The following is a 55965-nucleotide window of genomic DNA, read 5'->3' as shown; positions in this document are numbered from 1 at the left end:
TGGTTTGCGCTCGCGTCAATCCGCGGCCTCGACGGCCTCGGCCGCCGATCCCGGGACGAAGGCGTCGAAGGCCGCCAGAAGCTGCTCGCGGTAGCGGTCGGCTTCCTGCAGGATCTCGTGGCGGGCGCCGTCTATGGTGAGCAGCGAGGCGGTCTTCAGCCGTCGGGCGAAATCCTCGATGGCGCGGGTCGACACGACTTCATCGGCGCCCGCCGCCACCACCAGCGTCGGGATGCGGAAGCGCTCAACGAAGGCGGGGCTCTGGATCATGTCGGCGGCGATGCAGGCGGCGCGCACCCAGGAGACGGTGGGGCCGCCGAGCGTCAGCTGCGGGTGGGCCGCCCACAACGACATGTTGCGGCGGTAGCGGTCGGCGTCGGTGGTCAGCTTGTTGGTGCCGAAGGGCGGTGCCTGCTCGGGTCGCCTGCCGCCGGAGGCATAGATGCGGCGCAGGCCGATCCAGTAGAGCAGGCCGAGGATGCGGCGGATGTTCCTCATCGACAATGGCATGCCGACAAGGCCGAGGAACGGCGCGATCAGCACCATGCGCTGCACCCGGTTGGCCAATCGCGGCGCCGCGAGCAGCGCGATCAGCGCTCCGGTCGAATGGGCAAGCACGAAATAGGGACCACGGCAGTCGGGCAGCACGATCTCGGTGAAGAGCTGGTCGAGGTCGTGGGCGTAATGATCGAAGGAGATGACATGGCCGGGCATGGGGTTGCGGATCAGCCGGTCGGACGCGCCCTGGCCGCGCCAATCCATGATCACGCTGCCGAGACCGCGTGCTGAGAGGTCACGGATGGTCTCGAAATACTTCTCGATGCATTCGTTGCGGCCAGGCAGGACGACCACCGTGCCCCGCGCCGGCTGCCCGTCGGGCAGGAAGTGGGCGTAGCGCAGCCGGTAGCCGTCGCGAGTCTTCAGGAAGCCGCCGGCGGCGCGATCCGGGCGTGGATTGCCGGGGATGTCGAAGAAGAGTTCGGTCATTGCGGCTCGCCCGTCGGGGCTGGAAAGTGGCACCCTCGCGAAATTAGGCGCTTGGCCGGCAATTGCAACGGAGCGTTGGACGACGGAGCAGGCCGAAGCCGCCTTACACGGCGTTCCGGCCTTTTCGATCCGGGCGGAAGGGACGATGCACCCGGCTCGGCCCCGTCACGCCGCGCAGGCGCGGCGCTTTCTCGAGACGTCCGAGCCTAGGTCGTGCCGGCTGAACGGCGGCCGAAGGCGCGGTTCATCTCCGGTTCATGAACGCGGATGGCACGGGGATATTCCCTTGAAATGCGCGGAAGCCTCACCCAAATAAATTTTGCGGTCGCCAGAACGGGGCCGCTGATCACTGCGGGATGCCAGTACGGGTCCTCGCGACGGTCAAAACGCCATGTTGCTCAACAGGAGAACAGACAATGCGTCACGTCGATTTTTCCCCTCTCTATCGTTCCACCGTCGGCTTCGACCGGCTCTTCACGCTGCTCGACTCGCTCGGCCAGCCCGAGAACGGTCAGTCCTATCCGCCCTACAACATCGAGCGGACCGGTGAGGACTCCTACCGCATCACCATGGCGGTGGCGGGCTTCGCCGACAGCGACATCGACATCCAGTCGCACCGCAACGTGCTCAGCGTGAAGGGCGAGCGCAAGGAGGAGGGCAACGGCGAAGGCAGCGAAGTGATCTATCGCGGCATTGCCGGGCGCGCCTTCGAGCGCCGTTTCCAGCTCGCCGATCATGTCGAGGTCGTCGGCGCCACCCTCAAGAACGGCCTTCTCCACATCGATCTGAAGCGCAACGTTCCGGAGGAGCTGAAGCCGCGCAAGATCGCCATCGCGGCTGCGCCGGCCAAGGCCAAGCAGATCGAGACCAGCGTCAACTAAGACCGGCTTTGATCTGACGATTGCGGCGGCGCCTTCGGGCGCCGCTTTTCGTTGGTGGTCACTCGCCGGATTTCAGGATGTCGGCATGGCGATGGACCAGCTTCCATGCTTCGTCCTCGCGGCGGAACAGTTCGGTGACGCGCAGGTCCATCGGCACGCGACGGCCGCCCAGCTCTACGATCGCCCGCTGCACGCCGCTCCAGTAGGCGATGTCTCCGGCCTCCGCCGTCTGGTGAACCTCGAACCGGCTCTCGCCGTCCCGGCCGAACTGCAAGACCTTGCCGTCGGGGCCGAAGAAGCTGGCGGGCTCCCGCGCCGTGCTCAACGCCAGCACGGGTTCGCCATCGCCCTGGCAATAGGCCGCCGCCGCCTTCTCGCGCTCTTTCATGAATTCGCTGAATGTCGACATGCGGAAACTCCTTTCCTTCACGGGGGAAAGCAGCCAGGAGCCGCAGGTTCCAAATACGCGCCAGCATCGGGCCGCCGGTGACAGGTCCGGCCGGATCGCCGCGCAGCGACGGGACGGCGCTCAGCTTCGATGCGACGTGAGGCCTGTCCAAAACAGGCCGACGGCCGCGGCGGCGAATGCCAGCAGGATGAGGCCAAAGCCCGCATCGCGGAAGGTCGCGGCATAACCGAAGGACTCGATCCAGGGCTGGCTTGCGAAAGGCGAGGAGAAGTGGCCGATGAACATGCTGGCGGTGACCGTGCCGGCGATGCGCCCGCGCGTCGACGGTGTCGCCACCGAGATCGCCGCCGACATCAGGTTCGGCACGGCGACACCCAGGCCGGCGCCGCAGACCGCCATCGCGATCAGGACCGACGGCATCGTGTCGGATGCTGAAACCAGCAGGAAGCCGAGCGCCATCAGCGCGAGGCCCATGCCGAAGATCGCCGGGATGCTCAGCGAGGCGCGCAAGCGCCCGTAACACAAGGCCGTGCCGGCCATGACGAGGTTGTGCAGGCCGAGTGCCAGGCCGGCGCTGCTCGGGGCAGTCAGGCCGATCGCGCGCATCTGGAACGGCAGTTGCGACGGCACGACGTAGAAGGCGACGTTGATCAGGAAGGACAGAAGGCAAAGTGCGGCCACCGGCAGCCATTTCACCGGCGCTTCGGCTTGGCTTGCGGCGACCGGCGACGCGGCGCCGAAGCGCCTCGGCTCGGTCAGGAACAGGATGACGGCCGGGATGATGGCGAATGCCATCGCATAGACCGCGAAGGGCGCCCGCCAGTGAAAATCGGCCAGCATGCCGCCGCCGAGCACGAAGACGACACCCCCCAGGCCGGTGAAGGCCTGCTGCAGGCCGAGATAGCGCTCGCGCTCCGGGCCGACGAAATAGTCGCCGACCAGCGCGGTGACCAGCGTCATGATGCCGCCGATGGCGACGCCGAGCGCGGCGCGGCCGACGAGCAGCGCGGCGAGGCTGTCGACGAACAGTCCGGAAACGCCTGCGACGCCGTACAGCACGATCGAGGCGGTCAGCAGGCGCAGGCGGCCGTAGCGGTCGGCAAGGCCGCCGATCAGCGGTGCGCAGAAGGCGACGAACAGCGCCGGCAGGGTCAGCACCATGCGGGCGAGCAACTGCACTTTGTCGACCTCGGCGAAAGCGGCCTCGATCGCCGGCAGCGATGGCGAGATCGTCGTGCCGGCCATGATGGTGAGCGTGGCGACCGAAAGCAGCGTCACCTTGCGGCCGAAGCCCGGTTGCCTCGCCGCATGCGTGTCGGTCGCGGCCGATTGGGTTGACGTCACGCTGCTGCTCCGATCACTGGGCCGGCCGGGAGGCGGCCGGTGAGGTGTGCCATTGCCTTCCCTGTAATTCCTCAATCTAGGTTGAGGTCAAGGGCTCAGCGGATAGGAAGCAGAGGCAACTGCTTGGCGCCGGCGTTGCCTTGCTCTCTTCCGCTTTGCTCCGACGCCGGCCTCCTTCGGTGCGTGTGGCCCGATCGCGCGGCCGGGCCCTCTTCAGCCGATCAGCCCCGCCAGCGCATCCACCTCCGCTGCCGTGGTCGCGAAGCTGGTGACCAGCCGGCACATCGTCTCGTCCTCGCCGATCGTGCCGGCGAAGCCGTGCGGCGGAGGCCAGTCGTAGAAGGACGCGCCGGCGGCGAGCGCCATCTGCATCGTCTCCTTCCGCATGATGGCGAACACCTCGTTGGCCTGCGGCTCCCAGGCCAGTCGGGCGTTGTTCGATGCGCGGATCGCGGTGGCCAGACGGGCGGCCATGGCGTTGGCGTGCGCCGCCGTCTCCAGCCACAGGCCGTCGGCGAAATAGGCCTCGAACTGGGCGGCGATGAAGCGCGACTTGGAGAAGAGCTGCGCGGCGCGCTTGCGCAGGAAGGGGAACTCCTCGGCCTTGCCGCGGTCGAACAGCACCACCGCCTCGGCGCACCAGCAGCCGTTCTTGGTGGCGCCGAAGGACAGGATGTCGACCCCGCGCTTCCAGGTCATCTCGGCCGGCGTCGTCTTCAACGCGACCAGCGCATTGGCGAAGCGGGCGCCGTCCATGTGCAGCGGCAGGCCGTATGTCTTGGCCACGTTCGAGATCGCCGCGATGTCGTCGAGCGAATAGACGGTGCCGGCTTCGGTGGCCTGGGTAATGGTCACCGCCGCCGGCCGCCCGGCATGGACGAAGGTCGGCACGAAGCGGCCGATCGCCCGGTCGAGGCTTTCGGCCGAGATGCGGCCCTCGGCGCCGTCGACGGTGCGCAGCCGTCCTCCGCCGCTGAGATATTCGAGCGCGCCGCATTCGTCCTCGATGACATGCGCTTCGCGGTGACAGAAGGAGATGCCGCCCGGAGGGTTGTACAGGCTGAGCGACAGCGCGTTCGCGGCGGTGCCGGTACCAACGAAGAAGACGTCGACCTCGCGCTCGAAGATATCGTTGAACTTTGCCGCGACCGCCTTGTCGAGCGCTCCGCCGCCATAGGCGGCATCGTAGCCGGCAGTGCGTCGCGTCAGGTTCTCGGCGACCCTAGGGTGGGCGCCGGCCCAATTGTCGGAAGAAAACTGCATGCGAAGGTCCATGGGTCGATCAGGCGGGAAGGGCGACAAGACGCCATTCCGCGGCGGCTTTCAAGGGCCAGGACGTGCTTGGGCGGCAGGGCAGGTTCCAGCTGCTCCGCGACCGGAAGTTGCGCGAAACGTCGCGCCGGAAGACATTTTCTTTCGCGGTGCTCATGGTTTGTTTCCAATTCGGTCTTGTGCGGGGCGCCGGTTTCTGTCATAAGAAATTTAGGACAGCAGTGCTGTCTTATTTATCCGCGCAGTAGTCGCCGGATCGAGCGCGTCAAATGCGCCGTTCCGGCTCGTTCTGTGACCAGTACCCGCATTGCCGGATTGACAGGGAGCCGGTCTGCGGGCGCTATCCGGTGCGACGAAGACGCGGTGAATTCGAGAGACCACCGTAACCCGATCCCGATGCCGCCGGCCTGACCGGCGGCGGACGCCGGGGAAGCGGAAGACGACGGAGGACCGAGCGATGACGGACATGCCATTTGCGACGCGCGCGCGGCAGTTTGCCGCCCCGACCAATGCCGTCGCCGCCAAACGCGTTCCCGGCGCCCAGGGCCTGTACGATCCGCGCAACGAGCATGACGCCTGCGGCGTCGGCTTCATCGCCCAGATGAAGGGAGTGAAGTCGCACCAGATCGTCAAGGACGGGCTCGCCATGCTCGAGAACCTGACGCATCGCGGCGCGGTCGGCGCCGACCCGCTGATGGGCGACGGCGCCGGCGTGCTCGTTCAGATTCCCGACCGCTTCTACCGCGAGGAGATGGCCAGGCAGGGCATCGAGCTGCCGCCCGCCGGCCAGTACGGCGTCGGCCACTGGTTCATGCCGCGGGACGCGGCGCTGCGCGAGCACGTCAACGAGATCATCGCGGAGTCCGCGCAATCCGAGGGGCTGCCGCTCATCGGCTTCCGCGATGTGCCGGTCGACAATTCCTCGCTGTCGAAGGCGCCGGACATCGTCGCCTCGGAGCCGTTCCACCGGCAGGTATTCATCGGCCGCCCGCCCGACATTACCGACGACGAGGAGTACGAGGCGCGGCTCTATCTGCTGCGCAAGGTGATCTCCGGCCGCATCTATGCCGAGAACGACAACAGGGACATCGGCTCCTACTGCGTGTCGCTGTCGGCGCGCACCATCATCTACAAGGGCATGTTCCTGGCCTACCAGGTCGGCGCCTATTACAAGGATCTGTCGGATCCGCGCTTCGAGACGGCGCTGATCCTCGTCCACCAGCGCTTCTCCACCAACACGTTTCCGTCGTGGAAGCTGGCGCATCCCTACCGCATGGTCGCCCACAATGGCGAGATCAACACCGTGCGCGGCAACAACAACTGGATGGCGGCGCGCCAGGCCTCGGTCGACAGCGAACTGTTCGGCAACAACATCTCCAAGCTCTGGCCGATCTCCTACGAGGGGCAGTCGGACACGGCCTGCTTCGATAACGCGCTCGAATTCCTGTTCCAGGGCGGCTACAGCCTGGCGCATGCGATGATGATGCTGATCCCGGAAGCCTGGGCCGGCAACAAGTCGATGGATGCCGAGCGCAAGGCCTTCTACGAGTACCACGCCGCCCTGATGGAGCCGTGGGACGGCCCGGCCGCGGTCTGCTTCACCGACGGGCGGCAGATCGGCGCGACGCTCGACCGCAACGGGCTGCGGCCGGCGCGCTACATCGTCACCGACGACGACCGGGTCATCCTGGCCTCGGAGGCCGGCGTGCTGCCGATCGAGGAGAAGCATATCGTCCAGAAGTGGCGCTTGCAGCCGGGCAAGATGCTGCTGATCGACCTGGTCAAGGGCCGCATCGTCTCCGATGACGAGATCAAGTCGGAGATCGCCCGGAAGCATCCCTACCGCGACTGGCTGAAGCGGACCCAGCTCGTGCTGGAGGATCTGAGCCCGGTCGAGCCGCGCGCGCTGCGCAGGGATGTCTCGCTGCTCGACCGCCAGCAGGCCTTCGGCTACACGCAGGAGGATGCGAAGCTGCTGATGTCGCCGATGGCGACCACGGGCCAGGAGGCCGTCGGCTCGATGGGCACCGACACGCCGATCTCGGCCATGTCGGACAAGTCGAAGCTGCTCTACACCTATTTCAAGCAGAACTTCGCGCAGGTCACCAACCCGCCGATCGATCCGATCCGCGAGGAGCTGGTGATGAGCCTGGTCTCCTTCATCGGGCCGCGTCCGAACATCTTCGATCTGGTCGGCAATTCGCGCCGCAAGCGGCTCGAGGTGCGCCAGCCGATCCTCACCAATGGCGATCTCGAGAAGATCCGCTCGATCGGCCATACCGAGGACCGCTTCGACACCAAGACGCTCGACGTCACCTACGCGGCGACGGAAGGCGCTTCCGGCATGCCGGGTGCGGTCGACCGCCTGTGCGACCGTGCCGAGGCGGCCGTGGCCGGCGGCTACAACATCATCATCCTGTCCGACCGCCAGGTCGGGCCGGACCGCATCGCCATCCCGGCGCTGCTGGCGACGGCGGCGGTGCACCATCACCTGATCCGCAAGGGCCTGCGCACGTCGGTCGGCCTCGTGGTCGAATCCGGCGAGCCGCGCGAGGTGCATCATTTCTGCTGCCTGGCCGGCTACGGCGCCGAGGCGATCAATCCCTATCTCGCCTTCGACACGCTGCTCGACATGCACAAGCGCGGCGAGCTGCCCGCCGAGGTCGACGCCTACGAGGTGGTCGGCCGCTACATCAAGTCGATCGGCAAGGGCATCCTCAAGGTCATGTCCAAGATGGGCATCTCGACCTACCAGTCCTATTGCGGCGCGCAGATATTCGACGCGATCGGGCTGAAGTCCGATTTCGTCGAAAAGTACTTCACCGGCACGGCGACGACGATCGAGGGCGTCGGGCTGGACGAGGTGGCGGCCGAGACCGTGCTGCGCCACGGCGACGCCTTCGGCGACGACCCGGTGCTGCGCAACAATCTGGAGGTCGGCGGCGAGTATCTGTTCCGCATGCGCGGCGAGGCGCATGTCTGGTCGCCCGACGCCGTCGCCTCGCTGCAGCATGCCGTGCGGCAGGGCTCGTGGGACACCTTCAAGGAATTTTCCGAGCAGATCGACAGCGAGATCGCGCGGGCAAAGTCGATCCGCGGCCTTTTCAACATCAAGCTGGCGGAGGCCAGCGGCCGCAAGAAGGTGCCGCTCGACGAGGTGATGCCGGCCGCCGAGGTCGTGCGGCGCTTCTCCACCGGTGCCATGTCGTTCGGCTCGATCAGCCGCGAGGCGCATACCACGCTGGCGCGCGCCATGAACCAGATCGGCGGCAAGTCGAACACCGGCGAGGGCGGCGAGGAGCCGGACCGCTACCTGCCGCTGCCCGGCGGCGGGGCCAACCCAGAGCGCTCGGCGATCAAGCAGGTGGCGTCGGGCCGCTTCGGCGTGACCACGGAGTATCTCGTCAACTCCGACATGATGCAGATCAAGGTCGCGCAGGGCGCCAAGCCGGGCGAGGGCGGGCAATTGCCCGGCCACAAGGTCGACGCGACCATCGCCAAGACCCGCCATTCGACGCCGGGCGTCGGCCTGATCTCGCCGCCGCCGCACCACGACATCTATTCGATCGAGGATCTGGCGCAGCTCATCTTCGACCTGAAGAACGTCAACCCGGAGGCCGACGTGTCGGTCAAGCTGGTCTCGGAAGTCGGCGTCGGCACGGTCGCGGCAGGCGTCGCCAAGGCGCGCGCCGACCACATCACCATCGCCGGCTACGACGGCGGCACCGGCGCCTCGCCGCTGACCTCACTGAAGCATGCCGGCTCGCCGTGGGAGATGGGGCTGGCGGAGACGCACCAGACGCTGGTGCTGAACGGCCTGCGCTCGCGCGTGGCGCTGCAGGTCGACGGCGGCCTGAGGACGGGCCGCGACGTCATCATCGGCGCGCTGCTCGGGGCCGACGAATTCGGCTTCTCGACGGCGCCGCTGATCGCCGCCGGCTGCATCATGATGCGCAAGTGCCATCTCAACACCTGCCCGGTCGGCGTGGCCACGCAGGACCCGGTTCTGCGCAAGCGCTTCAAGGGCACGCCCGAGCACGTCATCAACTACTTCTTCTTCGTGGCCGAGGAGGTGCGTGAGCTGCTGTCGGAGATGGGCTTCTCGCATCTCGACCAGATCGTCGGAGCCTCCGACCTGCTGGAGAAGCGGGAGCTTATCGACCACTGGAAGGCCAAGGGGCTCGACTTCAGCCGCGTCTTCTTCAAGCCGGACGCGCCGGCCGAGGCGACGCACTGGACCGAGCGGCAGAAGCACCCGATCGACGACGTGCTCGACCGCACGCTGATCGAGCAGGCGCGGCCGGCGCTGGAAAGCAGGCTTCCGGTGAAGATCGAGATGCCGATCCGCAACGTCGACCGCTCGGCGGGGGCCATGCTCGCCGGCGAGGTCGCCAAGCGGTTCAGGCACAAGGGACTGAAGGACGGCACGATCTCGGTGAAGCTCACCGGCACGGCCGGCCAGTCCTTCGGCGCCTTCCTGACGCGCGGCATCACCTTCGAACTGGTCGGCGACGGCAACGACTATGTGGCCAAGGGACTGTCGGGCGGCCGCCTCATCATCCGGCCCGCCGATGATGCCCGCATCGTCGCGGAAGAATCGATCATCGTCGGCAACACCGTGCTCTACGGCGCCATCGCAGGCGAGTGCTACTTCCGCGGCGTCGCCGGCGAACGTTTCGCCGTCCGCAACTCCGGTGCCGCGGCGGTGGTCGAGGGCGTCGGCGACCATGGCTGCGAATACATGACCGGCGGCGTGGTGGTCGTGCTTGGCCGGACGGGGCGCAATTTCGCGGCCGGCATGTCGGGCGGCGTCGCCTATGTGCTCGACGAGGGCGGCGACTTCGCCAACCGCTGCAACATGGCGATGGTCGAGCTCGAGCCCGTCCCCGAAGAGGACGACATGCTGGAGAAGCTGCACCATCACGGCGGCGACATCGCCCACAAGGGCCGCGTCGACGTGTCGGGCGACATGACCAGGCATGACGAGGAGCGGCTGGTGCAGCTCATCTCCAACCATGCGCACTACACCGGCTCGACGCGCGCCAAGGCGATCCTCGAGGACTGGGCGGCCTACAGGCCGAAATTCCGGAAGGTGATGCCGGTCGAGTATCGCCGCGCGCTGCAGGAGATGGAGCGGCTCAGGATGAACGTGGCGGCGGAGTAGCCTTCTTCTTGAACCAAAACCTGGTATGGCATATGTCTAAGCATATGCCATACGGAGGCCGCGATGCTGAACAAGCCCAAGACTGAGCAACGCGCCCGCGTCTTCCGGAATGGACGAAGCCGCGCGATCCGCATACCGAAGGAGTTCGAATTTGAAGGTGACGAGGTCACGATCCGCAAGGAAGCAGATGGAAGCTTGACTGTGATTCCGGACAGGCGCGAACGCTCTCCGAAGGAGATCATCGAGTGGTTGCGTCAGCAGCCCAAGCTGACAGAGGATGATTTCCCGGACATTGATGACAGCGACATGCTGCCTTTGGACGATATCAAGCTATGAGCGGCTACATGCTCGACAGCAATGTTCTCATTGATGTTGCGCGAGAACCTGATGGCGTCGTCGGAAAGCGGTTCCAGACGATGACCAAAGGACACATGGGCATCAGTGTGATCGTGTCAGGCGAGATCAGGTACGGAATGAAGAAGCGACCCGACGCGCGCTCCAATCCGAGTATGGCCTATCTGTTGAGCAGCCTGCGCATTGATGAACTGGAGCCGGAAGTCGGCGACGTTTATGGAGATATTCGCGTTAAGGTCGAGCGGATCGGCAAGGGGCTGTCGCCAAACGATCTCTGGATCGCGGCTCATGCCATGGTTCGCGATGCGGTGCTTGTAACCAGCGACGCGGCCATACAGGAGGCTGACATCGCGGGATTGAAATTAGAGAACTGGCGAGACGATATCGCCGGGCAGGAACGGAACTAGAATGGGCAAGGTAACTGGTTTTCTCGAGATCGACCGGCAGGTGCACAAGTACCAGCCGGCCTCCGACCGCATCCGGCACTTCCGCGAGTTCACGCTGCCGATGTCGGACAAGGAGGTCGAGAAACAGGCCGCGCGCTGCATGGATTGCGGCGTGCCGTTCTGCCACGGCCCGACCGGCTGCCCGATTCACAACCAGATCCCGGACTGGAACGACCTCGTCTACGCCGGCGACTGGGAGAACGCGATCCGCAACCTGCACTCGACCAACAATTTCCCGGAGTTCACCGGCCGCATCTGCCCCGCGCCGTGCGAGGAAGCCTGCACCCTCAACCTGGAGGACATCCCGGTCGCCATCAAGACGATCGAGCAGGCATTGGCCGACAAGGCCTACGAGCTCGGCATGGTCCGGCCGCAGCCGCCTGAGAGCAAGACGGGCAAGCGCGTCGCCGTCGTCGGCTCCGGCCCGGCCGGCATGGCGGCCGCCCAGCAGCTGGCGCGTGTCGGCCATGACGTCCATGTCTACGAGCGCGAGTCGAAGCCGGGCGGGCTGATGCGCTTCGGCATCCCCGACTTCAAGATGGAGAAGCATTTCATCGACCGCCGCGTCGAGCAGATGCGCGGCGAGGGCGTCACCTTCCATTGCGGCGTCAATGTCGGCGTCGACAAGACCATCGACGACCTGCTCGCCGGCCACGACGCCGTGCTCTATTGCGGCGGCTCCGAGACGCCGCGCCCGGCAGGCATTCCAGGTGCCGATCTCGACGGCGTGCATGATGCGATGCCTTATCTGGTGCAGCAGAACAAGCGCGTCGGCCACGAGGACATCCAGTCGGTCGCATGGCCGGCCGAGCCGATCCTCGCCGGCGGCAAGCATGTGGTTGTCGTGGGCGGCGGCGACACGGCGTCCGACTGCGTCGGCACGGCGTTCCGGCAGGGCGCGGTGCGGGTCACCCAGCTCGACATCCGCCCGCAGCCGCCGGAGAAGGAGAACAAGCTGACGGTCTGGCCCTACTGGGCGACCAAGATGCGCACCTCGTCTTCCCAGGCCGAGGGCGCGGAGCGGGAGTTCCAGGTGGCCACGCTGGAGTTTATCGGCGAGGACGGGGCGCTGACCGGCGTAAAATGCTGCGAGGTCGACGAGAAGCGGCAGCCTATCGCCGGCACGGAATTCGTCATCCGCGCCGATCTCGCCTTCATCGCCATCGGCTTCGCCGGTCCCTTTGCCGACAGCGTGCTCAAGGAACTGGACGGGCGGCTGCAACTCATCAAGGACATGCGGCGCTCGACCAATGTCGCCGCCAACGACCGGGACTACCGCACCAGCGTCGACCGCCTCTACGCCGCGGGCGATGTTCGACGCGGCCAGTCGCTGGTCGTGTGGGCGATCCGCGAAGGCCGGCAGGCCGCGCGCTCGATCGACGAGGCGCTGATGGGCGCGAGCGTCCTGCCGCTTTGACCCGGCGCCTTATTCCGCGGTGACGGGCATCACCCCCCGTCGGTCGGCCTGCGTCGACGCGGTGGCGGTGCCGTCCCGCGCCGGCTGAGGCACGGCCGCCGCCTGTCCGCGCGGCCACGAGAAATCGTCCGCCCGTCCCGCTACCGTCGCGTCGTCCGCCGCGGCCGCCGGGCGCGCCGGCGTTTTCGGTCGGGACGAAGCGGTGGCGCCGAGCAGCTCGGTGCCGCCGTCGAGCTCCGGATCGTTGAGCGCCATCGGCACGGTTCGGTCGGTCGGGACCATCGGTCCGGTCCCGCCGGGGGGCACTCCCTCCACGCCGGGTCCTGTCGGCGCACCCGCTCCCGCCTCGCCGAGAAGCCGCTTGAGCGGCTTTTCGGCATAGAAGGCGAGCTTGCGCTTGCCCGCCGCCGTGAAGTTGATGCCGTCGCCCGAGCGCAGCCGCACCGGCTGGCCGCTGATGTCGGCGCCGCTGGTGATGAAGCTGCCCTTTTCGTCGACGAAGCCTTCCCAGACGTCGATGAACTCGGCGCCGACATCCGCCGCGACCTTGCGGTAGATGTCGTTGAGCGCAAGCATGTCGGATGTTGCCTTGGGCGATTTGAAGGGTGTTGTGCCGACCCAGACGAACGGCACGTCCGTCGCCCAGATGGCACTGGCGAAGCTTGCGGCGCGCGCCGAGTATTCGCGCGTCCAGGCCTCCGACCGTAGCGTCTCGCGCCTGTCGCCGATCCGCATCTGCTGGCGGTCGTTGGCGCCGACCAGCGCAACCACGACGGCCGGCTTCTCGGTTGCCACGATGCCGGCCACGTTGCCCGGCCAGTCGAAATGATCTTCGCGGACGAAGCCGGATGCGCCGTTGGTGCGGTCGACGACGCGAACCCGCGGGTTCTCCGCGAACAGCATGTCGAGCCCTTCGGCCAGCCCGCCTCCGATGAAGTCGCCTATCACGAGGACGACCTTGGCGTCCGGCGCCTTGGGATCGATGACGATCTCGGGCTCGACGACCCGCTTGATCGCCGTCTTGCGTTGCGGCGGCTTGGTGCGCGGCGTCGACGGTTTGCGCAGCCGCTCCCCCGGCTCGCGCCACTGGCGCGGCTCCATGCGCTGGGCGCGGCGGGGAAAGAACAGGTTACGGAGCGACCAGGGGCGCGCTTCCTGGGCGAGCGCCACCGGTGCCGACGCCGCGACGAAGCCGACGGCCAGCAGCCCCGCCACCGCGGCGGCGATGGCGAAGCCTATCCAGACGAACCGTCTTCGCGGTATCTCCCGCAATCCGTTCTCCGATCTACCTCTGGCGCAGCACCCGCAGCACTTCCATGCTGGGATGGCCGTCGGCCTCGAGCCCGGCCTGGACCTGGAACGCCTTGATGGCGCTGCGCGATCCCTCGCCGATCTTGCCGTCCGGCTTGCCGTCGTAATAGCCGTGCGCGCTGAGCCGCTGCTGCAGCTCCTGCTTCTCGCTGAAGGAGAGCTTGGTGAAGGGCCGGTTCCAGTCCTGCGCAAGCTGCCCGTAACCGGCGATCTGGTCGGCCAGCAGGCCGACGGCGATCGCGTATTTGTCGGCGTTGTTGTAGCGCTTGAGGACGAAGAAGTTGCGCGTCATCAGGAAGGCCGGGCCGCTCCTGCCGTCCGGCACCTTCAGCTCGGCCTTGTCGCCGCCGTTGCGGAAAGGCTTGCCGCTGGCGCGCGTGACGCCGAGGCTTTGCCATTTCGACAGGGTCACCGAGCCGCTCGGGAATTTCCGGCCGGCCGGCAGCGCCACCTCGTAGCCCCAGGTCCTGCCGGTCTGCCAGCCGTTCTTCCTCAGAAGGTTGGCAGCGGTGGCGAGCGCGTCGGGAACCGAGTTCCAGATGTCGCGATGGCCGTCGCCGTCCATGTCGACGGCATAGGCCTGGTAGGAGGTCGGTATGAACTGCGTGTGGCCCATCGCGCCGGCCCAGGAGCCGGTCAGGTGGCTCTCGTCGATGTCGCCCGATTGCAGGATTTTCAGGGCGGCGATGAGCTGCGTGCGTGCGAACTTCGCCCGCCGCTTGTCGGCATAGGCGAGCGTCGACAGCGAGCGGACGACGTTGCGCATCACCTTGTCGTTCTTCAGGATCTCGCCGTAGTTGGACTCCATCGACCAGATGGCCAGCAGGATGTGGCGGTCGACGCCGTAGCGGGCCTCGATCCTGTCGAGCCATGGCTTCCACTTCTTCGCCATGGCGCGGCCGACCTGGACCGAGTGCTCATGCACGCGGTTGTCGAAATAGTCCCAGACGGGTGCGGTGAATTCCGGCTGGTAGCGTGCTTTCTCGATCACCTCCGGATCGGGAGCGGTGACGCCGCGGAAAGCCCGGTCATAGGTCGCCCTGGAGACGCCGCTTTCGGCCGCCGTGGCGCGGAAGCCCGCGACCCAGCGCTGAAAGCCGGCATCGGCGAAAGCCGGGCTCGCGGCGGCGAGAAGGGCGAGCGACAAGCCGGCGGCGGCCACCACGCTTGCAACGCGTCTTGCGGTCGTGCGAACGAGCATGTGTTCCTCCAATACGAACTCAGGGATACCCATTCATCACAGGAGGCGGTTAGCGATCAGTTTACCATAGGCCGGCCGGAACGAAAATTTCCGACGGAAGTTCTAAGCGACACCCCATGTTGTCTTTCGCCATGAACTAATCTTAAATTCCGGCATCAAGATGTCTCGTCGCTCCCTACGGGGGCGTCCCTAGAAACGGATCAAATTGCGGCATGAAGCGAGTCAGAAAAGCTGTTTTCCCGGTGGCCGGCCTCGGCACCCGATTTCTTCCCGCGACCAAATCGATTCCCAAGGAGATGCTCACCGTCGTCGACAGGCCAGTAATCCAGTATGTCGTGGACGAGGCTCGCGAGGCGGGCATCGAGCATTTCATTTTCGTCACGGGCCGTAACAAGGCCGTGATCGAGGACCATTTCGATCTCCAGTTCGAACTCTACGACACGCTGTCGCAGCGCGGGAAGACCGAGCAGCTCGACTATCTGAAGCGCCTGCAGCCGGGGCCCGGCCAGACCAGCTTCACGCGCCAGCAGGTTCCGCTCGGGCTCGGGCACGCGGTCTGGTGCGCGCGTGACCTTGTCGGCGACGAGCCCTTCGCGCTGCTTCTGCCCGACATGATCATGCAGTCGGAGAAGAGCTGCCTGAAGGGCATGGTGGAGCTCTACGGGAGCACCGGCAACAACATCGTCGCGGTCCAGGAATGCGACCCGGCCGAGGCCCACAAATACGGCATCGTCGGCAAGGGCAACGATGTCCATACGGGTTTCGAGATCACCGGCATGGTGGAGAAGCCGAAAGCGGGCACGGCGCCGTCCAACCTGTTCATCAACGGCCGCTACATCCTCCAGCCCGAGATATTCGGGGTGCTGGAGAATCAGGAGCGGGGCGCCGGCAACGAGATCCAGCTCACCGACGCCATGCTGAAGCTGGAGAAGCGTCAGCCCTTCTTCGGCTACCATTATCGCGGCGGCACCTATGACTGCGGCTCGCCGGAGGGTTTCGTCGAGGCCAACATCGCCTTCGCGCTCGCCCGCCCGGACATGCGGGCCGGCGTGCTCGCCATGCTCGACCGGCTGATCGCCGACCTCGATCCGTCCGGCCGTAAGCAGGCCGCGGAGTAGACCGGCCGGACCGCGAGGTCCCGGAATCAGCGTTGCAGCTTGACGCCGAGGAAGACGCTGTTGGCCTCGTAGCCGCGGCCCTCGATCGTGCTGGTCTGGCTTTCGTGGCGCAGCCGCCCGGTCAGGCCGGCATAGCGGTTCAGCCACCAGGTGGCGCCGAGCTGGGCATTGAACAGGATGTCGTGGTCGTCGCTGCCCGAATAGTCGCGGTAGCTGGCGCCGACCTCGGCGCTCGCCGTCAGGTTGGAGCGGACCTGCCGCTCGACGATGATCTTGCCGGAGTGCAGCAGTGATCCGCTCTCGCCGGCGGTCGTCGTGCCTTCCACCGTGGTGGAGGCCGACAGGTCGACCCGGGTGGCGCGCTCCGGCTCCCAGGTCAGCAGGGCGTTGAGGGTCGGACCCTCGATCGGCGTCAGGCGGTCGTCCTCGAATTTTTCCCGGATCCAGCCGGCGGACAGCTCGCCGTTCAGCTTCTCGCTGTGGTTCACCTCGACGCCGCCGCGCGCCCCGAACCGGTCGGAGGAGCGGCGGAAGCCGCTGCTGTCGACGTCCTCGTCGTAGAACCGGTGGCCGCCCTCCACTTCGACGAACGGCGTCAGCGCCGGCGATATCTCGTAGCCGCCGCGCAGCGTCAGCGTCGCCAGGGTGGCGTTGCGGTCGTCCTGCGACAGGGTGGTGCCGTCAGACAGGTCGGCCTCGCCATATACGTCGCGCTCGACGCGGCCGGTGATGCCGAAGCGTGCCTTGCCGACGTCCTTCTCCAGGCCGAGGCTGCCGCCGAAGGTCTGCCGGACGGGGTCCTCGACCGTGCCTTCGATGACGACGGGCGAGGCAGCTGTCTCCGGCGCGCGCTCGTAGGTCAGCGTGGCCCGGCCGCGCAGCTCCTCATTGATGTCGAGGTCGAGCGCGGCGACGCCGCCGGCCCGCGTCTCGCTGATCTCGTAGCCGGACAGCGTTTCGCGGAACGTCGCATAGGCGTCGAGCGTGGCGAAATGGCGCGTCCAGTCCGAGATGGCGTTGAGGCGCAGCGTCGTTTCGGAAAGGACCGCCTCCTGCCCGTCGACGCTGTAGTCGGCGTTGGAGGTCGTGGTTATGCCTTGCTCGATGGAAGGCCGCAGTACGAAGGTGCCGACTCTGATGCCCAATGGAGCGAACGGGTTGTCGTCCGGCTTCAGCGGATCGAGGTCCTCGATTGCCTCGAGGCGGCCGGCACCCTCCGGCACGCTGATCCGCTCGGCCGGTCCGATCGCCTCGGTGCGGATGGTGCCCGTGGTCGTGTCGTCCTGCCCATCCCGGCCGATCGGCTCCTGTGCCGTCGCGCGCTCCGCCGGTTCGCTTGTCCGCGACGCCGCCGCCTTGCGGTCGCGTGCTGTGGAAGGCGGCCTGGCCCTGGGGATAGGCAGATCCTCGGTGAAGGCGCCGCGCTGCTCCTGCGGCTGGCCGAACAGGCTGGTGGTGCCGTCGGCATTCACCACGGCGGGATCGTCCGGAACGGCGCCCTCGCTGGCCGGCACGTAGACCGGAGCTTGTTGGGCATCCTGGCCGGGGTTCGGCGGCTGTCCAGGCTGCCGCCCCGGCTGCTGGGCACCCGCGTTGCCCTCCGACCGCATGGCGCCGCGCAGCCCGCCAGCCTCCTGGCCGGCCGCCGGCAGCGCCATCGCCAGGCCGCAGGCGGAGGCGAGCAGCAGGCCGAATGTCGCGGCGCGCAGGCTGGACGGTATCTGTGTGCGAACCCGCGGCATGAATACCCAATGCTTCGGCAGCGCCAGCGCGCCATGCTTACCGAACCGTAAATCGGGATGGTTAACGTTGGGTTGAGGGTGCGCCGGATTGACGTCGATGCGTCTTCCCGATGGACAGCGGCGCCTCAAAGCGCTAAGCGCATCAACCATGCCTTTGGGGACACTTAAGAAGCAGTCGGACCATTCATCCGCCATCGCCTCGGCGCTCAGGACCGTCGCGATGGAGCAGGCCGGCGTGAACGCGCTGGCGGAAGCCCTGCAGAATGGCCTGTCGCAGCCCTTCGCCGAAGCGGTCGACATCATTTCCGGCATCAACGGCCGGGTGATCGTCACCGGCGTCGGCAAGAGCGGCCATATCGGCTCGAAGATCGCGGCGACGCTCGCCTCGACCGGAACGCCGGCCTTCTTCGTCCATCCGGCGGAGGCCAATCACGGCGATCTCGGCATGATCGCGCGCGACGACGCGATCATCGCCATGTCCTGGTCGGGCGAGACGGCCGAGCTCAAGGGGATCATCGCCTACTCCCGCCGCTTCTCCATCCCGCTGATTTCGGTGACGTCGGGTGCCAATTCGGCGCTGGCGCGCGCCTCCGACGCGGTGATCCTGCTGCCCAGGATGCCGGAAGCCTGCCCGCACGGGCTGGCGCCGACGACCTCGACGCTACAGCAACTGGTGATTGGCGACGCGCTCGCGATCGCGCTGCTGGAGATGCGCGGCTTCACGCCGGATCATTTCCGTACCTTCCATCCCGGCGGGCAGCTCGGCGCCAGCCTGACGAAGATCCGCGACGTTATGCACCAGGGAACCGAAATTCCCATGGTCGCGTCCGGCACCAGCATGATGGACGCGATCGTCGCCATGTCCAGCAAGCGCTTCGGCTGCGCGGTCATCGTCGACCCGGCGGGAGGCCTTGCGGGCATCATCACCGACGGCGACCTGCGGCGCCGCATCGGCGAGGACCTGCCGTCGAAGACCGTCGACCAAGTGATGACGCGCAATCCGAAGACGGTGGGGCCCGACATGCTCGCCGCCGCCGCGCTGCAGCTCATCCAGACGGCGTCGATCACGGCGCTGGTCGTGATCGAGGACGACAAGGTGGTCGGCTTCGTCCACCTGCACGACCTCTTGAAGATCGGCGCCGCCTGAGCGGACGGCGAGGCTTCACTCGGCGACAGTCGCGGGCGGCAGCCGGGTAACGGCGATCACACCGCGACCACCACCAACTCCAGGTCGTCGACGGATACCACCTTAACCCGCGCTCCGGCCGGCAGGTCGGGACCCCTCACGCGCCACAGCGTGTCGCCGAGCTGGATGCGGCCGTAGCCCTCGCGGATCGGCTCGGTCAGCGTCGCGGTGCGGCCGACCAGCTGCTCGCCGCGGCGGTTGAGCAGCGGCTGGTCGCTCTCGGCCTCGCGGCCGGCCATGATGCGGCGCCCGGCATAGGCGGCGGCGAGCGACAGCGCCAGAAAGACCAGCACCTGCACCTGCCAGTGCCAGAAGGCGGCGTCGCCCAGCACCAGCGAGATCGCGCCGACGACAAGCGCGGCGAGGCCGATCCACAGCAGGTAGAAGCCGGGCGTGACGATCTCGATCGCCAGCAGCAGCAGGCCGAGCACCATCCAGTTCCAGGGGCCGAGCTCGGTGACGAGCCACTCGATCATCGGAAAACTCCGTCAGCTCTGCTCCGGCGTCCTGGTCACCGGCGGCCGCGCCGGCGAACGCGGCGCGGCAGTCGGCCCGTCGGCGCCGAAAACATCGCGCGTGATCGCGCCGATGCCACCCAGCGTGCCGATCAGCGAGGAGGCCTCGAGCGGCATCAGCACGATCTTGCTGTTGCCGGCCGACGCGATCTTGGCCAATGCGTCCGTGTATTTCTGCGCGACGAAATAGTTGATCGCCTGGACGTCGCCCTTGGCGATCGCCTCCGACACGACCTGGGTGGCGCGGGCCTCGGCCTCGGCCGCGCGCTCGCGCGCCTCGGCGTCGCGGAAGGCGGCTTCCTTGCGGCCCTCGGCCTCCAGCACCTGTGCCTGCTTCAGGCCCTCGGCCTCGAGGATCTGGGCGCGCTTGTTGCGCTCGGCCATCATCTGCCGGGCCATGGAATCGACCAGGTTGGCCGGCGGGTTGATGTCCTTGATCTCGACGCGCGTGACCTTGATGCCCCAAACGTGCGCCGCCTCGTCGACGATGCGCAGCAGCCGCTCGTTGATCTGGTCGCGGTTCGACAGCAGCTCGTCGAGGTCCATCGAGCCCATGACCGAGCGGATGTTCGTCATGGTCAGGTTCAGGATGGCATTCTGCAGATTGGAGACCTGATAGGCGGCCTGCGCGGCGTTGAGCACCTGGTAGAAGGCGACGGCGTCCACCGCCACCGTGGCGTTGTCGCGGGTGATGACCTCCTGGGTCGGCACGTCGAGCACCTGCTCCATGACGTTCAACCTGGCGCCGATGCGGTCGATGAAAGGGATGATCAGGTTGAGGCCGGGCGTCAGCGTCCTGGTATAGCGGCCGAAGCGCTCGACGGTGTAGTTGTAGCCTTGGCTCACCGTCTTGATGCCCATGAACAAGACAAGCAAGACCAGGATGACCAGGGCCGGGATGACGATGTCGAAGCCGGTGAACGTCATGCATTCCCCCTCGCGCTGCGTGACAGACCTGCGGTGGTCCGCAGAATTCCTGCGAATCACTTAGATTCGTTTCGCGGACTATACAATCACGCGCATGCCGACGCGCCGATGAAGGTTTGTGCGCGGACGATTGCGATCAAATCCAGCCGGACAGCTCGCGGCGCACCAGCGCCTCGATCACCCGCATCCCGTCCGGACTGTCGTTGAGGCAGGGGATGTGGGCGAAATTCCGGCCGCCGGCATGGCGGAATATCTCTCGCGCCTCCACCGCGATCTCCTCCAGCGTCTCGATGCAGTCGGCGGAGAAGCCGGGATTGACCACGGCGATCGACCTGACGCCGTCGCGCGCCAGCTTCTCCACGGTCTTGTCGGTGTAGGGCTGCAGCCATTCCTGCGCGCCGAAACGCGACTGGAAGGTGGTCACCAGTCTCTCCGCGCTCCAGCCGAGGCGCCGGCGGAGCAGCCGGGTGGTCTCTTCGCAATGCTGCCGGTAGGGATCGCCCTTGTCGGAATAGGGTTTCGGGATGCCGTGATAGGAGGCGAGCACCACCTCCGGCTGGAAATCCAGCGTGGCCAGATGCGACTCGATCGAGCGGGCCAGCGCCTCGATATAGACCGGCTCGGCATAGTAGGGGGGTACGGTGCGAACCGCCGGCGCATGCCGCATGGTCGCCAGCGCGGCGAACAGCTTGTCGTTGGCCGTCGCCGTCGTCGTCGCCGAATATTGCGGATAGAGCGGCAAGGCGAGGATGCGCTCGCAGCCCTGGGCGGCGAGCCGCTCGGCCACGCTCCTGATCGACGGGCTGCCGTAGCGCATCGCCCAGTCGACGACGACCTCCGGCTCGCCGGCAAGGACGTCCGCCAGCTTCTCGCCCTGGGCGCGGGTGATGGTGCGCAGCGGCGATTCGTTCTTCTCGCGGTTCCAGATCTTTGCGTAATTCGCGCCGGACCTGCTTGGCCGCGTCGTGAGCACGAGCCCGTAGAGGATCGGATACCAGATGATGCGCGGCAGTTCGATGACACGCGGATCGGACAGGAACTCCCTGAGATAGCGCCACATCGAGCCGAAGTCGGTGCCATCCGGCGTGCCGAGATTGACCAGCAGCACGCCGATCTTCGAGCGCGGCGCCGTCGGCCCTGCCTCAGGCGTGACGCTCCGGTCGATGGGCTTCGGTTCGTTCATTTCGGCTGGTCTCCGCGACAGCCGTTACCTAGCCGGAAACCAGCGGGATTCAATGCAGCGTCTGGCCGCATGCGCGCGGCCGATCGCCCATGGTGGCCGATCGGATCGGACCGGCCGCCATTTCGAGCCGTCGCGCCGCCTCAGTTGGCCGGCGGGATGGTCAGCGTCGCGCCGATCGGCAGGGCGCGCGGCTTGTAGGGATTGGCATCGCCGATCCGCTTCCACTGGAAGCCGTCGCCATAGACCTTTTCGGCGATGTCCCAGTAGTTGTCGCCGGCCGCCACGACATGCGAGGCCTCCGCCGGCGCGGCGGGTGCCTGCGCCGCGGTGCCTGCCGGCGCGGGCTCAGTCGTCGCCGGCGCGGCCGGGGCCTGCGTGGCGGACTCGGCCGGTGCTGCCGTTCCCGCCGGAGCGGTCTCGGTCGCCGCCGGTTGGGTCGTCTGCGCGGGCACCGTGCCCTCCGCGGCCGGTCCCGGCTGCGCCGGCGTGTCGACCTTGGGCGCCTGCGCGGCGATGTCGCCGGAGCCGGCCGGGAGTTCCGGCATCTTCACCTCGCCGGCCGGAGCCGTGGCGGCGGGTGCGGTTTCGGCAGGAGCGGGCTGCTGAGCCTGGGCCGTTTCGGCCGGCGCGGCCGGTTCGGCGGCCTGCGCCAGCTCGGTGATGCGGCCGTCGAGCTTCGGCGTGTAGGGCCGGTTGGCGCCGAGATAGTCGGCGACGACGAGTTCGAGGCTCGGGCCGTAGTCGTAGGCATTCTTGCCGTTGTCGGCGAACAGCTTGTAGCCGTCGCCGCCCTGGCGGACATAGTTGTTGGTGGCGACCAGGTATTCCTTCGCTTCATCGATCGGCGCCCAGGCGCCGTTCTCCATCACCTCGACCGACTTCACGCGGCCGCCATTCGGCGCCACCGACTTGTCGAAGGAATATTTCAGCCCGGCCACCTGCGGGAACTTGCCCTTGCCTTCCTCGATCTCGCTCAGGCCCGCCTCGAGCGAGGCGACGACGTCCTTGCCGGAAAGCTGGAAGGTCGCGACCGTGTTCTGGAAGGGCAGCACCTCGAGCACCTCGCCCATGGTGACGACGCCCCCGTCGATCGAGGCGCGCAGGCCGCCGCCGTTCTGGAAGACGATCTGCACGCCCTGGTCCTTCACCCGGTCGAGTATGGCGTCGGCGACGAGGTTGCCCATCTCGCATTCGCGCGCCCGGCAGCTCTCGCGGCTGCCGTCGATCGGCCCGGTCGTCTCCGAAACCTCCTTCTTCTTCAACTCCTCGATCGGCGCGCCGAGTTCCGCGATGCGGGCCAGCACCGCCTCGTCCGGCTTCACCGAATTGTCGAGGAAGATCGGGTCGCCCTTGGCCTCCTTGACGACGCCGTTGTCGTCGAAGACCACCTGGAACTTGCCGAGATATTTCGAGTAGGAGGCCGCCTGCGTCACCGGCACCTTGTAGCCGTCCGGATTGTCGATCATCGTCGGGTAGGGGCCCTCGGCCTTGGCGTCGGTGTTCGACAGCAGCGAATGCGAGTGGCCGCCCACCACCACGTCGACCCCCGGGATCTTGGCGATCAGCTCCTTGTCGCGGGGATAGCCGACATGGGTGAGCGCGATGATCTTGTTGACGCCCTCGGCCTTCAGCTTCTCGACCTCGGCGGTGATGGTCTTGATGTCGTCCTCGATGGTGATGTTCGGGCCGGGGGAGGCCACCTCGGGGGTGTCGTTGGTCACCGCGCCGACGATGCCGATCTTCTGCCCGCCGACGTCGAGCACCACCGACGGCTTGATCCGATCGCCCACCTTGGCGGCGGCGCTCGCCTGCACGTTGGCGGACAGCACGGGGAACTTGATCACGTCGAGGAAAGGCGCCAATGCGTCCTCGCCGTCGTCGAATTCGTGGTTGCCGACGGTCATGGCGTCGAACTTCATCTGGTTCAGGAACTCGGCTTCGACCGCGCCCTTGTAGGTGGTGTAGAACAGCGAGCCCTGGAAATTGTCGCCGCCGTTGAGCAGCAGCACGTTCTGGCCGTTCAGTTGCGCGCGCTGGTCGGCGATCGCCGTCACCAGGCGGGCGGCGCCGCCGATGCACTCGCCCTTGCCTTCCTCCTCGGCCGAGCAGGTCGATTCGTATTTGTTGTTGGATTCGATGCGGCTGTGCCAGTCGTTGATGTGCAGGATGGTGAGTGTGTAGTCGGCAAAGGATGCGCCGGCCGACAGGCCGAGCGTCGATGCCGACAGGGCGGCAAGGGCGGCAAGCTTCTTCATCTGTTTCTCCCCGGGTGAGCCATGCCACGCGCCTCTAGCGCGTCGTCTTGACTGTTTTCTGACATGGCCGGTCCCCGCATGTTTTCATCGGCGCCGGGCCGATGCAAGCGGAATCGGGTGCAGGAAAGATGCCTGCCATCAGGCTCACTTCTCGTAGTCGCGCTCATCGGCAATCACCTTGCCGTCATTGGGCAGCGCGCCCGGCTCCACGATCGTCACGCCGCCGCCCAGGCGGGTGACGTCGCGCAGCACGGTGCCTATGGCGGCGGCATCGACAACCGCCCCCGGTTTCGGCTCGACCTGCAGCGTCATGGCGTCCGCCGCTCCGTCGCGGCTCACCACCAGCCGGGCCCTGGCGACGCCGGGAAACCGGCGGGTTACCTCGGCGACCTGCGCCGGATCGACGAACATGCCCTTGACCTTGGTGCGCTGGTCGGCGCGGCCCATCCAGCCGCGGATGCGCATGTTGGTGCGGCCGCAAGGCGAGGGGCCGGAAAGCACCGCCGACAGGTCGCCGGTGCCGAGGCGGACCAGCGGATAGGCGGGGTTGAAGCCGGTCACCACCACCTCGCCGACCTCGCCGTCGGCCAGGGGCTCTCCGGTGCCAGGCCGCACGATCTCGACGACGACGTGCTCGTTGACCAGCATGCCCGGATTGGGCGTGCCGTCCGGCGCCGCCGTCTCGTAGGCGATGACGCCGAACTCCGCCGTCGCGTAGCACTGCATCACCGCGATGCCGCGCGACAGATAGTCGGCGCGCAGCGACGGGAACAGCGCGCCGCCGCTCACCAACGCACGCTTGAACGAGGAAAGGTCCTTGCCCGTCTCGGCGGCGCGGTCGAGCAGGGTCTTCAGGAAATCGGGCGTGCCGCAATAGACGGACGGCCTCAGCGCGGCCGCGGCCTCGACCTGCATGTCGGTGTTGCCGACACCGGCCGGAAAGACGGTGCAGCCGAGCGCGCGGGCGCCGGCGTCGAGCAGGAAGCCGCCCGGCGTCATGTGATGGCTGAAGGCGTTGTGGACGATGTCGCCGGCGCGCACGCCGGCCGCGAAGAAGGCGCGGGCGGTTGCGCGGGCCGCCTCGCCGCTGTCGTCCTCCGGCTCCCACAGTGGCCCCGGCGATTGGAACACCCGCCTGCCGGCGAGCGCGCCGAGGTTGGCGAAACCGCCGAAGGGCGGTGTCTCCGCCTGCATCGCCATCAGCTCGGATTTGCGCAGCACCGGCAGCTTCGCCAGCGCAGCGCGGTCGGTGACGGTGGAGAGGTCGATGCCGGCCAGCCGAGCAGCCAATGCCGGCGCGGCCCTTGTCGCTTTGTCGAGAAAGGACGGCAGTGCGCCGAACAGCGCCGCCTCGCGGTCCGACGGTGCGCGCGTCTCCAGCGTGTCGAAATGATCGGTCATGGCCGCTTCCTCCGGTCGGCCCGTTATCGCAGTACCCTGATCCAGCGCGCAAGGTTGACGAGCGCGATCAGCGCCCCGGCGAGATAGGTGAAGGCGGCGGCGCGCAGCACGCTCTTCACCGCCGGCATGTCGCCGTCGTCGACGTAGCGGCCCTCCCGCAGAATCGGCAGCGCCTTTGAAAAACTGGCGTCGAACTCGACCGGCAGGGTGACGAGATCGACGACGACGCGGATCGCCATCAGCGCGATGCCGATCGCGGCCACCGCGAAAAAGGCCACCGGCGTGCGAGCGAGGCCGGCGAGCACTGGGGCGGCGATGAAGAAGACGACGGCCAGTCTGTCGGTGCGCATGGCGAAGGCGGCGAGGCGCTGGCGCAGGGCCAGCCAGCGGTCGCCGCGGGCGTGCTGGATGGCGTGGCCGACCTCGTGCGCGGCGATGGCGACGGCGGACAGCGACTGGCCGTCATGATGCCGGGCAAGCAGCCGCACCGTCCTCGTGTCCGGGTCGTAATGATCGCCCCGATCGGTCGTCTCGACCTTCACGTCCTTGAGACCGAAGCGGTCGAGCAGATGGCGGGCAAGCTCGCCGCCGGTCCCCTGCAGGTCCGGGCGGTCTTCGGCATGCCGCTGTATGGTGAGGCGGACCCATAGCTGCGGAAGGAGGATGATCGCGGCAAGGGCGGCGAAGAGGAAGACCATCGCCGCGATGCCTTTCAGGGCTTGCCTATGGCGTCAAGCCGTGCCGGCGGAGCGGCGGGTCAGCACGAAGTTCTGGCCGGTCGAGCTGGTGCAGTTGAGCTGATTCGGCGACACCTGGGCGCAGTTGACGTTGGTGGTGGTATTGCGGATCAGCGACACGACGGTGATCTCGACCACGTTGCCGTTGATCCTGTAGCTGCCGTCGGCGAGCTTGTTGCCGGTATCGAGCGCGTTGGTGGTGAACACCCCGCCCGAGAAGCGGGATACCGCCACTCCGTCGGTGCTGACCCAGTCGCCCTCGACGCCGCGCATCGCCGAGGAGTTGGGGCCGGAGGGGCCGCCGCTGACGCAGCCGGAAATGCCGGCCGCCAGGATTGCAACCGCCGTTGCGCTGAGCAGCTTGCGTGCTTGGATCATCGTAAGTCCTCTCCTAAAGCATGTCTCCCGAAAGAGTCCGCGGTTCCGGGGCAAAGACGTGCGCAGATCAAGAACCCTAGGCATGTCGCGTGAAGGCCTTCTTCCGCGACATGCCTTGGGGTCCGCGCGAAAAAGCAATCGCCCGATTTCCGGGCGATTGCAAGGCTTTGCCGTTGCGGCAGAAAGCGCCGGTCAGCGGACCAGTATGTTGCGGAACTGCCAGGGGTCCGCCGTGTCGATGTCTTCCGGGAACAGGCCCGGTCTGTCGTCGAGCGGCGTCCAGTCGGTATAGTAGCCCTTGACCGGGCCGAGATAGGGCCGCTGCACTTCGAGGCAGCGGTGGTAGTCCATCTCGTCGGCCTCGACGATGCCGGCTTGCGGGTTTTCCAGCGCCCAGACCATGCCGGCCAGCACGGCGGAACTCACCTGCAGGCCGGTGGCGTTCTGGTATGGCGCCAGCTTGCGTGCTTCCTCGAGCGTCAGCTGCGAGCCGTACCAGTAGGCGTTTTTCTTGTGACCGTAGAGCAGCACGCCGAGCTCGTCCGAGCCGTCCACCAGCTCGTTCTCGTCGAGCACATGGTGCACCGGCTGCGACTTGCCGGCGGCGCCGAACATCTCGTGCAGCGACAGCACGGCGTCGTTGCAGGGATGATAGGCATAGTGGCAGGTCGGGCGATAGGAGACTTCGCCCTTCTTGTCGTGCACGGTGAAATAGTCGGAGATCGAGATCGCCTCGTTGTGGGTGACGAGGAAGCCGTATTGCGGGCCGGGCGTCGGGCACCAGCTGCGCACGCGCGTGTTGGCGCCGGGCTGCTCGATGAAGATGCCCGCCTTGCTGCCCTTCTTGTGCTCCTTGGCGTTCTTCGGCATCCATTTCTCATGGGTGCCCCAGCCGAGCTCGGCCGGCTGCAGGCCCTCCGAGATGAAACCCTCGACCGACCAGGTGTTCCAGAACACGTCCATCGGCTTCGGCTTCTTGGTGCGCTGGGTGTCTCGCTCGGCGATGTGGATGCCCTTCACGCCGGCCTTCTTCATCAGTTTCGCCCAGCCTTCGCGATCGTGCTGCTTGGGCTCGTCGAAATCGATGCCCAGATCCTTCGCCAGGTCGACCAGCGCCTGCTTGACGAACCACGACACCATGCCGGGATTGGCGCCGCAGGTGGAGACGGCGGTCGGGCCGCCGGGGTGCTTGCGGCGTTCCGCCAGCAGCGTCTCGCGCAGGGCATAGTTGGTGCGGTCGGCGTTGCTCGCCTCGGCGTCGAAATAGAAGCCGAGCCACGGCTCGATGACGGTGTCGACATAGAGCGCGCCGAGCTTGCGGCAGAGATGCATCAGCTCGACCGAGCCGGTGTCGACCGACAGGTTGACGCAGAAACCCTGGCCGCCGCCCTTGGTCAGCAGCGGGGTCAGCAGCTCCTTGTAGTTGTCCTTGGTGACCGCCTCCTTGACAAAGGCGATGCCGCGCTCGTCCAGGAGCTTGCGGTTTTCCTCGCTGGGGTCGATCACCACCATGCGCGACTTGTCGAATTTGAAATGGCGCTCGATGAGGGGCAGGGAGCCGCGGCCGATCGAGCCGAAGCCGATCATCACGACGGGGCCGGTGATCTCACCGTGAACAGGCCATTTGTCTTTCGCCATTTTATGCTGGTCCCTCCATTGAACCTGGGGCTGACGCCCGAAAAGCCGGGCGATCCCTCTGGCTCCCATAGAATGGCGTCACAATAAAGCGAAATCTCGGATTCTGGGTTTCGCTATACATTCCAGGATTGCCGACGGACGGCGCGGTTCCGGTGCCATGCCAAGGAACGGGAGGGGGCCTAGTGGGGAAAAGATCGTGGAGCACAGCGAGCACGTCGAGCATGCGGATCACTTAGAGCACGTAGAGCACGGGAAGAATGACAAAATACCATTGTTTTTGCAGAGAAAAAAAATTGGCGTATGCGAGCCCTAGCGTACACTCGAAAAATAATATACATCTCGAGAACTGAGTGTTTTCGAGCCTCAAAGACTAACAAGATCGGATGGCGCACTTAACTCTTTGATTTTATTGATATTTCCTCCTACATTAAGCGGTATGAAACTGTCGATGGCGCACACTCTATGGCTTCCACCCCCATAGAGACCAATCGGCAGGCTTAAGGGCCGGGTTCAACCCCGGCCCGCTCCTCGAAGTGCCGCCGTCGGCGCACACTCTATGGCTTCCACCCCCATAGAGACCAACCGTCAGCACTAAGGGCCGGGTTCAACCCCGGCCCGCAAGGAGAATAACATGTCTAAGCGGCCAAAAAAATACGTCGACAAGGTGCTCGCGCTTCGAGCGCGTCTGTGGCCTGATCTCATCGAGGATGAGCTTTGGTATCATAAAAAATACGACGGCTTCGTCACCATCCCCCGAACGATGCCCCTTATCATGTCAATTATCGACGACTTGACGAAGGGAACTCCGGCCTCATCGACATATCTCGATCTGTGGTGCCGCACCTTCCCCGAGATGTATGTGAGTCTGTCAGAGCAGACCAAGCTTGCATACGGTGCGGGGTTTACCGGTCAGAGGGCGCGCCGTACGTGGCAGGAGCGTATCCGCCTTTTAAACGAATTAGGCTTTATTCGTGTCGCTGAAGGCATGGCGGGCGAATTTTCTCATGCCGTGGTCATAAATCCGCATGTAGCTTTGAAACGCCTTAAGGATCAGAAGCATCCCGGTCTCGTAGCATCTAAATACAACGCATTGCTGGAAAGGGCCGGAGAAGTCGGTGCGCCCGATGTCGATCGAGACCCCAAAGCACCCCCACCTGCGTCCAGTATCCCATTCTAAATAGCCACAACGCTCGCGATCAAAATCCCGACTGCTATGATGCTGCGGTGCGGGTTCTGCTTGTCGGCCGTACTCGTTTCCTCGCCCACTGCACGAGCGCTCAATAGTAGCGGGTGATGTATGGCCGGCCGGCAGGTGCGCCTCTGCCCGCGGTGGGACATTGATCGAAACCCTTGTCCGGCCACGGGTTCGTGCCATGGCGCAGCCACATCAGCGTGTCCAGCCAGAAGCCAGAGGCGTGGCGGTCGTGGAACAGGCCGAAATGGCCGACCGCGTCCATGCCGAGATCGGCCGGCGTCAGCGTCGCCTCGCACTTGGCGGCAGTGCGGTAATAGTCGAGGGCGCGGCGGACGGCGCGCGGCGTGGCGAAGTCGTCGTCCGAGACCGTGACCGCCAGGATGGGCGCCGCCACGGCGGCGAAGCGACCGAGAAGCGCCTGCCGCTCGGCGCGCGGATGGCTGTCTTCCATCCTGGCGCCGCGAAAGCTCCACTCATTGGCGACGCCGGCCGGCAGGTCCTCCAGCCAGCCGAGCCGTCTTCCGGGAAAATAGCCGAGGGCCGCCGTGACCAGCGGCATGGCGACATGCCATTTCAGGAACAGCCGGGTCCGCTGCCGGGGCGCATAGTCCGGCCAGTAGGCATATTGCGCGCCGACGGTGAGCATGCGGTGGATCGCCGGGGCGCTCTCGGCGAGGCCGGGCAGGAAACCGCCGATGCTGTGGCCGACGACGAGCAGCGGCGTTTTGCCGGCCCGCGCCCCGGCGAGGCGAAGCACGGCTTCGAAATCCTTCTCGCCCCAGTCGCGCCAGCGATAACCGCATCGGCGAAGGTCGGCGGGCCGCGACTCGCCGATGCCTCGATAGTCGTAGGTCCAGACGTCGAAGCCGTGGGCGGCGAGGAAGGCGGCATAGCGGCCGTAGTAGCGGGCGAGGACACCGGTCGCCGGGTTGACGATGACGGTGCCGCCGCATTCGCCGCCCGCGGCTTTCCAGAAATGACCGCCCAGCATCACGCCGTCGCAACAGGGAATGGCGACAGGTCGGGGCGTGGCGGTCCGATGCAGCATGAAAGGCTCCTTTCGGTCGCCGCCAGCCTATGTCCGCGCCGCGATTGATTACACTCACTAGTCGGTATACATAGGCGCATGACTTCAGCCGAGCCCTCCACCCGCGACCGCATCGTCAACGCGGCGTCCGACCTGTTCTACGGGGAGGGCATCCGCGCCGTCAGCGTCGACGCGGTGGCCGAAAAGGCCGGCGTCACAAAACGCACGCTGTATTATCACTTCGCCAGCAAGGACGACCTGATCGCCGCCTATCTGCGGCAGCGCGAGCAGCCGAACCTCGCGCGCTTCCGGCGCTGGTACGCCGAGGCCGAGGGCGGCGCCGCCGAGAAGACCCGCGCCGTCTTCCGCAACCTGGCGCGCGCAGCAAGCCGTCCGAGCTGGAAAGGCTGCGCCTTCCTGCGCACCTCGGCGGAGCTCGCCAACATGCCGGGACATCCGGCGATCCGGATCGGCGTCGCCCACAAGAAGGATTTCGAGAGCTGGTTCGCGGCGATGTTCGCGGCTGAAGGTCTCGATGACGCCGCGCAGCTCGCCCGCCAGGTGGTGATCCTGCTCGACGGCGCCTTCGCGGTCGTGCTGCTCAACCGCGACCCCGCCTACATGGACGCAGCCGGGGACGCCGCCTTCTCGCTGGTGAGCGGCGCGCTGGCCCGGCGATAGGCTGGCGCTTCAGGTGGCGGCGATGATCTGCAACTGCTCCGTCAGCCGGTCGCGGTCGGCGGTCAGCCCCTTGTAGTCGAGCTGCGCCTCGTCGAGCGCGTCGAGCTGTGCGGCGAAGGATCTTGCCAGCACCGAGCGCTCGGGATGACGCGCGAGCAGCGCCAGCGGATCGAGATGGATGCGGATGGTGAAGAGGATGTCGCCGGATACCGGCAGTTTCCGCAGCGTCTGGCGCTCGACCCGGATGAAGGCGCGGGCCGCGGCTTCGGGGTCTGGAAACCGCGACGGGCGGTTGGTGGCGCGGTCGATGCGCGCGACGCTCGACAGCGGGTGATAGAGGTCGTCGCCCGCCTGGATCGACCAGTTGAACCGCTGCACGCCCTGGCCCTGCAGATTGTCGAACATGCGGGCGATCAGCTCGGCCATGCGCGTGCCCGGCCCGAAGGCCGGCACCGGCGCGTGGATCTCGTGCAGCGGCTTGCCGAATTTTTCCCTGAGCGACCACGAGGACGGAAAGCAGAGCGACCCGGCCGCCAGCCGCCAGCCGGCCTCGCCCCTGCGCATGAGGATGAGATCCTCCTGGACGAGCAGCGACGCGGCGCGCAAGGGCGGCATCGCCTTGATCGCGTCGGTCGACAAGGCGGGATGGCCGGCGATCTCGATGCCGCGGCAGTGCTGCCGGTAGCGCTCGGGGAAGCGTATCGTCAGATGCTCGCGCAGCAGCGCCAGCACCTCGCTCTGGCCGTCCTCGCTGCCGGGCTCGGCGACGAACACATCGCTCTCCCGCTCGGCATAGAGCCGCCGCTTCTCGCGCAGCTGCCGGTCGAAGGTCGCGTCGATCTCGATCCAGTCGGCGAGCTCGAGCGGCTTCAGCCCGATGGTGAACAGCTTCGACGAGCCGTCGTAGGGGGTGTGGGTGGGGAGCGCGGTCATCCGATCCATTTCGAAGGCCGCTCGCGGCTCGTGTGAAAGACACGCAGGACTTCCACCGTCTCGCCCCGGACGCGGTATGGAAGCACGTAGGGCAGGCCGGGCACGGAATGTTCGCGGATCCTGGATTGCGGGGTGGGACGGCCGATCTCCGGCCGCAAGGTGATAAGAACCAGCGATTTCTTGATCCGCGCCGCCACGGCGTCGGCTGCCGCTTCATTGTCTGCGCCGATGTAAGCGTGAATTCCGGCCAAGTCCCGGACCGCTCGCGGAAGGACTTTGAGCTTCACTTGCGGCCGTCAGGAAATATATCGGGCTCGGGTGGCGGCAGCTCGTTTTCCGTGCCCCAGGATTCCAGCCACTTGATGACCGCTTCGCCCGAGACGAACACGCCTTCATCGGCCTCCCGCTCGGCTTCCTCGATCGCCGCGAGATAGGCACGCCGTTCGGCGAGATGCGCCTCGACCGCCTCCTTGACGACGAAGGCAGTGGAGCGCTGGGTGGCGCGCGCGTATTCCTCCAATTCCTTCTTGGTCTCGGAGGGCAGGCGTACCGAAAAAGTCTCGCTCGCAGCCATTTTTTTCTCCCGAACACAGGTGAACTCAGGCGAACACAGTGTAAGACAGCACGCCCGAGCCGTCAAATTGTAATGTTCAGAAATCGGCCGCGGAATCCTCGGACAGTCGGGCCACGATCAGCCCGCGCAGCGAATTGCCGACGAACAGCCGTTTCGCCCGCATCAGGTCGGCCGGCGTCAGCTCCGCCTCCCGCGCCTCGCCCGTATCCAGCAGCTCGCCGCGCAGCACGCCGGGCAGCAGCCCGCAGGACAGCGGCGATGTGCGCAGCGGGCCGCCGTCGCCCAAATCGGCGAAGAGGCTGGTGATCGTGCCCTCGCAGGCAAGACCGTTCTCGTTGAGAAGGATCACCTCGTCCGCCTCGTCCGGGGAAAACTCGGCGCGTGCCCGCTGGAAGACATCGCGCCGCGTCGTCTTGTGGCGCAGCAGAGGATCGCCGGAACCCAGCCTCGTGGCGGCGATCCGCAGCGTCCAGACGGCGTTTTCGGGCAGCGGAACGAAGGGCTGCGCAGTCACGTCGGCGGCACCTTCGCGCGAAAGCAGCAGCCGCACCCGCAGCGGCGCGCCGCCGCCGACACCGGCCAGCGCCCGGTCGATCCGCGCCGGCTCATAGCCGAAGCCGAGTTCGGCCACCGAGCGGCTGAGCCGCGCCAGATGCCGTTCCAGCCGGACGAATCCGGCCGCCGGTTCCCAGCGCAGGGTCTCGATCAGTCCGAAGTCGGGACCGTTCCCGTCGCGAAGCGGGCCTTCAGCAGGCATTCCTGATACTCCGACAAGGCTGTGGAATCGAACACCACGCCGCCGCCGACATTGTAGACGGCCTCGCCGCCGGGAAAGAGCGTGATGGTGCGGATCGCCACCGAGAAGCGCATCGGCCCGCCCGGCGCGATCCAGCCGATCGCCCCGCAATAGACGTCGCGCGGCGTGCCTTCCAGCTCGTGCAGGATCTCCATCGCCCGGATTTTCGGCGCGCCGGTGATCGAGCCGCAGGGGAACAGCGCGGCGAAGACGTCGCGGATGGTGCGGCCGGGCAGCAGTTTTGCGCGCACATGGCTGACCATGGTGTGGAGCGTCGGATAGGTCTCGACCTTGAACAGCTCCGGCACGTCGAGCGTGCCGACCTCGCTCACCAGCGAGATGTCGTTGCGCAGGAGGTCGACGATCATGCGGTTTTCCGCCTGGTTCTTCGGATCGTTGCGCAGATAGTCCTTCAGCCGAATATCCTCGGCCTCGCTGGCGCCGCGCGGCGCCGTGCCCTTCATCGGGTGCGTCTCGATCCAGCCGTCGCGGCCGATCTCGAAGAACAGCTCCGGCGAGCGCGACAGCACCACCGGTCCGCCGAGATCGACCAGCGCGCCGTATTTCACCGGCTGGCGCGCCGTCAGCGCGTCGAAGGCGGCGAGCGGCTCGCCGCTCCATTCGGCGCGGACCGGGAAGGTCAGATTGCCCTGGTAGCAGTCGCCGGCGCGCAGATGGCCGTGCAGCCGCTCGAACCGCCGGCGGTAGTCGTCGAAGGACCAGGCGGCGCGCGCGTCGAAGATCGGCCCGTTGGTGGGGCGGGGCGCCCCGGCCGGCACCGGGGCGTCGGAAGGCGCGTCGAAGACGCCGAGAAGGACGAGCGGCACGCGCCGTCCGTCGGGTAGGCGGGGCGCAAGCTTCGGCTCCAGCAGATAGCCGGCTTCATAGGAAAAATAGCCGGCCAGCCATTTGCCGCTGCGCCGTGCCGCCTCGGCCGCCGCCAGCGCGGCCTCGAAGCCGGCGGGATCGTCGGCCGAGATGATGTCGCGCGGCCGCTCGAACAGCACGCCGCGGCCGGCGAGGTCGTCGCGGAAGAGGGCGAAGGGAGAGGTGGTCATTTCTATGCCCGGGCGCGCTCCTTCGCACCCCCCTCTGTCCTGCCGGACATCTCCCCCGCAAGGGGGGAGATCGGCAGCTTCACGCTTTCCGCCTCGCCTGCCGCGCCGGGGATTGGCGAAAGCCGTGCGGCAGGCGTAATCTCCCCCCTTGCGGGGGAGATGTCCGGCAGGACAGAGGGGGGTGCGAAGGAGCGCAGCGCCTGACGCAGGATCGTGCTGCCTCTCACTCCAACCCTTCCAGCTCGTCGATCAGGCCGGAGATGACCGCGAGCCCCTTGCCCCAGAAGGCGGGGTCCGACGCATCCAGCCCGAACGGCGCCAGCAGCTCCGAATGATGCTTCGTGCCGCCGGCTCGCAGCATGTCGAAATACTTCTCCTGAAAGCCCTTCTCGGCGTTCTGGTAGACCGCGAACAGCGAATTCACCAGGCAGTCGCCGAAGGCGTAGGCGTAGACATAGAAAGGCGAGTGGATGAAGTGCGGGATGTAGGCCCAGAAGGTCTCGTAGCCGGGCTTCAGCTCGATCGCGTCGCCAAGGCTTTCCTTCTGGACCTCCAGCCAGAACTGGCCGAGCCGATCGGCGGTCAGCTCGCCGTTGCGGCGCTCCATGTGCACCTTGCGCTCGAACTCGTAGAAGGCGATCTGGCGCACCACCGTGTTGATCATGTCCTCGACCTTCTGGGCGAGCATGGCCTTGCGCTCGCGCCGGTCGGTCGTGCGGTCGAGCAGCGAGCGGAAGGTCAGCATCTCGCCGAACACCGAGGCGGTCTCGGCCAGCGTCAGCGGCGTCGATGCCATCAGCGCACCCTGCGCGCCGGCCAGCACCTGGTGCACGCCGTGGCCGAGCTCGTGCGCCAGCGTCATCACGTCGCGCGGCTTGCCCATGTAGTTGAGCAGCACATAGGGATGCGCCGAAGGCACCGTCGGATGGGCGAAGGCGCCCGGCGCCTTGCCGGGCCGGACCGGCGCATCGATCCATTTGCGGTCGAAGAAGGTGCGCGCGATGTCGGCCATCTCCGGCGAGAAGCGGTGATAGGCGGTCAGCACCGTGTTCTTCGCGTCGTCCCATCCGATCGTCGCCTGCGGGGTTTCCGGCAGCGGCGCGTTGCGGTCCCAGTGGTTCATCCGCTCCATGCCGAGCCAGCGCGCCTTCATCGCATAATAGCGGTGGGACAGGCGCGGATAGGCCTCGCGAACGGCAGCGGCCAGCGCATCCACGACCTCGCGCTCGACACGGTTGGCGAGGTGTCGTGAATCGGCGATGTCCTTGAAGCCGCGCCAGCGGTCGGAGATTTCCTTGTCCTTGGCCAGCGTGTTGGTGACCAGCGTGAAGACGCGCAAATTCTCCTTGAAGGTCTCCGCCAGCGCTTCCGCCGCCGTCCGGCGGATTTTCGGGTCCGGGTCCTGCAGCTTGTTGAGCGTCGGCTCCAGCGTCAGCTCCTCGCCGTCGATCTTGAAGCGCAGCGCCGTCATTGTCTCGTCGAACAGCCGGTTCCAGGCACCGCGCCCGGTGACCGATTTCTCGTGGAAGAGCTGCTCGATGCGGTCCTCGAGCTGGTAGGGCTTGTCCTTCCTGAGATCGAGCACCCAGGGCCGGTAGTGGCCGAAAGCCGGATCTGCCTCGAGCGCGGCGTCGACCAGGGCATCGTCGGCGAGATTGAGCTCGAGCGCGAAGAACAGCAGATGCGCGCTGGCGTCCGTCATCTTCTCCTGCACGTCGCCATAGAGCTTGGCGCGCTGCGGGTCGGCGGTGTTGCCGGAATAGACGAGGCCGGCATAGGAGGCGATGCGGCCCATCAGCTCCTCCAGCGCCTCGTATTCCTTCAGCGCCTGGCCGAGCCGCCCGGCCGGACCCGCCGCCGCTTCGGCGGCGAGCGTGCCCTTCCATCTTTTCTCGAAGGCGACGGCCAGGTCGGCGGCAAGTGCCAGGTCGCGCTTGAGCTCGGCCGAGTCCATGCCGGGATAGAGGTCGGAAAGGTCCCATTCGGGCAGGTCGGAGAGCGCGGCGGAAGCCGTCTCGGCCGCGGCGGCCCGCACACCCCGCTCGAATTGCAGTCGCATCGCAGTCCCCTTCCGTTTCCGCACGACGGCCGCGGTTCGTGACAAGTCCGGCCGGAACCTTAAACGCTTATTTAGGACCCGCTGCCACTATCATCCAGACGGCATTGGTGGCCAGAAGGGTTTTCCGCGTTTCATCGAAATGGCCACGACGCCCAGCATCCTTCTCGTAGACGACGATCCGGTGCAGCGGCGCCTCCTCGAGGCGGTGCTGACGAAGCTCGGCTATGCGGCGACCGCCGCGGCCGACGGCGAGGCGGCGCTCGCGCTTCTGGACAAGTCGGAGGCGGGCGGCTTCTCGGCCATGATCCTCGACCTGATGATGCCCGGCCTCGACGGCCTGGCGGTGCTGAAGGGAATGGCCGGCCGCGGGCTGGAACTGCCGGTCATCGTGCAGACCGCGCAGGGCGGCATCGAGACGGTGGTCGGGGCGATGCGCGCCGGCGCCTTCGACTTCGTCGTCAAGCCGGCCTCGCCGGAGCGGCTGAAGGTGGCGCTCGCCAACGCGCTCAAGGTCGAGGCGCGCGGCGACGAGGCGCGGCGTGTCGCCCGCCGCACCGCCAGAAGCCTCGGCTTCGGCGACATCGTCACCCGTGGCCGGGCCATGGAGCGCATGCTGCGGCTTGCCCGCAAGGCGGCCGCGTCCAGCATTCCCATCCTGATCGAGGGGGAATCGGGCGTCGGCAAGGAAATGGTGGCGCGCGCCATCCAGAGCGCCGGACCCCGCGCCGGCCGACCCTTCGTGACCGTCAATTGCGGCGCGATCCCCGCGAACCTGGTCGAATCCATCCTGTTCGGCCACGAGAAGGGCTCGTTTACCGGCGCGACGGAGAAGCATGCCGGCAAGTTCGTCGAGGCCAATGGCGGCACGCTGTTCCTCGACGAGATCGGCGACCTGCCGCTGGAGGTGCAGGTCAAGCTGCTGCGCGCCGTGCAGGAGGGCGAGATCGACCCGGTCGGCGGCCGTTCCACGGTGAAGGTCGACGTGAGGCTGATCTCGGCCACGCATCGCGACCTGCTGCAGCAGGTCAAGGACGGCGGGTTCCGCGAGGATCTGTTCTATCGCCTCAATGTCTATCCGATCGTCGTGCCGCCGCTGCGCAGCCGTCGCGACGACATCGAGCCGCTGGTCTGGCATTTTTTGGCACGGTTTTCGGCTGCCGAGACGCGGGGCCGCATCAAGGCGGTTGCGCCCCGGGCGCTCGCCATGCTCCAGGCCTATGACTGGCCGGGCAACATCCGCCAGCTCGAGAACGCCATCTTCCGCGCCGTCGTGCTGTGCGACGGCGATACGCTGACCGAGGACGAGTTCCCGCAGATCCGGGCGCAGGTCGAGGGCACGGTCGATCTCGACGTTGCCGAGTCCGCGGCCGCCGCCTGGGAGCCCGACCTCTTTGCCGATCTGGTCCAAGCTCCGGGGGAGGTTCCCGCCGGATCGGCGGCCGGAACGGTGCGGGCGCTCGACAATACCGGCGAAGTCCGGCCGCTGTCGGAAGTCGAATACGACATGATCGTCATGGCGATCGACCACTACAGCGGGCAGATGAGCGAGGTCGCCCGCCGCCTCGGCATCGGACGCTCGACGCTCTACCGCAAGCTCAAGGAATACGGCATCGATCCCGAGACCGGCCGGTCCGAGCGGCTTGCCTCCTAATCCGAAAATTTCCTCCCTGCGCGGTCCGTCGAATCAGCAACGCCACAGGCGTTAACCAGCGCCGCGCAAGCCCTCGGCTGTAATGCTGCTGTTAACCACGCCGGTCGGCGGCCCGTTTTCGTCCGGTTGTCGCCACGGTCTTACCGCATTTCGGCTTCAATAAGCTGTGATTAACCATTAGGATCGATATTCGGATGCGAAGAATCTATGCGAATCTCCGCATCCGGTGCTCAAATCCGGGGACAAACGGCAGACTGCAAGGCCTTTTGATTTGATCAGAATCGAGCGACACAAAAACCGGCGAGCCAAATCGAGCCCCCGCTGGGGAAGCTGGCTTGTCAGTCTCATGATCGCGCTGTGCGCGATCGCCGCCGGGGCCTCCGCCGCCGCCGCCGAAACCCGCACGCTGAAGCTGTATTTCACCCACACCGGCGAAAGAGCCGAGATCACCTACAAGCGCAACGGCCGCTACGACCAGGCCGGCCTGCGCAAGGTCAACCAGTTCCTGCGCGACTGGCGCCGCAACGAGCCGACCAAGATGGATCCGCGCCTGCTCGATCTCGTCTGGTCGGTCTACCGGACCGTCGGCGCGCGCGACTACATCCATGTCGTCTCGGCCTACCGCTCGCCGGCGACCAATTCGATGCTGCGCAGCCGCAGCAAGGGCGTCGCCCGCAAGAGCCAGCACATGCTGGGCAAGGCGATGGACTTTTACATCCCCGGCGTCAGCCTGAAGAAGCTGCGCGAGGCCGGCATGAAGATGCAGATCGGCGGCGTCGGCTATTATCCGCGCTCCGGCTCGCCCTTCGTCCACATGGACGTCGGCAATGTGCGCCACTGGCCGAAGATGAGCCGGCGCGAGCTCGTCGCCATGTTCCCGAACGGCAAGACCCTGCACGTGCCGAGCGACGGCAAGCCGTTGCCCGGCTTCGAGCAGGCGCTCGCCTCCTATGAATCCCGTAAGAAGGACGGGACGATGGCGCTGGCCCTCGCTTCCGGCGGCGGCAAGCCGTCCAGGGGACTGCTGGCTGCGCTGTTCGGCGGCGGTGGCGAGGACGAGGACGAGGAAGCCGCGCCGGCACCGGCGCCGAGGCGTGCCGAGAAGCCGAAGCCGCCGGTGGCGACCGCCGTCGCCAAGGCCGAGCCGCAGCCGCAGCCCCAAGCGCAGAAGCCGGGCATCCAGATCCTGTCGCCGGAGGAGGCCAACCGCACCGAGCTGCCGACCGCCGAGCCCGAGGAAAAGCCGCAGACGCCCGAGCAGATCATCGCGGCGCTGCCGATGCGCGCCGTGCCGCTGCCGGCGCTGGCGCCGCGGCCGAATTCCGACCCTGCCGCGGCGACCGAAGTCGCCGCCGCCGAGACGCCGCAGGACATGCCATTCGGCATGGCCGAACAGCCTCCGGCCGAACTCGCTTCGCCGGCCGCTGCCGAAATGGCGATGAACGTGCCGCTGCCGACGCCGCGTCCCGACCTTGGCACGGCGCAGCCGGTGCAGGCGGCCGCGCCGCAGGAGCAGATCCTGCTGGCGCTTGCTTCTGCCGAACGCGACCCGGCGACGGCGAGCGATGCCATCCCGATGCCGTTCGCCCGGCCGGCCGATGATGCCGAGCTGCCGATGGCGATGCTTCCCGGCGAGCGGCCGAGCCTGCTGGAGACGGCAACTCCCGACGACCGTGCGGCCGTCGCCGCCGCCATCAAGGCGAATGGCGAGCGCGTCGCGGCCCTGGCCTCGGAAATCGAATCCGCGCCGAAGCGGACCGTCTCAGCAGGCATCGACCCGCAGTCGGTGGCCTCGCTCGGCGTCAAGACCACCCGCAAGGCGGCACGTCCCACGGCCGGCGACGTGCGTCCGGACCGCAAGAGCCAGGCCAGGACGGTCGAGCCGCAGGCGGCCCGCTGGGTGCTCAGCCAGGATTACGTGACCACCGCCTCGCAGAACACCACGGCGCCGTCCTTCGCCTACAACGCCGTTGTGACGGCGCCGCGCGAGGTCTATACCGCCGGCTTCAAGAAGGACGGCGAGGGCACCCCCGATCCCAACCGCTTCACCGGCAAGGCGGTGGAGTTCCTGTCGGTGGCGCGGTTCGAATAGCTGCGCTTCCCGCCTCAGCCCTTGCGCAGTCCCGCGGCTTCGCGCGCCAGCGCCTCGATCGCCGTCCAGTCCTTCGCCCTGACCAGGTTGTCGGGCGCCACCCACGAGCCGCCGACGCAGACCACGTTGGGCAGGCCGAGATAGTCCTGGACGTTGTTCCGCGACACGCCGCCGGTCGGGCAGAAGCGGATGCCGGCGAAGGGCGAGGCGAGCGCCTTGAGGAAGGCCGCGCCGCCGGCCTGCTCGGCCGGGAAGAATTTCAGGAAGTCGAGGCCGGCGTCGCGCGCCGTCATGATCTCGGCCGGCGTGATCGCTCCCGGCAGCAGCGGCACGTCGCTGCGCGAGGCCGCCAGCAGCAGGTCGTGGGTGATGCCCGGGCTGACGATGAAGCGCGAGCCTACCTTCGCCGCATCGTCGAACTGCGCCGCGTCGAGGATGGTGCCGGCGCCGACGATCGCCTCCGGGACTTCGGTGGCGGCGCGGCGGATGCATTCCAGCGCGCCGGCGGTGCGCAGCGTGATCTCGACGGCCCTCAGCCCGCCGCGTGCCAGCGCGCGGGCCAGCGGCACCGCATCGTCGACATCGTCGATCTTCAGCACGGGGATGACGGGCTGCCCGTCGAGAAGCGACAGGAGCTGTTCGGTTTTCTGTGACATCGCAAAATCCGTTCTGGCTGAGCGGCAGATGGTCCGCTGGCCGGTCTTTTGTTGTTTCAACCGATTAGCAGAGCGAGTCCGCCAAGTCCAACGACTCCAGGTTCACGAATGTATCTTCGACCCCCACCGCCTCGCTTCGCTCGGCACCTCTCCGCTGATCGACCAGGGCAATCGCATATGCTGATGATGACCGTCATTCCGGGGCCGCGCAGCGGAACCCGGAATCCAGAGTGTTGGCGTCGAAGGAAAAAGCGAAACGTCGCAAATATCCAGGAATTTCGGGCAGCGTCGGCACTCTGGATTCCGGGTTCCGCTGCGCGGCCCCGGAATGACGACGCAGAGCTGTTTGCCGCTCCGATACAACTCATATGCGATACCCTGCCCGATCGACGGGTTATCGCATTCACCCATCTCGGATTGGGTGTTGCTCGCGTACTGTCCAGACGCAGCCGATGACGAAAATCTCTTCAGCGATGCCGGTGAGACCAGTTCAAATGTGTGAATCCGATAGCGATCGACTGCGGAGAGGAAACGCCAATCGCCAAAAACGAATCCTCGCCCTCATGGAGTGGGGAGAGGTGCCGAGCGAAGCGAGGCGGCGAGGGGGTCGAAAGGCACCTCGATACCCCGAGTTCGGCGTCCGGACCCTACCTGGCCGCCGCTGCGATCCATCCGCGCATCCGCTGCAGGAACCGGCCGAGCGCGCTCTTGTTCCCCGCGGCTTCGGCCGGCCTTGCAGCGATCGGCGCCTTCGGCTGAGCCGGCAGCGGCGGCGCGTCCGCGCTCTTGCCGGCCTGCACGGCGGCATGGCGCCGGTAGGCCGCGGCGATCTTCGCATGGTAGCCGTGCCGGCGGTAGTCCGGGCCGTTGTAGCCGCGGGCGAAGCCATGCCAGTCGCGACCGGCAAGCGCCGGCTTCAGCCCCGCCTTGTCGATGTAGCGCGCCATCAGCCGCACCTGGCCGGCGACGCCGGCACGCGCTTCCGCCGCCATCGCCTCGACGCCGGCATAACCGAGCCAGGCCCAGTGCGCGCCCATCACCTGCCCGAGCCCCCACGACACCGATTCATAGGCGGCCTTGCGGTCGATGGCGGCGGCGCGGGCCAGCAGCTTCCAGCGCGCCGCCTGCGTGCGCGGGTTGGCGACGGCTCCGGCAAGCGGCGAGGCCAGGCCCTGGCTGCGGGCCGCTGACCGCTTCTCCGGCGTCAGCCGGCGGTCGAAATAATGCCCCTCGAAGCGGATCAGCGGCTCCTTCCTGCCGTCGACGACGGCAAACGCCTTGCCCCCGCTCTCCACTTCCGCCACGGCGAGCAGCGCCGCCGGCTCTATGCCGATCCCGGCGGCCACGGCGGCGATTTCCGAAATGCTTTCCTGTGTGAACATGCGCTCCGGCTCCTTCATCTCGCCGGATTTTGAGCGCGAAGCGGGAGAAGGGGACAAATTCGCGACGGTTTTCGGTGTGAATTCGCGGCTGGACGCCGCCTTTTCGACCCGAACTCCGCGTAATTGCTGCTCTTCTTGCAATATCGGAACGGAGGCGTTAGGCGCTGCCGCAATGAATCTATCCCCTTTCCAGCCGGAATTCCGCGTCGCGGCGCTCTACCGCTTCTGCCGCCTCGACGACCACGGCAGCCTGCGTTCGCCGCTGGCGGCCTTCTGCTGCGGGCAAGGCATCAAGGGCACGCTGCTGCTCGCGTCCGAGGGCATCAACGGCACGGTGGCCGGCCGCCCGGAGGCGATTTCCGCGCTCATCGAGCGGCTGGAGGCCATCCCGCAATTGTCCGGCCTGGACGTGAAATACAGTTCAGCCCGCGAGATGCCGTTCCACCGCATGAAGGTCCGCCTGAAGCGCGAGATCGTGACGATGGGCGTCGACGGCATCGATCCGACGGCCAGCGCCGGCACCCATGTCGAGCCGTCCGGCTGGAACGCGCTGATAGCCGACCCCGACACGGTGGTGATCGACACCCGCAACGACTACGAGGTCCGGCTCGGCACTTTCGCCGGCGCGGTCGACCCGCAAACCCGCAGTTTTCGTGACTTTCCCGCCTGGGCGACGGAGCATCGGGAAGAACTGACCGGCCGCAAGGTGGCGATGTTCTGCACCGGCGGCATACGCTGCGAGAAGGCCACCGCCTATGTGAAGTCGCTCGGCGTCGACCAGGTGTTCCACCTCAAGGGCGGCATCCTGAAATATCTCGAGGACGTGCCCGAAGGCGAAAGCCTGTGGCGGGGCGAATGTTTCGTCTTCGACGAGCGCGTCGCCGTCACGCACGGGTTGGCGGAGGGCGAGGCGGAGCTCTGTCGCGCCTGCCGCATGCCGATCACGCCGGAAGAGCGCAAATCGCCGAAATTCCGCGAAGGCATCTCCTGCGAGCGCTGCCACGACCTGCGAACCGACGAGGATCGCGCCCGCTATGCCGAGCGGCAGCGCCAGGTGGAGCGGGCCGAGGCGCTCGGATTGCCGATGCCGATCGGCGGCTGACGCGGCCGCTTGCCAGCGGCCGGCCGTCATTGCATTGTCGCCGGCGGCTGCCTAAGTCTGGCGGACGGGAACGTCCCGCACGGCGGGACCAGCGAAGCGGAGGCCTTCATGTTCGATCCCAAGAAGCTGCTCGACGACCTGCTTGGCTCGCAGGTGCCGGGTACCAAGACTTCGGTGCGCGACGGCGCCGGCAAGGCGGCGCAGATGGCCAAGGACAATCCGCTGGCCGCCGGCGCGCTGGTCGCTGTGCTGCTCGGCACCAAGACCGGCCGGTCGGTGACCGGCAAGGCGGCGACGATCGGCGGTCTCGCGGCGATCGGCGGGCTCGCCTACCAGGCCTACAAGAACTACCAGGCCGGCAAGCAGCCGGCGGAGACGCCGCAGTCGCAGCCCGAGCTGCTGCCGCCGCCGTCCGACACCGGCTTCCACCCGGCCAACGCGCCGCAGGGCGACGCCGAGTTCGCGCTGACGCTGATCCGCGCCATGATCGCCGCCGCCAAGGCCGACGGCCATGTCGATGACGAGGAGCGCGGCAAGATCGCCGGCAAGCTGCGCCTGGCCGGTATCGATACCGAAGCCGAACAATTCCTGATGGCCGAGCTGGACGCGCCGCTCGATCTGGACACGTTGACCGCCGCGGCCAGGACCGAGGAGCAGAAGGTCGAACTTTATACGGCCTCGCGGCTGGCGATCGAGCCGGACTCGCGCGCCGAGCGCGGCTATCTCGACCTGCTCGCCGGGCGGCTCGGCCTGCCCGACGCGCTCGTCGACCATGTCGAGGCGACGGTGTCCGCCGCCAAGGCGCCGCAGACCGTGCCGGTCGGGGAGGCCCAGACCGCTTCCGCCCCGAATCCGAACGTCAACCCGCGCTGGTAGGCTGCGAACTATCCGGCGGCGCGGCCGGCGCCGCCGTCCCCCCGGGCACGATGTGGTTGATCACCCTCAGGATCGCGCATTCGAGGTCGCCCTCCAGATCCTGCTTGAGGAAGCCCAGGCGGCCGGCGATCAACAGCTCGGCCAGCCCATGGACCAGCGCCCATGCGGCGGCGATGTCGGCGCGGCCGTCCGGCGTCGCCAGGGGGTCCTCGTCGCGCAGCGCCGCGATGTCGTCCACCAGGAGCCGGAAGGCGTCCGACGCCGGCTTGGACAATTCGGCGGCGGCGTAGTCGGGCCGTTTCGAGCCGAACATCAGGCCGAACAGAGCGGGGCTGGCGAGCGCGAACTCCACATAGCCGAGGCCCAGGGCGACGAACTGCGCCCGCGGGGTCTTTTCGGCGTTCTCCTGCCGATCCTTCATGCTGCGGTAGAAACGGTTGGCCGCGACCGCCGCCAGCGCCGTCAGAAGATCGCGGGTGTCGCGGAAATGATGCGCCGGGGCCGCGTGCGAGACGCCGGCCCGTTTCGCCGCGCCGCGCAGGGTGAAACCCTCGATGCCCTTGTCCACCAGTTCTTGCTCGGCCGCCGCCAGCAGCGCCTCGCGAAGATCGCCGTGGTGATAGCGGGGCCGCCGCCCCCTCCTGTCCGCCATGTGCCCATCCTGCTTCGAACTGCCCCTTAGCATCGGCTTGCCTCGGCCTCAATCTTGACGGCGTAAAAATTAACTTGACGGCGTAAAGATCGTTTGCCATCCTTCATCTTTCCAGTGTCAAGTTTATGAGCCGGAAACCAGCCATGTCGCCCGACGCCTTGTTCCAGATCGCCAACATGACGGCCCTGTCCGGCTGGGCCGTTCTGCTTGGCAGTCCGTTCTTTCCGGCCGTTGCCGACCGGGTGTCGGGGCTCGCCGTCCCGCTCCTGCTGTCGGTCGCTTATACCGGACTGATCCTCGCCTTTTGGACGCAAGGCGAGGGCGGTTTCGACAGCCTCGATAACGTCGCGCGTCTGTTCGAGTCCCGGCAGCTGCTGCTGGCCGGCTGGATCCACTATCTCGCCTTCGACCTGTTCGTCGGCGCCTGGATCGTGCGGATGGCGCGGCGCGAGGAGGTTCCGTTCCTGCTCGTGCTGCCTTGCCTCGGCCTCACCTTCCTGTTCGGCCCTGCCGGGCTCTTGACCTTCACCGCGATACGCGGAGCGCGCAAAGGTCGCGCCGCGGTCGCCTGAACACGCGAGAAAATCCATGACCGCTCTTGCCGCCGCCGAAAGAGCCGCTCCCGTTTTCCGGCCAGGCCGAGTGCTGCAATCGCTGCGCACCGCCGAGCCGGGCTTCTTCGGCTGTGCCGTCGCGTTGCTGTTCGCGGCGACGCCGCTGGCATTCGCCGCGGGGATCGAGGCGCGAACCTTCCTCGGCATCAATGTCTGGATCAAGCCGCTGAAGTTCGAGCTGGCGCTGATCGTCTATCTGCTCACGCTCGCTCTTTTCGCGCGCTGGTTGCCGACGGGCACGACCGGCCGGCGCTGGTACCGCGCCTATCGCCTCGCGGTGATCGCGGCGATCGTCGCCGAGATGGTCTGGATCGGCGGAGCGGCGATGCTGGGAACGGCCTCCCATTTCAACCGGACTCCCACCGGCATCGTGATCTACTCGGCCATGGGGCTCGGCGCGATCCTGCTCACCACGCCGACGGCCGTCTATGCGTGGCTGATCGCCCGCAATCCCGCGACCGGGCTCGCGCCGGCGCTGAAGAGTTCCGTCGTGATCGGCCTCGGTCTCGTGCTGCCGCTCACGCTTGCGACCGCCGGTACGATGTCGTCTCTCGCTACGCATGCCGTCGGCGGGGCAGGGACGGATGCCGGAGGGTTGCCGCTGATGGGCTGGGCGCGCGACGGCGGCGACCTGAGGGTCGCGCATTTCTTCGCCACCCATGCCCTGCATTTCATCCCCGCCTTCGGCCTTGTGTCGGCGGCCTTTTTCGGAAGTGCGAACCGCCTGCCGGTCCGGATCTTCGCCACGATCTATGCCGGCTTCGTCATCTGGGTTTTCGCCGAGGCGCTTGCCGGCCGGCCTTTCCTGCCGTGGATCGGTTAGGGGCTGGGCGCGGCGGCCCGCGTTAACTTTTCGTTAACCCTTGAAGCGCATCATTTTAGCAGTCGGATCCGCTCTCCTCCTCCTCCCAAGCGGTTCAGATCGGGCGGTCGCCAATGGCCGCCCTTTTTGTCGACCGGCTTGCCTCCCCGCCAACGATCTGCAATGCCACCTCCGACAGGAGGACAGATCATGCAGAACCGAAAGACAGCAATCGTCACCGGTGCCGGCACCGGCGTGGGCAGGGCCGTCGCCACCACGCTGCTCGGGAAGGGCTGGAACACGGTGTTCTGCGGCCGCAGACAGGCGGTGCTCGACGAGGCCGTGGCCGCGGCCGGACAGACGGAGGCGCGCGCGCTTGCCGTCTCCTGCGACGTCACCAGGGAAGATCAGGTGGATGCGCTGTTCAGGACGGCGGTCGACACCTTCGGCCGCGTCGACCTGCTCTTCAACAATGCCGGGTCGAGCTACAAGTCGACGCCGATCGACGAGATCCCGGTCTCGGTGTGGAACGACATCGTCGGCGTGAACCTGACCGGTTCGTTCCTGTGCGCCCGCGCCGCCTTCGGCGTCATGCGGCGGCAGTCGCCGATGGGCGGCCGCATCATCAACAACGGCTCCGTTTCCGCCTACGCGCCGCGGCCGGGCTCGGTGCCCTACACTGCCACCAAGCACGCCATCACCGGCCTCACCAGGACGCTGGCGCTGGACGGCCGGCCCTTCGACATCGCCTGCGGCCAGATCGACATCGGCAACGCGCTGACCGAGATGGCGCAGGCGATGACGGTCGGCGTGCCGCAGGCCAACGGCACCATCGCCGCCGAGGCGGTGATGGACGTGCAGCGCGTCGCCGACGCGGTGCTGCACATGGCCAGCCTGCCGCTCGACGCCAATGTGCTGTTCATGACGGTGATGGCGACCAAGATGCCGTTCGTCGGGCGGGGATAGCATGTCGGGACCTTCGTCCCATCGCCCCACTTGCGGCCCGTGAATTATCTGACTAAAGTCAGGCAATGGATGAAAAGCTTATCGAACAGGTGCGCAGCTTCAACCGCACGGTGACGCAGCGCGTCGGCGCGCTCGACGACAGCTACCTCGCGCGCGGCCGGCCGCTCGGCGAGGCGCGGCTGATCTTCGAAGCGGGCAGCACGGACGGAGCCGATATCCGCGTCCTGCGCGAACGCCTCGGCCTCGATTCCGGCTATCTCAGCCGGCTGCTGCGGGCGCTCGAAGGGCAGGGGCTGGTCGAGGTCCGCCGCAAGGCGGACGACGGCCGGGCGCGCGAGGTGCACCTGACCGAGAAGGGCCGCGCCGAATTCCGGGCTTACGACGCGCTGTCCGACGACCTCGCCGTTTCGATCCTGAATCCTCTGGGCGAGCCCGAGCGCCGGCGCCTCGTCGCCGCGATGGCGGAGGTGGAGCGCCTGATGCGCCCGCCGGCCGTCGAGGTCGCCCTCGAGGCTCCGGACAGCGCCGACGCGCGCCGCTGCCTCGACAGCTATTATGCCGAGCTGGCGCGGCGCTTCGACACCGGCTTCGACGCTGAGGCCGGCGGCAGCTTCGACACCGCCGACATGGTGCCGCCGCACGGCTACCTCGTGCTGGCGCGGCTCGACGGCGAGGCGGTCGGCTGCGGCGCGCTGAAGCGCCTCACCGACGAGGTCGGCGAGATCAAGCGCGTCTGGTGCGGCCCCGCCGTGCGGGGCAAGGGCGTGGCGACCGGGATCATGGACAGGCTGGAGGCCATCGCCCGGGACGCCGGCTTCAAGACCCTGCGGCTCGACACCAACCGCACGCTGACGGAGGCGCACGCGCTCTACCGAAAGCTCGGCTATCGCGAGATCGGGCGCTACAACGACAATCCCTACGCCCATCACTGGTTCGAGAAGCGGCTGTAGGGGTCGCGCACTCCGGGGCCGACGGACGCGACGCAATCCCCTGGATGGATGATCGTCGCGCTTTGTGCTATGTCTGACGAAATCGAAGATCGTTCAACAAGGCGGCAGCCATGCCAAAGGTGGCCAAGCAATCCAGCGAGAGCGGACAGCCCCGGCTCCGGGCGGTGATGCAGGCGGCCGAGAAATCCGGGCTGCTGGGCGAAAAGAGCGCGCGGCTCAGCGGCCGTATCAGCCCCGCCTTGATCGAACGGGCCAAGCAGCGGACCGGCATCGAGGCCGACACTGACCTGATCGAGTTCGCGCTGGCCAATGTCGCGCTCGACGACGAGTTTGCAAAAACCTTCAGAAATGCTCGCGGCACGGTGGACCCGGCCCTGAAGCTCGGCTTCTGATTGCCCGACTTCGATTTCGACGCAACCCTGCGGTGGGCGCGCTTCGCGCCCCGCAAGACTCTTTCCCGCCAATCCGGCGATGAATTGCCTTTTCTCGACAACGCCAGCGCGGGCCAGGCACTGCTTCTCGATACCTGCGTCTATATCGATGGCTTGCAGGGGCGAACTCCCGACGCCGTTGCGGACCTGCTCGACCTGCGTATCGTCAATCATTCCGCGGTCGCCGTTCAGGAACTCATGCACTCTATCGGCGCTCTCGATCCCCGGCATCCGGGAAGCAAGGTGGCCATCGACCGGATAGGCGGCCTGATCAGGGCGATGCCGCCGCACCGGGTCTTTGCTCCCGATACGGACATGCTCGCAAAGGGCGCAATGCTCTCTGGAATTCTGTGCCGGCTCCAGGGTTATGCAGCCGACGATCGATACCGCGCCCTGCACGATTGCGTTCTGTTCGTGCAAGCGCAGAAGCTTGGTCTGACCGTGCTCACCGCGAATGTCGGCGACTTCGATCTTCTGCTTCAGATGCTCCCTGCCGGCAGGGCCATCTTCTATCGGCCCCTCTGATCGGAAGAGGGCGGCTTACGAGGCCCGCGGGTTTTGCCCGAGGAACTTCTCCACCCGCTCCAGCGCCCGCAAGATGTTCTCTTCCGAATTGGCGTAGGACAACCGGATGTAGCCCTCGCCGAGGATGCCGAAATCCGGGCCGCCGATCAGCGCTACGCCGGTCTCCTCCAGCAGCGCCGAGGCGAGCTTCTTCGCCTTCCAGCCGGTCTCGGAGATATTGGGGAAGGCGTAGAAGGCGCCCTTGGGCGTGATGCAGGAGACGCCGGGCAGTTTGTTCAGCCCCTCGACGACCAGCTTCCTGCGCCGGTCGAAGGCCTTCATCATCGCGTCCACCGCGTCCTGCGGGCCGTCGATCGCGGCGATGCCGGCATGCTGCGCCGGCGCGTTGACGCAGGACCAGCAGTTGACCGCCAGCTTGCGCACCTTGTCGTAGAGCCGCCCGCCTTGCTCGCTGTTCGGCCAGATCGACCAGCCGAGCCGCCAGCCGGTCATCGCCCAGGTCTTCGACCAGCCGTTGAGCACGATCAGGCGCTCGCGAATCTCCGGGAACTCCAGCAGCGAGCAGTGGCTTTCGCCGTCATAGGTCATGACGTCGTAGATCTCGTCGGAAAGGATGGCGACGTCGGGGTGCTTCTCCAGCCCCTTGACCAGCTTCTCGATCTCGGCGCGCGGCGTGACGCCGCCGGTCGGGTTGGCCGGCGAGTTGAGGATCAGGAGCCGCGTCCTCGGCGTGATCAGCGCCAGCGTCTCCTCGGCCGAGAAGGCAAAACCGTTCTCCTCGCGGATCGGCACCGGCACCGGCGTCGCCCCGGTGAACTCGATCATCGAGCGGTAGATGGGGAAGCCGGGATCGGGATAGAGGATCTCCGCGCCCGGCTCGCCGAACATGACGATCGCCGCATACATGGTCGGCTTGCCGCCCGGCAGGATCATGATGGTGTCCGGCGAGACCTCGACGCCGGTGGTCGTCAAGGTGCGCCGCGCCACCGCCTCGCGCGTCGCCAGCAGCCCGGTCGCCGGCGTGTAGCCGTGATGGCCGTCGCGCAGCGCCTTGATCGCCGCCTCGACGATGTGATCCGGCGTGCGGAAGTCGGGCTGGCCGATGCCGAGATTGATGATGTCCTTGCCCTCGGCGGCGAGTGCGGTGGCGCGGGCGAGCACGGCGAAGGCGTTTTCCTCGCCGATGCGGTCGAAGGCGGCAATCGTTTGGAGCATTCCCGTATCCCATCTGGTGCTGTGAGGCTTTTTCCGCTTTTGAGATGGTCGGGCGAGCAAAGTCAAAGGAAATGGAGCGCTGCGGTGTCCGACGACCTGAAAAACTGGACCGCCCGCCCGCGCCCCGGGCGCATTGTGCTCGAAGGCCGCTATGTCAGGCTGGAGCCGCTCGATGCCGCCCGCCACGGCGACGGTCTTTTCGAGGCTTCCTCCGTCGCCGATGCCGACGGCCGCTTCCGCTGGCTGCCCGACCTTCCGCCCGCCGATCGTCCGGCTTTCCAGCCCTGGCTGGACAAGGCCGCGGCAAGCGAGGACCCGCTGTTCTTCGCGGTGATCGACAAGGCGAGCGGAAAAATCGCCGGGCGGCAGACGCTGATGCGCATCGACCCGGCCAACGGCGTGATCGAGATCGGCAACATCTATTGGGGGCCGCTGGTCTCGCGCAAGCCGGCGGCGACGGAGGCGCAGTTCCTGTTCCTGCGCTACATATTCGACGAGCTCGGCTACCGGCGCTACGAATGGAAATGCAACAACCGCAACGAACCGTCGAAGCGGGCCGCCGAACGGTTCGGCTTCCGGTTCGAGGGCCTGTTCCGCCAGCATCTGGTGGTGAAGGGTGAAAACCGCGACACGGCGTGGTATTCGATCATCGACACGGAATGGCCGGCGCTGAAGCGTGCCTACGAGGCCTGGCTCGACCCGGCGAATTTCGACCGGGCCGGCAATCAGAAGAAACGGCTCGAGGAGTTGCGGGCCGCGGGAGCCTGAAACCATGAGCCATGCCCATCCGCACCACGATCACCAGGGGGCGGCCGGGCATCACGACCATTCCCACGACCTGCGCGGCGCCGACAAGACGCGCGTGCTGATCGCGGCGCTGCTCACCGGCGGCTTTATGGTGGCGGAGGCGATCGGCGGCCTGGTCACCGGCTCGCTGGCGCTGCTGGCGGATGCCGGCCACATGCTCACCGATTCGATCGCGCTGTGGCTGGCCTGGTATGCCTTCCACCTCGCCGACCGGCCGGCGACGGCGCGCCACACCTACGGGCTCGGCCGGGTCAAGACGCTGGTCGCCTACACCAACGGCGTCACCATCTTCGCCATCGCGCTGTGGATCGTCTACGAGGCGGTGGTGCGCTTCTTCGATCCGGGGCCGGTGCTCGGCGGCCCGATGCTGGTGGTGGCGCTGGCGGGGCTGGCCGTCAACATCGCCGGCTTCCTCATCCTGCGCGGCGGCAACCGCGAGAGCCTCAACATGCGCGGCGCCATCCTGCATGTGCTGGGCGACCTGCTCGGCTCGGTCGCGGCCATCGCCGCCGCACTTGTGATCCTGGCGACGGGCTGGACGCCGATCGATCCGATCCTGTCGGTTCTGGTGGCCGTGCTCATCCTGTCGACCGCCTGGTCGCTGATGCGCCAGGCCGCGCATGTCCTGCTCGAAGGCGTTCCGGAAAACCTCGACCGCGACGGCATCGCCGGCGACCTGTCGGCGCATGTCGAGGGCGTGCGGGAGGTCCACCACATGCATGTGTGGTCGCTCGACGGCGAGAAGACCATGGCGACGCTGCACGCCTGCCTGCTTGACGGTACCGATCCGCATGCCGCGGTGAGCGCGATCAAGTCGCGGCTTGCGACGGTGCATGGAATCGACCATGCCACGGTCGAGCCGGAATTCGGCGCCTGCGCCGACCAGCCGCCGAGACACGGGCACTGACGCGTCGCCTCCGGCAGCCGGTTCCGCGGGAAACCTGCTCCCCTTTCCTTGACAACCAACCCTTGCCCACATGATCTTGCGCAAACGCATCGTGGAGGAATTTCATGCATCGGCCCCTGTTCGCGTGCCTGGCTCTGGCGCTGAGCCTTGTCGCGCCGGTAACGCTTCCAACACCCGCTCATGCGGTCACGATCGACATCACTATTGGCACCAGCCTCAATAGAGGCCGTGCTGTCACTTGCAGGGGAGGCGAGCGAATCCTGCGCAATCGCGGCTTCCGCGACATTCGTCGGGTGGATTGCCGCGGGCGGTTTTTGATCTATCGCGCTTGGCGTGGCGGCAACCGGTTCGAAATCGCCGTGAGTGCGCACAATGGTCGTGTCGTCGACGTGCGTCGCATCAGAAGGTGACGTTTTCGGCGGGATTCCGCGCGAACCGGTGATGTGACCGGACCCGGTGAGTGCGCCGACCGTCCTGCTCGGACAGGTTGCTGGATGTCGACCGGCGCGGTGCGGTTCATAGCCTGATCCTTTGTTCAACCTTAACGATCTCCGAGAACTCGCGACGTCTCGGGGTAATGTTCCGGGTCCAGTTCGAGGACGACAAATGGGCGGACGGCTGAAAGGCAAGATCGCGGTGGTGACCGCGGCGGGGCAGGGCATCGGCCGAGCCATCGCCGAGGCGTTCCTCGCCGAAGGGGCGACCGTCCATGCCTCCGACGTCGCCCGCGACAAGCTGGACGGTCTCGCGAAGGCGAAGAAGGCGAAGCTGGATGTGCTGTCGACCAAGGCGGTCGAGGCTTATGCCGCCAAGGTCGGACCCGTCGACATCCTGGTCAACGTCGCCGGCTATGTGCATCACGGCACGGTGCTCGACACCAGCGAGAAGGACTGGGATTTTTCCTTCGACCTCAACGTGAAATCCATGCATCGCACCATCAGGGCGTTCCTGCCGGGCATGCTGGAGCGCGCCAGGGCGAGCGGCGGGACGTCGTCGATCGTCAACATCGCGTCCGGCGCCTCCTCGGTGCGCGGCATCCCCAACCGCTACGCCTACGGCGCCAGCAAGGCTGCGGTGATCGGCCTCACCAAATCGGTGGCGGCGGATTTCATCCGGCAGGGTATACGCTGCAATGCGATCGCGCCCGGCACCTTCCGCTCGCCCTCCTGGGAGGGACGCGTCGAGGAATTGGGCAAGAGCTGGGGCAGCAAGGAGAAGGCGTTGGAGATGTTTGTGCAGCGGCAGCCGATGGGTCGCGTCGCCGACGCCGCCGAGATCGCGCCGATCGTCGTCTATCTCGCCTCCGACGAAGCCGCCTTCACCACCGGCACGGTGATGAAGGTGGACGGCGGCTTCTCGCTCTGATGGACCCCGAGACGCGCAACGCGGCGCTGGCCGCCTTCGTCATCATGCTGGCCTTCGGCCTCGGCGCCTTCTACCTGCCGACCGTCATGCTGGCGCTCGGCGACTATTCGACGCTGGCCGCCGCCCTGTTCGGCATCCTGTTCGTCGCCGCCTTCTTCCTGGTGTTCTGGCTGCGCGGCCGCAGGCAGCGCCGGGACGAGTAGGAAGGTTGGACGGGCGGCACGCAGCCGCTGCTCCCGGAATCCCCTGAGAGATGGGGGATAGACTCACATGTGATCCCCCTGCGCTACCGTCGCTCCTTGTCAGCATCCGTCAGGATTATTTTCCCTCATTCTATCCCCGCCCCTCCCGGCCCGAGCGATAATCTCGCCGCCTGTGCTGGAAAGGAGGCGGTGGTGGACTGGGATGCGGCAATCGAGAGGAATCGCGAGGCGCTGAAGCGTATCCTCGCCATGCTCGTCGCCATGGCAGGCCTGGAACTCGAGGAACTCAGGGGACAGTTTACTTTCTTTCGGCAGAAGGGCACAGCCGCTTCAAGGTTTTCGCGGGCCGAAAAAAGTAAACTGTCCCCGGCGCTCACGCCGGCACTTGCCCCCGCGCTCTTCCTGCCACGCCGCCTCCACCGCGCCATCCTGCGGCTTCTGCGTCCCGCAGAAGCGGCGGTGCGGCGCCTCATCGTCGTGGCCGCGCGCGGGCTGGTGGTCGTCCTGCCGCCGCCCCGGCAGAAACCGCAGCCGAAATATCGGCCCGGGGCCGGCCCGGTCCGCATGCCGGCGCGGCCGAAAACCCGCGCCCGCCGCGCCTCCTTGCCACTGCTCGACGCGCTGCGGCCCTGGAGCCATCGTCGCTACGGGCCGCAGACCTGCGGCGTGCCGCGCATCTGCGTTCCCGGTTACAGCGAGCCGTTCCGCATCCCCGCCTGGTCGCCGAAAGACCCGATCGACGCGAGGCGGCTGGATGCGCGACTTGCAGCGCTGGTTTTCGCGCTCGACGATCTTCCCGGCCAGGCAAGACGCTTCGCCCGCTGGAAGGCCCGGCGCGACGCCGCCTTCGCGCGCGAGCGGGAAACCGGCGAGCCACGCCGGTTCGGCCGCCACTCGCCGCTGAAGCCCGGCCTGCCGCCGGGCTGGCGGCGCAGAAAACCCGTTCATGAGGTCCACAAGGTGCTGGATGTCCTGCACGGACTTGCCTTCGAGGCGCTGCAACGCCCCGACACGTCGTGACGGGGTCTTCGCCGGACGCGACGAGCGAAAGAATTGACAGCCCCGCGGATTTTGCGCAGCGTGGCGACGATCCGTGTTGTCGGCGAATGCCGCCGCCCATCGAGGGTGCGCTGGTCGGACCTTATGCGTTGAGGCTGGCACCGAGCAGCGCCAGGCCGAGCAGGAACACCAGCGCGGCGCCGGCGATCTCGATCGTGGCATGGACGCGGTTGCCGACGCGGCCGTCGCCGGCGAACGCCACCGCCCAGTTCTTCGCCGTCACCGCCAGCGTGGCCAGGAGGGAGACGGTGATCGCCGTGCCGACCGCCATGGCGAGCACCGAGAGCATGCCGCCCATCCACAGGCCGTTGAGGAAGGCGAAGGACAGCACGATCAGCGCGCCGGTGCAGGGCCGCAGGCCGACGGCCGCGACCGCCGACCAGGCGGTGCGCCAGTCGAAGCGGTCGCCGGAGATCATCGCCGGATCGGGCGCATGCGCGTGGCCGCAGGTGTCGCAGACCTCCCCCGGCCCGTGCGAATGGCCGTGATGATGCGCATGGGCGCCATGGTCGCGATGATGGTGCCCATGATCGTGATGGGCGTGGGCATGATCGTGGTGGTGGGCATGATCGTGGTGGTGGTCATGGGCGGCGTGGGCGTGGCCGTGATGATGCGCGTGCGCGGCCGACAGGCTGTAGGCGGGGTTGTGGCCGAACAGGCCGGCGAGCCGCGGACCGGCCTTCTTCCACAAGAGCCAGGCGCCGAACAGCGTGATCAGCGCGTAGCTTGCGACCTCCAGGAACCAGGTGGCGTTGGTCATCGAGATGGCGGTGCCGCGCAGCACCAGGAACACCATCGTCATCAGCACGATCGCCGTCAGGGCCTGCAGGAAGGCCGAGACGAAGGACAGCATGACGCCGCGCCGCAATGCCACCTCGTTGGCCAGCATGTAGGAGGAGATCACCGCCTTGCCATGGCCGGGGCCGGCGGCATGGAAGACGCCGTAGGCGAAGGACAGGCCGACCAGGATCCAGAGCTGGCCGCCGTCCTGGCGCATCGCCTTCAGCGCGCCGGTCAGCGCCCGGTAAAATCCCTGCTGCTGGACGTTGATCCAGTTCATCAGGCCTGCGAACATGCCGGTCGAGGGCACCATCGCCTCGTTGGTGCCGATACCCAGCGAGCTCTGCGCGTGGGCATGGCCGAGGAAATGCGTCGCCACATAGGTGAAGGCGAGAAGGGCGAAGACCACCCTGACGGTCCATTTCTTCATGTCCGCTCCTGCTGGAGCGGGATGCCATCACGATGGATCGGCGTCCCGCTCTATCTCTTTGTTCCGTCGCATGATCCTCGTCCGAAAAGCCTGCGACTCCTCGGGATGATCATGCTCAGCCGCTCGCCTGGCAGGTGAGTTCCAGCTTGGTGGCGAAGATCTTGCTCATGTCCGTGCCGGTCGGATCGTTGAAGAAGGCATCGGTCAGCGTCGACTGGTTCTGGGCGATCGCCTCGTCCGGGTCGGGGCGGATGACGCTGCGCTTGCAGTCGGCCGGCAGCGCCACCACCGACATGTTGTCGTCCTCGGTG

53 protein-coding genes (1 of these 53 cut by a window edge) are annotated in these 55965 nt (G+C 67.0%); 25 read left to right on the top strand and 28 right to left on the bottom strand.

Going from position 1 to position 55965, the window contains the following annotated elements:
• Nucleotides 1-15 precede the first annotated feature (15 nt).
• Nucleotides 16-987: an alpha/beta fold hydrolase gene (locus C7I84_RS07200; RefSeq protein WP_106771471.1), complete on the bottom strand. Its 972-nt coding sequence runs from the start codon at nt 985-987 to the stop codon at nt 16-18.
• Nucleotides 988-1403: 416 nt separating this feature from the next.
• On the opposite strand from C7I84_RS07200, the gene C7I84_RS07195 reads away from it, so the two are divergent.
• Complete coding sequence (locus C7I84_RS07195) at nt 1404-1868, top strand: Hsp20 family protein (RefSeq protein ID WP_106771470.1); 465 nt, start codon at nt 1404-1406, stop codon at nt 1866-1868.
• 58 nt (nt 1869-1926) lie between these two features.
• On the opposite strand, the gene C7I84_RS07190 is transcribed toward C7I84_RS07195, so the two are convergent.
• From C7I84_RS07190 to C7I84_RS07180, 3 genes are all read right to left on the bottom strand, one after another.
• Nucleotides 1927-2277: a YybH family protein gene (locus C7I84_RS07190; RefSeq protein ID WP_106771469.1), complete on the bottom strand. Its 351-nt coding sequence runs from the start codon at nt 2275-2277 to the stop codon at nt 1927-1929.
• Between the two features lie 120 nt (nt 2278-2397).
• Nucleotides 2398-3621: an MFS transporter gene (locus C7I84_RS07185; RefSeq protein WP_245428338.1), complete on the bottom strand. Its 1224-nt coding sequence runs from the start codon at nt 3619-3621 to the stop codon at nt 2398-2400.
• Nucleotides 3622-3834: 213 nt separating this feature from the next.
• Nucleotides 3835-4884 carry a threonine aldolase family protein gene (locus C7I84_RS07180; protein WP_106771541.1) on the bottom strand — a complete coding sequence of 350 codons (1050 nt, stop codon included), beginning with the start codon at nt 4882-4884 and terminating at the stop codon, nt 3835-3837.
• 466 nt (nt 4885-5350) lie between these two features.
• Between C7I84_RS07180 and gltB the strand changes: the two genes are divergently transcribed.
• The 4 genes from gltB (at nt 5351) to C7I84_RS07160 (ending at nt 12274) form a co-directional block, all read left to right on the top strand.
• On the top strand, nt 5351-10057 hold the full coding sequence (gene gltB / locus C7I84_RS07175) for a glutamate synthase large subunit (protein WP_106771468.1): 4707 nt from the start codon (nt 5351-5353) through the stop codon (nt 10055-10057).
• Nucleotides 10058-10120: 63 nt separating this feature from the next.
• Nucleotides 10121-10393: an antitoxin gene (locus tag C7I84_RS07170; RefSeq protein WP_106771467.1), complete on the top strand. Its 273-nt coding sequence runs from the start codon at nt 10121-10123 to the stop codon at nt 10391-10393.
• Nucleotides 10390-10818, top strand: coding sequence for a PIN domain-containing protein (locus C7I84_RS07165; RefSeq protein WP_106771466.1), 429 nt, complete (start codon nt 10390-10392; stop codon nt 10816-10818). The genes C7I84_RS07170 and C7I84_RS07165 overlap by 4 nt, the downstream gene beginning before the upstream one ends.
• Before the next feature lies 1 nt (nt 10819).
• The gene (locus C7I84_RS07160) at nt 10820-12274 is read left to right on the top strand and encodes a glutamate synthase subunit beta (protein WP_106771465.1); all 1455 of its coding nucleotides are present in this window, start codon (nt 10820-10822) and stop codon (nt 12272-12274) included.
• Between the two features lie 9 nt (nt 12275-12283).
• Here the strand turns inward: C7I84_RS07160 and C7I84_RS07155 are convergent, their stop codons facing one another.
• The gene (locus C7I84_RS07155; RefSeq protein ID WP_106771464.1) at nt 12284-13546 is read right to left on the bottom strand and encodes an SGNH/GDSL hydrolase family protein; all 1263 of its coding nucleotides are present in this window, start codon (nt 13544-13546) and stop codon (nt 12284-12286) included.
• 13 nt (nt 13547-13559) lie between these two features.
• Nucleotides 13560-14786 (bottom strand): lytic murein transglycosylase, encoded by a 1227-nt coding sequence (locus C7I84_RS07150; RefSeq protein ID WP_106771463.1) that lies wholly within the window; start codon nt 14784-14786, stop codon nt 13560-13562.
• A gap of 212 nt (nt 14787-14998) precedes the next feature.
• Here C7I84_RS07150 and galU point away from each other — a divergent pair, with 212 nt between their 5' ends.
• Nucleotides 14999-15904 (top strand): UTP--glucose-1-phosphate uridylyltransferase GalU, encoded by a 906-nt coding sequence (gene galU, locus C7I84_RS07145; RefSeq protein WP_106771462.1) that lies wholly within the window; start codon nt 14999-15001, stop codon nt 15902-15904.
• A 26-nt stretch (nt 15905-15930) separates the two neighbouring features.
• On the opposite strand, the gene C7I84_RS07140 is transcribed toward galU, so the two are convergent.
• Nucleotides 15931-17646 (bottom strand): outer membrane beta-barrel protein, encoded by a 1716-nt coding sequence (locus C7I84_RS07140; RefSeq protein ID WP_106771461.1) that lies wholly within the window; start codon nt 17644-17646, stop codon nt 15931-15933.
• 148 nt (nt 17647-17794) lie between these two features.
• On the opposite strand from C7I84_RS07140, the gene C7I84_RS07135 reads away from it, so the two are divergent.
• Complete coding sequence (locus C7I84_RS07135) at nt 17795-18793, top strand: KpsF/GutQ family sugar-phosphate isomerase (RefSeq protein WP_106771460.1); 999 nt, start codon at nt 17795-17797, stop codon at nt 18791-18793.
• Between the two features lie 56 nt (nt 18794-18849).
• Here the strand turns inward: C7I84_RS07135 and C7I84_RS07130 are convergent, their stop codons facing one another.
• The 8 genes from C7I84_RS07130 to C7I84_RS07095 all read right to left on the bottom strand — a co-directional run bounded on the left by C7I84_RS07130 (nt 18850) and on the right by C7I84_RS07095 (nt 27866).
• On the bottom strand, nt 18850-19308 hold the full coding sequence (locus C7I84_RS07130) for an NfeD family protein (RefSeq protein ID WP_106771459.1): 459 nt from the start codon (nt 19306-19308) through the stop codon (nt 18850-18852).
• Nucleotides 19309-19320: 12 nt separating this feature from the next.
• The gene (locus C7I84_RS07125) at nt 19321-20274 is read right to left on the bottom strand and encodes an SPFH domain-containing protein (RefSeq protein ID WP_106771458.1); all 954 of its coding nucleotides are present in this window, start codon (nt 20272-20274) and stop codon (nt 19321-19323) included.
• Between the two features lie 136 nt (nt 20275-20410).
• The gene (gene hemH, locus C7I84_RS07120) at nt 20411-21457 is read right to left on the bottom strand and encodes a ferrochelatase (RefSeq protein ID WP_106771457.1); all 1047 of its coding nucleotides are present in this window, start codon (nt 21455-21457) and stop codon (nt 20411-20413) included.
• Nucleotides 21458-21597: 140 nt separating this feature from the next.
• A complete protein-coding gene (locus tag C7I84_RS07115; protein ID WP_106771456.1) occupies nt 21598-23712 on the bottom strand; it encodes a bifunctional metallophosphatase/5'-nucleotidase in 2115 nt (704 codons plus the stop codon).
• Nucleotides 23713-23856: 144 nt separating this feature from the next.
• Nucleotides 23857-25113, bottom strand: a complete 1257-nt coding sequence (locus tag C7I84_RS07110) for a phenylacetate--CoA ligase family protein (RefSeq protein ID WP_106771455.1) — start codon at nt 25111-25113, stop codon at nt 23857-23859.
• Nucleotides 25114-25136: 23 nt separating this feature from the next.
• Entirely contained in the window at nt 25137-25811 is a 675-nt protein-coding gene (locus C7I84_RS07105) for a zinc metallopeptidase (protein ID WP_106771454.1), read from the bottom strand.
• 33 nt (nt 25812-25844) lie between these two features.
• Nucleotides 25845-26228 carry an outer membrane lipoprotein Omp10 gene (gene omp10, locus C7I84_RS07100; protein ID WP_106771453.1) on the bottom strand — a complete coding sequence of 128 codons (384 nt, stop codon included), beginning with the start codon at nt 26226-26228 and terminating at the stop codon, nt 25845-25847.
• 192 nt (nt 26229-26420) lie between these two features.
• Nucleotides 26421-27866, bottom strand: coding sequence for a homospermidine synthase (locus C7I84_RS07095; protein WP_106771452.1), 1446 nt, complete (start codon nt 27864-27866; stop codon nt 26421-26423).
• Nucleotides 27867-28497: 631 nt separating this feature from the next.
• Here C7I84_RS07095 and C7I84_RS07090 point away from each other — a divergent pair.
• Nucleotides 28498-29043 (top strand): hypothetical protein, encoded by a 546-nt coding sequence (locus C7I84_RS07090; RefSeq protein ID WP_207770975.1) that lies wholly within the window; start codon nt 28498-28500, stop codon nt 29041-29043.
• A gap of 100 nt (nt 29044-29143) precedes the next feature.
• Here C7I84_RS07090 and C7I84_RS07085 read toward each other — a convergent pair whose 3' ends face one another.
• Nucleotides 29144-30109, bottom strand: coding sequence for an alpha/beta hydrolase family protein (locus C7I84_RS07085; RefSeq protein WP_106771451.1), 966 nt, complete (start codon nt 30107-30109; stop codon nt 29144-29146).
• 78 nt (nt 30110-30187) lie between these two features.
• Between C7I84_RS07085 and C7I84_RS07080 the strand changes: the two genes are divergently transcribed.
• Nucleotides 30188-30769 carry a TetR/AcrR family transcriptional regulator gene (locus C7I84_RS07080; RefSeq protein WP_106771450.1) on the top strand — a complete coding sequence of 194 codons (582 nt, stop codon included), beginning with the start codon at nt 30188-30190 and terminating at the stop codon, nt 30767-30769.
• Between the two features lie 9 nt (nt 30770-30778).
• On the opposite strand, the gene C7I84_RS07075 is transcribed toward C7I84_RS07080, so the two are convergent.
• From C7I84_RS07075 to C7I84_RS07045, 6 genes are all read right to left on the bottom strand, one after another.
• Nucleotides 30779-31702 (bottom strand): heme-dependent oxidative N-demethylase family protein, encoded by a 924-nt coding sequence (locus tag C7I84_RS07075; protein WP_106771449.1) that lies wholly within the window; start codon nt 31700-31702, stop codon nt 30779-30781.
• A complete protein-coding gene (locus tag C7I84_RS07070; protein ID WP_106771448.1) occupies nt 31699-31989 on the bottom strand; it encodes a type II toxin-antitoxin system RelE/ParE family toxin in 291 nt (96 codons plus the stop codon). Before C7I84_RS07070 ends, C7I84_RS07075 begins: the two co-directional genes overlap by 4 nt.
• Nucleotides 31986-32276: a ribbon-helix-helix domain-containing protein gene (locus C7I84_RS07065; RefSeq protein ID WP_106771447.1), complete on the bottom strand. Its 291-nt coding sequence runs from the start codon at nt 32274-32276 to the stop codon at nt 31986-31988. Before C7I84_RS07065 ends, C7I84_RS07070 begins: the two co-directional genes overlap by 4 nt.
• Nucleotides 32277-32352: 76 nt before the next feature.
• The gene (locus C7I84_RS07060) at nt 32353-33033 is read right to left on the bottom strand and encodes an aminotransferase class IV family protein (RefSeq protein WP_106771540.1); all 681 of its coding nucleotides are present in this window, start codon (nt 33031-33033) and stop codon (nt 32353-32355) included.
• The gene (locus tag C7I84_RS07055; protein ID WP_106771446.1) at nt 32982-34130 is read right to left on the bottom strand and encodes an aminodeoxychorismate synthase component I; all 1149 of its coding nucleotides are present in this window, start codon (nt 34128-34130) and stop codon (nt 32982-32984) included. Before C7I84_RS07055 ends, C7I84_RS07060 begins: the two co-directional genes overlap by 52 nt.
• A 223-nt stretch (nt 34131-34353) precedes the next feature.
• Nucleotides 34354-36189, bottom strand: coding sequence for a M3 family oligoendopeptidase (locus C7I84_RS07045; RefSeq protein ID WP_106771445.1), 1836 nt, complete (start codon nt 36187-36189; stop codon nt 34354-34356).
• Nucleotides 36190-36328: 139 nt separating this feature from the next.
• On the opposite strand from C7I84_RS07045, the gene C7I84_RS07040 reads away from it, so the two are divergent.
• Nucleotides 36329-37840: a sigma-54-dependent transcriptional regulator gene (locus tag C7I84_RS07040; RefSeq protein ID WP_106771444.1), complete on the top strand. Its 1512-nt coding sequence runs from the start codon at nt 36329-36331 to the stop codon at nt 37838-37840.
• A gap of 346 nt (nt 37841-38186) precedes the next feature.
• Nucleotides 38187-39932: a peptidoglycan L,D-endopeptidase MepK gene (gene mepK, locus C7I84_RS07035; RefSeq protein ID WP_106771443.1), complete on the top strand. Its 1746-nt coding sequence runs from the start codon at nt 38187-38189 to the stop codon at nt 39930-39932.
• Between the two features lie 14 nt (nt 39933-39946).
• Here mepK and C7I84_RS07030 read toward each other — a convergent pair whose 3' ends face one another.
• On the bottom strand, nt 39947-40588 hold the full coding sequence (locus C7I84_RS07030) for a 2-dehydro-3-deoxy-phosphogluconate aldolase (protein ID WP_106771442.1): 642 nt from the start codon (nt 40586-40588) through the stop codon (nt 39947-39949).
• A gap of 647 nt (nt 40589-41235) precedes the next feature.
• Entirely contained in the window at nt 41236-41970 is a 735-nt protein-coding gene (locus C7I84_RS07025) for an N-acetylmuramidase family protein (RefSeq protein WP_106771538.1), read from the bottom strand.
• 172 nt (nt 41971-42142) lie between these two features.
• Between C7I84_RS07025 and trhO the strand changes: the two genes are divergently transcribed.
• Nucleotides 42143-43072, top strand: coding sequence for an oxygen-dependent tRNA uridine(34) hydroxylase TrhO (gene trhO / locus C7I84_RS07020; protein WP_106771441.1), 930 nt, complete (start codon nt 42143-42145; stop codon nt 43070-43072).
• Between the two features lie 108 nt (nt 43073-43180).
• On the top strand, nt 43181-43948 hold the full coding sequence (locus C7I84_RS07015) for a tellurite resistance TerB family protein (protein ID WP_106771440.1): 768 nt from the start codon (nt 43181-43183) through the stop codon (nt 43946-43948).
• On the opposite strand, the gene C7I84_RS07010 is transcribed toward C7I84_RS07015, so the two are convergent.
• Nucleotides 43932-44600, bottom strand: coding sequence for a TetR/AcrR family transcriptional regulator (locus C7I84_RS07010; RefSeq protein ID WP_165816010.1), 669 nt, complete (start codon nt 44598-44600; stop codon nt 43932-43934). The genes C7I84_RS07015 and C7I84_RS07010 overlap by 17 nt on opposite strands.
• A 143-nt stretch (nt 44601-44743) precedes the next feature.
• Between C7I84_RS07010 and C7I84_RS07005 the strand changes: the two genes are divergently transcribed.
• The 6 genes from C7I84_RS07005 to C7I84_RS06980 all read left to right on the top strand — a co-directional run bounded on the left by C7I84_RS07005 (nt 44744) and on the right by C7I84_RS06980 (nt 48888).
• A complete protein-coding gene (locus C7I84_RS07005) occupies nt 44744-45172 on the top strand; it encodes an ABA4-like family protein (RefSeq protein WP_106771438.1) in 429 nt (142 codons plus the stop codon).
• A 16-nt stretch (nt 45173-45188) separates the two neighbouring features.
• Entirely contained in the window at nt 45189-46037 is an 849-nt protein-coding gene (locus C7I84_RS07000) for a hypothetical protein (RefSeq protein WP_133170068.1), read from the top strand.
• A gap of 189 nt (nt 46038-46226) precedes the next feature.
• The gene (locus C7I84_RS06995) at nt 46227-46982 is read left to right on the top strand and encodes an SDR family oxidoreductase (protein WP_106771436.1); all 756 of its coding nucleotides are present in this window, start codon (nt 46227-46229) and stop codon (nt 46980-46982) included.
• Nucleotides 46983-47047: 65 nt separating this feature from the next.
• Entirely contained in the window at nt 47048-47932 is an 885-nt protein-coding gene (locus C7I84_RS06990) for a bifunctional helix-turn-helix transcriptional regulator/GNAT family N-acetyltransferase (RefSeq protein WP_106771435.1), read from the top strand.
• Nucleotides 47933-48042: 110 nt separating this feature from the next.
• Nucleotides 48043-48324, top strand: coding sequence for a hypothetical protein (locus C7I84_RS06985; RefSeq protein WP_245428337.1), 282 nt, complete (start codon nt 48043-48045; stop codon nt 48322-48324).
• Nucleotides 48325-48888 carry a type II toxin-antitoxin system VapC family toxin gene (locus C7I84_RS06980; protein WP_106771434.1) on the top strand — a complete coding sequence of 188 codons (564 nt, stop codon included), beginning with the start codon at nt 48325-48327 and terminating at the stop codon, nt 48886-48888.
• 15 nt (nt 48889-48903) lie between these two features.
• On the opposite strand, the gene C7I84_RS06975 is transcribed toward C7I84_RS06980, so the two are convergent.
• A complete protein-coding gene (locus C7I84_RS06975) occupies nt 48904-50103 on the bottom strand; it encodes a pyridoxal phosphate-dependent aminotransferase (RefSeq protein ID WP_106771433.1) in 1200 nt (399 codons plus the stop codon).
• A gap of 84 nt (nt 50104-50187) precedes the next feature.
• Between C7I84_RS06975 and C7I84_RS06970 the strand changes: the two genes are divergently transcribed.
• The 6 genes from C7I84_RS06970 to C7I84_RS06945 all read left to right on the top strand — a co-directional run bounded on the left by C7I84_RS06970 (nt 50188) and on the right by C7I84_RS06945 (nt 54405).
• Nucleotides 50188-50871 (top strand): GNAT family N-acetyltransferase, encoded by a 684-nt coding sequence (locus tag C7I84_RS06970; RefSeq protein ID WP_106771432.1) that lies wholly within the window; start codon nt 50188-50190, stop codon nt 50869-50871.
• A 4-nt stretch (nt 50872-50875) separates the two neighbouring features.
• Nucleotides 50876-51817: a cation diffusion facilitator family transporter gene (locus C7I84_RS06965; RefSeq protein ID WP_106771431.1), complete on the top strand. Its 942-nt coding sequence runs from the start codon at nt 50876-50878 to the stop codon at nt 51815-51817.
• A gap of 104 nt (nt 51818-51921) precedes the next feature.
• Entirely contained in the window at nt 51922-52227 is a 306-nt protein-coding gene (locus C7I84_RS06960) for a hypothetical protein (RefSeq protein ID WP_106771430.1), read from the top strand.
• 196 nt (nt 52228-52423) lie between these two features.
• On the top strand, nt 52424-53182 hold the full coding sequence (locus C7I84_RS06955; protein WP_106771429.1) for an SDR family oxidoreductase: 759 nt from the start codon (nt 52424-52426) through the stop codon (nt 53180-53182).
• Nucleotides 53179-53385 carry a hypothetical protein gene (locus C7I84_RS06950; protein WP_106771428.1) on the top strand — a complete coding sequence of 69 codons (207 nt, stop codon included), beginning with the start codon at nt 53179-53181 and terminating at the stop codon, nt 53383-53385. Before C7I84_RS06955 ends, C7I84_RS06950 begins: the two co-directional genes overlap by 4 nt.
• Nucleotides 53386-53577: 192 nt before the next feature.
• Nucleotides 53578-54405: a hypothetical protein gene (locus C7I84_RS06945; protein WP_106771536.1), complete on the top strand. Its 828-nt coding sequence runs from the start codon at nt 53578-53580 to the stop codon at nt 54403-54405.
• 121 nt (nt 54406-54526) lie between these two features.
• On the opposite strand, the gene C7I84_RS06940 is transcribed toward C7I84_RS06945, so the two are convergent.
• Nucleotides 54527-55654 carry a nickel/cobalt transporter gene (locus tag C7I84_RS06940; RefSeq protein WP_106771427.1) on the bottom strand — a complete coding sequence of 376 codons (1128 nt, stop codon included), beginning with the start codon at nt 55652-55654 and terminating at the stop codon, nt 54527-54529.
• Between the two features lie 115 nt (nt 55655-55769).
• A protein-coding gene (locus tag C7I84_RS06935) for a DUF1007 family protein (RefSeq protein WP_106771426.1) crosses the window boundary here: on the bottom strand, nt 55770-55965 show its 3' portion. Its footprint extends 470 nt past the window's final position; only the last 196 of its 666 coding nucleotides appear in the window; the start codon falls outside the window, past its right edge; the stop codon is at nt 55770-55772.

The sequence above is a fragment of the Kumtagia ephedrae genome (assembly GCF_003012745.1).
Taxonomy (GTDB): Bacteria; Pseudomonadota; Alphaproteobacteria; order Rhizobiales; family Rhizobiaceae; genus Kumtagia; species Kumtagia ephedrae.
This window is presented reverse-complemented; position numbering and strand designations above follow the sequence as displayed.

Coding starts and splice junctions, on each gene's coding strand:
- C7I84_RS07200 (WP_106771471.1), bottom strand. CDS start 987: ATGACCGAACTCTTCTTCGACATCCCCGGCAATCCACGCCCGGATCGC.
- C7I84_RS07195 (WP_106771470.1), top strand. CDS start 1,404: ATGCGTCACGTCGATTTTTCCCCTCTCTATCGTTCCACCGTCGGCTTC.
- C7I84_RS07190 (WP_106771469.1), bottom strand. CDS start 2,277: ATGTCGACATTCAGCGAATTCATGAAAGAGCGCGAGAAGGCGGCGGCG.
- C7I84_RS07180 (WP_106771541.1), bottom strand. CDS start 4,884: ATGCAGTTTTCTTCCGACAATTGGGCCGGCGCCCACCCTAGGGTCGCC.
- gltB (WP_106771468.1), top strand. CDS start 5,351: ATGACGGACATGCCATTTGCGACGCGCGCGCGGCAGTTTGCCGCCCCG.
- C7I84_RS07170 (WP_106771467.1), top strand. CDS start 10,121: ATGCTGAACAAGCCCAAGACTGAGCAACGCGCCCGCGTCTTCCGGAAT.
- C7I84_RS07165 (WP_106771466.1), top strand. CDS start 10,390: ATGAGCGGCTACATGCTCGACAGCAATGTTCTCATTGATGTTGCGCGA.
- C7I84_RS07160 (WP_106771465.1), top strand. CDS start 10,820: ATGGGCAAGGTAACTGGTTTTCTCGAGATCGACCGGCAGGTGCACAAG.
- C7I84_RS07150 (WP_106771463.1), bottom strand. CDS start 14,786: ATGCTCGTTCGCACGACCGCAAGACGCGTTGCAAGCGTGGTGGCCGCC.
- galU (WP_106771462.1), top strand. CDS start 14,999: ATGAAGCGAGTCAGAAAAGCTGTTTTCCCGGTGGCCGGCCTCGGCACC.
- C7I84_RS07140 (WP_106771461.1), bottom strand. CDS start 17,646: ATGCCGCGGGTTCGCACACAGATACCGTCCAGCCTGCGCGCCGCGACA.
- C7I84_RS07135 (WP_106771460.1), top strand. CDS start 17,795: ATGCCTTTGGGGACACTTAAGAAGCAGTCGGACCATTCATCCGCCATC.
- C7I84_RS07130 (WP_106771459.1), bottom strand. CDS start 19,308: ATGATCGAGTGGCTCGTCACCGAGCTCGGCCCCTGGAACTGGATGGTG.
- C7I84_RS07125 (WP_106771458.1), bottom strand. CDS start 20,274: ATGACGTTCACCGGCTTCGACATCGTCATCCCGGCCCTGGTCATCCTG.
- hemH (WP_106771457.1), bottom strand. CDS start 21,457: ATGAACGAACCGAAGCCCATCGACCGGAGCGTCACGCCTGAGGCAGGG.
- C7I84_RS07115 (WP_106771456.1), bottom strand. CDS start 23,712: ATGAAGAAGCTTGCCGCCCTTGCCGCCCTGTCGGCATCGACGCTCGGC.
- C7I84_RS07110 (WP_106771455.1), bottom strand. CDS start 25,113: ATGACCGATCATTTCGACACGCTGGAGACGCGCGCACCGTCGGACCGC.
- C7I84_RS07105 (WP_106771454.1), bottom strand. CDS start 25,811: ATGGTCTTCCTCTTCGCCGCCCTTGCCGCGATCATCCTCCTTCCGCAG.
- omp10 (WP_106771453.1), bottom strand. CDS start 26,228: ATGATCCAAGCACGCAAGCTGCTCAGCGCAACGGCGGTTGCAATCCTG.
- C7I84_RS07095 (WP_106771452.1), bottom strand. CDS start 27,866: ATGGCGAAAGACAAATGGCCTGTTCACGGTGAGATCACCGGCCCCGTC.
- C7I84_RS07090 (WP_207770975.1), top strand. CDS start 28,498: ATGTCTAAGCGGCCAAAAAAATACGTCGACAAGGTGCTCGCGCTTCGA.
- C7I84_RS07085 (WP_106771451.1), bottom strand. CDS start 30,109: ATGCTGCATCGGACCGCCACGCCCCGACCTGTCGCCATTCCCTGTTGC.
- C7I84_RS07080 (WP_106771450.1), top strand. CDS start 30,188: ATGACTTCAGCCGAGCCCTCCACCCGCGACCGCATCGTCAACGCGGCG.
- C7I84_RS07075 (WP_106771449.1), bottom strand. CDS start 31,702: ATGACCGCGCTCCCCACCCACACCCCCTACGACGGCTCGTCGAAGCTG.
- C7I84_RS07065 (WP_106771447.1), bottom strand. CDS start 32,276: ATGGCTGCGAGCGAGACTTTTTCGGTACGCCTGCCCTCCGAGACCAAG.
- C7I84_RS07060 (WP_106771540.1), bottom strand. CDS start 33,033: ATGCCTGCTGAAGGCCCGCTTCGCGACGGGAACGGTCCCGACTTCGGA.
- C7I84_RS07055 (WP_106771446.1), bottom strand. CDS start 34,130: ATGACCACCTCTCCCTTCGCCCTCTTCCGCGACGACCTCGCCGGCCGC.
- C7I84_RS07045 (WP_106771445.1), bottom strand. CDS start 36,189: ATGCGACTGCAATTCGAGCGGGGTGTGCGGGCCGCCGCGGCCGAGACG.
- C7I84_RS07040 (WP_106771444.1), top strand. CDS start 36,329: ATGGCCACGACGCCCAGCATCCTTCTCGTAGACGACGATCCGGTGCAG.
- mepK (WP_106771443.1), top strand. CDS start 38,187: ATGATCGCGCTGTGCGCGATCGCCGCCGGGGCCTCCGCCGCCGCCGCC.
- C7I84_RS07030 (WP_106771442.1), bottom strand. CDS start 40,588: ATGTCACAGAAAACCGAACAGCTCCTGTCGCTTCTCGACGGGCAGCCC.
- C7I84_RS07025 (WP_106771538.1), bottom strand. CDS start 41,970: ATGTTCACACAGGAAAGCATTTCGGAAATCGCCGCCGTGGCCGCCGGG.
- trhO (WP_106771441.1), top strand. CDS start 42,143: ATGAATCTATCCCCTTTCCAGCCGGAATTCCGCGTCGCGGCGCTCTAC.
- C7I84_RS07015 (WP_106771440.1), top strand. CDS start 43,181: ATGTTCGATCCCAAGAAGCTGCTCGACGACCTGCTTGGCTCGCAGGTG.
- C7I84_RS07010 (WP_165816010.1), bottom strand. CDS start 44,600: ATGGCGGACAGGAGGGGGCGGCGGCCCCGCTATCACCACGGCGATCTT.
- C7I84_RS07005 (WP_106771438.1), top strand. CDS start 44,744: ATGTCGCCCGACGCCTTGTTCCAGATCGCCAACATGACGGCCCTGTCC.
- C7I84_RS07000 (WP_133170068.1), top strand. CDS start 45,189: ATGACCGCTCTTGCCGCCGCCGAAAGAGCCGCTCCCGTTTTCCGGCCA.
- C7I84_RS06995 (WP_106771436.1), top strand. CDS start 46,227: ATGCAGAACCGAAAGACAGCAATCGTCACCGGTGCCGGCACCGGCGTG.
- C7I84_RS06990 (WP_106771435.1), top strand. CDS start 47,048: ATGGATGAAAAGCTTATCGAACAGGTGCGCAGCTTCAACCGCACGGTG.
- C7I84_RS06985 (WP_245428337.1), top strand. CDS start 48,043: ATGCCAAAGGTGGCCAAGCAATCCAGCGAGAGCGGACAGCCCCGGCTC.
- C7I84_RS06975 (WP_106771433.1), bottom strand. CDS start 50,103: ATGCTCCAAACGATTGCCGCCTTCGACCGCATCGGCGAGGAAAACGCC.
- C7I84_RS06965 (WP_106771431.1), top strand. CDS start 50,876: ATGAGCCATGCCCATCCGCACCACGATCACCAGGGGGCGGCCGGGCAT.
- C7I84_RS06960 (WP_106771430.1), top strand. CDS start 51,922: ATGCATCGGCCCCTGTTCGCGTGCCTGGCTCTGGCGCTGAGCCTTGTC.
- C7I84_RS06955 (WP_106771429.1), top strand. CDS start 52,424: ATGGGCGGACGGCTGAAAGGCAAGATCGCGGTGGTGACCGCGGCGGGG.
- C7I84_RS06940 (WP_106771427.1), bottom strand. CDS start 55,654: ATGAAGAAATGGACCGTCAGGGTGGTCTTCGCCCTTCTCGCCTTCACC.